Annotated in this window: 52 protein-coding genes (1 of these 52 running past the window's edge); 49 read left to right on the top strand and 3 right to left on the bottom strand. The window is 38.2% G+C overall.

Annotated elements, in window-relative coordinates:
* The 23 genes from HMPREF1865_RS01655 to HMPREF1865_RS01545 form a co-directional block, all read left to right on the top strand.
* On the top strand, positions 1–539 hold the 3' portion of the coding sequence (locus HMPREF1865_RS01655) for an ABC transporter ATP-binding protein (protein WP_008713656.1). Its footprint begins 223 nt before the window's first position; the window shows 539 of its 762 coding nt (coding positions 224–762); its start codon lies beyond the left edge, outside the window; it ends in the stop codon at positions 537–539.
* Position 540: 1 nt separating this feature from the next.
* Positions 541–1,251 (top strand): ABC transporter ATP-binding protein, encoded by a 711-nt coding sequence (locus HMPREF1865_RS01650; protein WP_004697319.1) that lies wholly within the window; start codon positions 541–543, stop codon positions 1,249–1,251.
* Between the two features lie 408 nt (positions 1,252–1,659).
* Complete coding sequence (locus HMPREF1865_RS01645) at positions 1,660–2,403, top strand: polysaccharide biosynthesis/export family protein (protein ID WP_004697402.1); 744 nt, start codon at positions 1,660–1,662, stop codon at positions 2,401–2,403.
* A gap of 37 nt (positions 2,404–2,440) precedes the next feature.
* Positions 2,441–4,267: a polysaccharide biosynthesis protein gene (locus HMPREF1865_RS01640; protein WP_004693378.1), complete on the top strand. Its 1,827-nt coding sequence runs from the start codon at positions 2,441–2,443 to the stop codon at positions 4,265–4,267.
* 150 nt (positions 4,268–4,417) lie between these two features.
* Positions 4,418–5,863 carry a GumC family protein gene (locus HMPREF1865_RS01635; RefSeq protein ID WP_060918979.1) on the top strand — a complete coding sequence of 482 codons (1,446 nt, stop codon included), beginning with the start codon at positions 4,418–4,420 and terminating at the stop codon, positions 5,861–5,863.
* A 1-nt stretch (position 5,864) separates the two neighbouring features.
* Positions 5,865–6,476: a CpsD/CapB family tyrosine-protein kinase gene (locus tag HMPREF1865_RS01630; protein ID WP_060918978.1), complete on the top strand. Its 612-nt coding sequence runs from the start codon at positions 5,865–5,867 to the stop codon at positions 6,474–6,476.
* 77 nt (positions 6,477–6,553) lie between these two features.
* Positions 6,554–7,753: a DegT/DnrJ/EryC1/StrS family aminotransferase gene (locus HMPREF1865_RS01625; protein WP_060918977.1), complete on the top strand. Its 1,200-nt coding sequence runs from the start codon at positions 6,554–6,556 to the stop codon at positions 7,751–7,753.
* Positions 7,747–8,448 carry a sugar transferase gene (locus HMPREF1865_RS01620; RefSeq protein WP_060918976.1) on the top strand — a complete coding sequence of 234 codons (702 nt, stop codon included), beginning with the start codon at positions 7,747–7,749 and terminating at the stop codon, positions 8,446–8,448. Before HMPREF1865_RS01625 ends, HMPREF1865_RS01620 begins: the two co-directional genes overlap by 7 nt.
* Complete coding sequence (locus HMPREF1865_RS01615; protein ID WP_060918975.1) at positions 8,445–9,311, top strand: LicD family protein; 867 nt, start codon at positions 8,445–8,447, stop codon at positions 9,309–9,311. Before HMPREF1865_RS01620 ends, HMPREF1865_RS01615 begins: the two co-directional genes overlap by 4 nt.
* Positions 9,312–9,320: 9 nt before the next feature.
* Positions 9,321–10,043 carry an IspD/TarI family cytidylyltransferase gene (locus tag HMPREF1865_RS01610; RefSeq protein ID WP_060918974.1) on the top strand — a complete coding sequence of 241 codons (723 nt, stop codon included), beginning with the start codon at positions 9,321–9,323 and terminating at the stop codon, positions 10,041–10,043.
* Entirely contained in the window at positions 10,036–11,085 is a 1,050-nt protein-coding gene (locus HMPREF1865_RS01605) for an NAD-dependent epimerase/dehydratase family protein (protein WP_060918973.1), read from the top strand. Before HMPREF1865_RS01610 ends, HMPREF1865_RS01605 begins: the two co-directional genes overlap by 8 nt.
* Entirely contained in the window at positions 11,082–12,149 is a 1,068-nt protein-coding gene (locus tag HMPREF1865_RS01600) for a glycosyltransferase (RefSeq protein ID WP_058948435.1), read from the top strand. Before HMPREF1865_RS01605 ends, HMPREF1865_RS01600 begins: the two co-directional genes overlap by 4 nt.
* A gap of 19 nt (positions 12,150–12,168) precedes the next feature.
* The gene (locus HMPREF1865_RS01595; RefSeq protein WP_060918972.1) at positions 12,169–13,410 is read left to right on the top strand and encodes an O-antigen ligase family protein; all 1,242 of its coding nucleotides are present in this window, start codon (positions 12,169–12,171) and stop codon (positions 13,408–13,410) included.
* Positions 13,388–14,320 carry an ATP-grasp fold amidoligase family protein gene (locus HMPREF1865_RS01590; RefSeq protein ID WP_060918971.1) on the top strand — a complete coding sequence of 311 codons (933 nt, stop codon included), beginning with the start codon at positions 13,388–13,390 and terminating at the stop codon, positions 14,318–14,320. The genes HMPREF1865_RS01595 and HMPREF1865_RS01590 overlap by 23 nt, the downstream gene beginning before the upstream one ends.
* Positions 14,304–15,437, top strand: coding sequence for a CapA family protein (locus HMPREF1865_RS01585; protein ID WP_230949591.1), 1,134 nt, complete (start codon positions 14,304–14,306; stop codon positions 15,435–15,437). The genes HMPREF1865_RS01590 and HMPREF1865_RS01585 overlap by 17 nt, the downstream gene beginning before the upstream one ends.
* A complete protein-coding gene (locus HMPREF1865_RS01580) occupies positions 15,437–16,891 on the top strand; it encodes a lipopolysaccharide biosynthesis protein (RefSeq protein WP_024061193.1) in 1,455 nt (484 codons plus the stop codon). Before HMPREF1865_RS01585 ends, HMPREF1865_RS01580 begins: the two co-directional genes overlap by 1 nt.
* 22 nt (positions 16,892–16,913) lie before the next feature.
* Complete coding sequence (locus tag HMPREF1865_RS01575; protein ID WP_024061192.1) at positions 16,914–18,011, top strand: NAD-dependent epimerase/dehydratase family protein; 1,098 nt, start codon at positions 16,914–16,916, stop codon at positions 18,009–18,011.
* Positions 18,012–19,178 carry a nucleotide sugar dehydrogenase gene (locus HMPREF1865_RS01570; RefSeq protein ID WP_004696963.1) on the top strand — a complete coding sequence of 389 codons (1,167 nt, stop codon included), beginning with the start codon at positions 18,012–18,014 and terminating at the stop codon, positions 19,176–19,178. It abuts the gene before it with no gap.
* A gap of 36 nt (positions 19,179–19,214) precedes the next feature.
* On the top strand, positions 19,215–19,649 hold the full coding sequence (locus HMPREF1865_RS01565; protein WP_004693407.1) for a VanZ family protein: 435 nt from the start codon (positions 19,215–19,217) through the stop codon (positions 19,647–19,649).
* 288 nt (positions 19,650–19,937) lie between these two features.
* Positions 19,938–20,741, top strand: a complete 804-nt coding sequence (locus HMPREF1865_RS01560; protein WP_004697179.1) for a tyrosine-protein phosphatase — start codon at positions 19,938–19,940, stop codon at positions 20,739–20,741.
* Positions 20,742–20,985: 244 nt separating this feature from the next.
* The gene (gene nrdD / locus HMPREF1865_RS01555; RefSeq protein ID WP_004693410.1) at positions 20,986–23,136 is read left to right on the top strand and encodes an anaerobic ribonucleoside-triphosphate reductase; all 2,151 of its coding nucleotides are present in this window, start codon (positions 20,986–20,988) and stop codon (positions 23,134–23,136) included.
* A 244-nt stretch (positions 23,137–23,380) separates the two neighbouring features.
* Positions 23,381–23,878, top strand: a complete 498-nt coding sequence (gene nrdG / locus HMPREF1865_RS01550) for an anaerobic ribonucleoside-triphosphate reductase activating protein (RefSeq protein WP_012864186.1) — start codon at positions 23,381–23,383, stop codon at positions 23,876–23,878.
* A 2-nt stretch (positions 23,879–23,880) separates the two neighbouring features.
* Positions 23,881–25,119: a chloride channel protein gene (locus tag HMPREF1865_RS01545; protein WP_012864187.1), complete on the top strand. Its 1,239-nt coding sequence runs from the start codon at positions 23,881–23,883 to the stop codon at positions 25,117–25,119.
* 93 nt (positions 25,120–25,212) lie between these two features.
* Here the strand turns inward: HMPREF1865_RS01545 and HMPREF1865_RS01540 are convergent, their stop codons facing one another.
* Positions 25,213–25,761, bottom strand: coding sequence for a gamma carbonic anhydrase family protein (locus tag HMPREF1865_RS01540; protein ID WP_004693416.1), 549 nt, complete (start codon positions 25,759–25,761; stop codon positions 25,213–25,215).
* A gap of 21 nt (positions 25,762–25,782) precedes the next feature.
* Positions 25,783–26,736: a nitronate monooxygenase gene (locus HMPREF1865_RS01535; protein ID WP_012864188.1), complete on the bottom strand. Its 954-nt coding sequence runs from the start codon at positions 26,734–26,736 to the stop codon at positions 25,783–25,785.
* 547 nt (positions 26,737–27,283) lie between these two features.
* On the opposite strand from HMPREF1865_RS01535, the gene HMPREF1865_RS01530 reads away from it, so the two are divergent.
* The 20 genes from HMPREF1865_RS01530 (at position 27,284) to uvrC (ending at position 50,499) form a co-directional block, all read left to right on the top strand.
* Positions 27,284–27,418: a rubredoxin gene (locus HMPREF1865_RS01530; protein ID WP_004693422.1), complete on the top strand. Its 135-nt coding sequence runs from the start codon at positions 27,284–27,286 to the stop codon at positions 27,416–27,418.
* A gap of 100 nt (positions 27,419–27,518) precedes the next feature.
* Positions 27,519–28,031, top strand: coding sequence for a YceD family protein (locus HMPREF1865_RS01525; protein WP_004693424.1), 513 nt, complete (start codon positions 27,519–27,521; stop codon positions 28,029–28,031).
* 25 nt (positions 28,032–28,056) lie between these two features.
* On the top strand, positions 28,057–28,233 hold the full coding sequence (gene rpmF / locus HMPREF1865_RS01520; RefSeq protein ID WP_004693428.1) for a 50S ribosomal protein L32: 177 nt from the start codon (positions 28,057–28,059) through the stop codon (positions 28,231–28,233).
* A gap of 305 nt (positions 28,234–28,538) precedes the next feature.
* A complete protein-coding gene (fapR, locus tag HMPREF1865_RS01515) occupies positions 28,539–29,099 on the top strand; it encodes a transcription factor FapR (RefSeq protein WP_004693429.1) in 561 nt (186 codons plus the stop codon).
* A 3-nt stretch (positions 29,100–29,102) separates the two neighbouring features.
* Positions 29,103–30,131, top strand: a complete 1,029-nt coding sequence (gene plsX, locus HMPREF1865_RS01510; protein WP_004693432.1) for a phosphate acyltransferase PlsX — start codon at positions 29,103–29,105, stop codon at positions 30,129–30,131.
* A complete protein-coding gene (locus HMPREF1865_RS01505) occupies positions 30,115–31,110 on the top strand; it encodes a beta-ketoacyl-ACP synthase III (protein WP_012864189.1) in 996 nt (331 codons plus the stop codon). Before plsX ends, HMPREF1865_RS01505 begins: the two co-directional genes overlap by 17 nt.
* Before the next feature lie 15 nt (positions 31,111–31,125).
* The gene (fabK, locus tag HMPREF1865_RS01500; protein WP_008600662.1) at positions 31,126–32,070 is read left to right on the top strand and encodes an enoyl-[acyl-carrier-protein] reductase FabK; all 945 of its coding nucleotides are present in this window, start codon (positions 31,126–31,128) and stop codon (positions 32,068–32,070) included.
* Between the two features lie 11 nt (positions 32,071–32,081).
* Positions 32,082–33,023, top strand: a complete 942-nt coding sequence (gene fabD / locus HMPREF1865_RS01495) for an ACP S-malonyltransferase (protein WP_060918969.1) — start codon at positions 32,082–32,084, stop codon at positions 33,021–33,023.
* 1 nt (position 33,024) lies between these two features.
* The gene (gene fabG, locus HMPREF1865_RS01490) at positions 33,025–33,768 is read left to right on the top strand and encodes a 3-oxoacyl-[acyl-carrier-protein] reductase (protein ID WP_021148004.1); all 744 of its coding nucleotides are present in this window, start codon (positions 33,025–33,027) and stop codon (positions 33,766–33,768) included.
* Positions 33,769–33,819: 51 nt separating this feature from the next.
* A complete protein-coding gene (locus HMPREF1865_RS01485; RefSeq protein ID WP_004693441.1) occupies positions 33,820–34,050 on the top strand; it encodes an acyl carrier protein in 231 nt (76 codons plus the stop codon).
* A 77-nt stretch (positions 34,051–34,127) separates the two neighbouring features.
* Positions 34,128–35,084 carry an NAD(P)H-dependent flavin oxidoreductase gene (locus HMPREF1865_RS01480; protein WP_008600668.1) on the top strand — a complete coding sequence of 319 codons (957 nt, stop codon included), beginning with the start codon at positions 34,128–34,130 and terminating at the stop codon, positions 35,082–35,084.
* Positions 35,085–35,119: 35 nt separating this feature from the next.
* Positions 35,120–36,364, top strand: a complete 1,245-nt coding sequence (fabF, locus tag HMPREF1865_RS01475; RefSeq protein ID WP_004693446.1) for a beta-ketoacyl-ACP synthase II — start codon at positions 35,120–35,122, stop codon at positions 36,362–36,364.
* Positions 36,364–37,104, top strand: coding sequence for a ribonuclease III (rnc, locus tag HMPREF1865_RS01470; protein WP_004693448.1), 741 nt, complete (start codon positions 36,364–36,366; stop codon positions 37,102–37,104). The genes fabF and rnc overlap by 1 nt, the downstream gene beginning before the upstream one ends.
* A 171-nt stretch (positions 37,105–37,275) precedes the next feature.
* Positions 37,276–38,466, top strand: a complete 1,191-nt coding sequence (locus tag HMPREF1865_RS01465; RefSeq protein ID WP_060918968.1) for an elongator complex protein 3 — start codon at positions 37,276–37,278, stop codon at positions 38,464–38,466.
* Between the two features lie 45 nt (positions 38,467–38,511).
* Positions 38,512–42,066: a chromosome segregation protein SMC gene (gene smc, locus HMPREF1865_RS01460; RefSeq protein WP_060918967.1), complete on the top strand. Its 3,555-nt coding sequence runs from the start codon at positions 38,512–38,514 to the stop codon at positions 42,064–42,066.
* A complete protein-coding gene (ftsY, locus tag HMPREF1865_RS01455) occupies positions 42,066–43,001 on the top strand; it encodes a signal recognition particle-docking protein FtsY (protein WP_004693455.1) in 936 nt (311 codons plus the stop codon). The genes smc and ftsY overlap by 1 nt, the downstream gene beginning before the upstream one ends.
* Entirely contained in the window at positions 42,991–43,374 is a 384-nt protein-coding gene (locus HMPREF1865_RS01450) for a hypothetical protein (RefSeq protein ID WP_008600675.1), read from the top strand. The genes ftsY and HMPREF1865_RS01450 overlap by 11 nt, the downstream gene beginning before the upstream one ends.
* Positions 43,374–45,551 (top strand): excinuclease ABC subunit UvrB, encoded by a 2,178-nt coding sequence (gene uvrB / locus HMPREF1865_RS01445; RefSeq protein ID WP_060918966.1) that lies wholly within the window; start codon positions 43,374–43,376, stop codon positions 45,549–45,551. Before HMPREF1865_RS01450 ends, uvrB begins: the two co-directional genes overlap by 1 nt.
* Positions 45,552–45,685: 134 nt before the next feature.
* On the top strand, positions 45,686–48,538 hold the full coding sequence (uvrA, locus tag HMPREF1865_RS01440) for an excinuclease ABC subunit UvrA (RefSeq protein WP_060918965.1): 2,853 nt from the start codon (positions 45,686–45,688) through the stop codon (positions 48,536–48,538).
* Positions 48,539–48,672: 134 nt separating this feature from the next.
* Positions 48,673–50,499, top strand: a complete 1,827-nt coding sequence (gene uvrC, locus HMPREF1865_RS01435; protein ID WP_060918964.1) for an excinuclease ABC subunit UvrC — start codon at positions 48,673–48,675, stop codon at positions 50,497–50,499.
* Positions 50,500–50,553: 54 nt separating this feature from the next.
* Here uvrC and HMPREF1865_RS01430 read toward each other — a convergent pair whose 3' ends face one another.
* On the bottom strand, positions 50,554–51,912 hold the full coding sequence (locus HMPREF1865_RS01430) for an MATE family efflux transporter (RefSeq protein ID WP_060918963.1): 1,359 nt from the start codon (positions 51,910–51,912) through the stop codon (positions 50,554–50,556).
* A 270-nt stretch (positions 51,913–52,182) separates the two neighbouring features.
* Here HMPREF1865_RS01430 and HMPREF1865_RS01425 point away from each other — a divergent pair, with 270 nt between their 5' ends.
* From HMPREF1865_RS01425 to tnpA, 6 genes are all read left to right on the top strand, one after another.
* Positions 52,183–52,842 (top strand): TerC family protein, encoded by a 660-nt coding sequence (locus HMPREF1865_RS01425; protein WP_060918962.1) that lies wholly within the window; start codon positions 52,183–52,185, stop codon positions 52,840–52,842.
* Positions 52,843–53,042: 200 nt separating this feature from the next.
* A complete protein-coding gene (locus HMPREF1865_RS01420) occupies positions 53,043–53,711 on the top strand; it encodes a TerC family protein (protein ID WP_060918961.1) in 669 nt (222 codons plus the stop codon).
* Entirely contained in the window at positions 53,711–55,198 is a 1,488-nt protein-coding gene (rlmD, locus tag HMPREF1865_RS01415; RefSeq protein ID WP_060918960.1) for a 23S rRNA (uracil(1939)-C(5))-methyltransferase RlmD, read from the top strand. The genes HMPREF1865_RS01420 and rlmD overlap by 1 nt, the downstream gene beginning before the upstream one ends.
* A 32-nt stretch (positions 55,199–55,230) precedes the next feature.
* Entirely contained in the window at positions 55,231–55,644 is a 414-nt protein-coding gene (locus HMPREF1865_RS01410) for a hypothetical protein (RefSeq protein ID WP_060918959.1), read from the top strand.
* Positions 55,645–55,826: 182 nt separating this feature from the next.
* Positions 55,827–57,173 (top strand): anaerobic C4-dicarboxylate transporter, encoded by a 1,347-nt coding sequence (locus HMPREF1865_RS01405; RefSeq protein ID WP_081094592.1) that lies wholly within the window; start codon positions 55,827–55,829, stop codon positions 57,171–57,173.
* A 227-nt stretch (positions 57,174–57,400) separates the two neighbouring features.
* A partial coding sequence (gene tnpA / locus HMPREF1865_RS01400; protein WP_155640498.1) for an IS200/IS605 family transposase occupies positions 57,401–57,671 on the top strand: 271 nt, incomplete at its 3' end.

The raw sequence follows: 57,671 nt of genomic DNA, 5'->3' as shown, positions 1-57,671 counted from the left end.
TTGAAATGGGGATTGCTCGTACATTCCAAAATATTCGTCTCTTTGGCAATATGACAGCTCTTGAAACTGTTTTAACCGGTATGCATTGTCGTACTGGCTCTGGCTTCTTATCTAGTTTTTTGAAAACAAAACGTCAACGCATTGAAGAAGAGCGTTGTCGTGGTATTGCTTATGAGTTCTTAAAGCTTGTAGGTCTTGAAGCAGATGCAGAAGAGGTTGCCACATCATTACCGTATGGTAAGCAACGTCGTCTTGAAATCGCTCGTGCCTTAGCGACACACCCTCAGTTAATCTTGCTTGATGAACCGGCAGCAGGTATGAATGATAGTGAAACTGAAGTTCTGCGTCAATTGATTGGCAAGATTCGTGACCTAGGTATTACCGTTGTGGTTATCGAACATGCCATGGAATTGATGATGAATATCTGTGATCGTTTGGTAGTACTTAACTTTGGCAAGAAAATTGCCGAAGGTACACCTCAAGAAATTCAAAATAATGAAGCTGTAATTGAAGCATACTTAGGTAAAGAAGAGGTGTAATATGTTAAAACTAGAAAATATTGTGGCTGGTTATGGACATATTACAGCCCTAAAAGATATAAGCCTAGAGGTTCCACAAGGTTCGATTGTATCTCTTATTGGTGCTAATGGTGCTGGTAAGACTACTACGATGAAGACTATTATGGGACTTGTAAAACCCACATCTGGTCGAGTGATTTTTGAAGGTCAAGATATTACGAGTCGCCAAACTCATCAAGTTGTACAGAATGGTATCTCTTTAGTTCCTGAAGGGCGTCAAATACTACAAGATATGAGTGTTTATGAGAACCTTGAAATGGGTGCTTATACACGTAAAGATAAAGAAATCGAAGCAGATATCAAAAAGGTATTTAAACGATTCCCTATTCTTGATGAACGAAGCTATCAATTGGGTGGTACTTTATCTGGTGGTCAACAGCAAATGCTAGCTATTGGCCGTGCACTTATGGCTCGTCCAAAGTTGTTATTACTAGACGAACCATCTATGGGGCTTGCGCCTTTAGTAGTAAATGAGATCTTTGAAACCATTAAAGAAATCAGTGCCGATGGAACAACAGTTCTTTTAGTAGAACAAAATGTACGCCAAGCATTAAAGATTGCTGATTATGCGTATGTTTTGGAGACTGGTAAAATGGTATTATCTGGATCTGCTGATGAAGTTCGCCATAATCCTCGTGTTATGGAAGCTTATTTAGGTGGTCGTGTTGAATAAGTAATTATATAAAGCGATCATTAGTGTCAAAAACTTTGAATAAGGTGTATATACTAGATTTCTAGTATATACACCTTATTTTTTATCACTAATTCTGATAGAAATAGGAGCACTATGTGAGCTGATAATGAAGTGAGTTTATAAATTTTTTATTATTTTTAAGAAAATCAATAATAAATCTAGTGAATTAGGAATGAAAAAAGCAAATAATTATTAATGAACATATATTGAAAATACTATATTTTTAGGGAATTGTTGTTGAAGATTTTATGAAGTTCGCCTGGAAGATACTAGATTTGTAGAAGTATATTTAAAAAAATGATAAAATAGCATGACTGATTTTTTAGATATAAGATACATCAATAATTAAGTGATGAATTAAATAAGTTGAATAAAAAAGAGGTAAGTATGAAGAAGAAACAGTATATGATGATGGCTACATTCTTATATACTACAACAATGGCTATGGCTGCACCAGTTAATATAAATACTAATCAGCCTTATAATGCTAAGAATGTACAAATGGAAGGCCATGCACCATTGGAAAATAGTGCATCTGTAATTAGCTCTGATAAAGAATATCGTCTGCGTCAAGGCGATGAACTGAATATTCAAGTGGTTCAGCAGGCAGAGCTTGGTACGCGTAATGGTAATGACATTGTGTATACCGTCAGACCAGATGGATATGTATCGTTTCCTATGGTTGGTGCTGTAAAAGCAGATGGCTTAACTGTAGATGAATTTACAGCTGAATTACAGCAAGGTTTGTCTCGTTATATCATTAATCCTGATATCACAGTAAATGTATCGAAATTGGGCGGTGTTCGCGTATATGTATTTGGTGAAATTAATAAGCCTGGCGCCTATACGTTGACTAAATCTAGTACAGTTATTGATGCGATTGGGGCTGCAGGTAGTTTTAACTGGGATACAGCAAAGAAGAAAATTTACTTGATTCATCAAGATAATCCAGAGAAACCGATTCCTATCAATTTGAATCGTATTTTACAAACTGGAGATATGTCTGAAAACTACATCATGCGTGAAGGTGATATTCTTTACTTAACTAAGAATAGTCGTATCAACTTTGCTCGTGATATTGCTCCAATCTTAACAGGGGCTTATATGGTATCACGAATAGGTAAGGATTAAAGATAAGGCGATATCTATCATATAAGGGGGCGTTTTTTTGCGTTCATATTTATTACCATCCATATTGTTTATTACCGATATTGTGACGATTGTAATCGTTGCTTTTATCAGTCTTTTTATTCGATTTGATGGACACATAGAACCTCAATATATTAATCAAATGGTGGATGCACTTCCGTTATTACTTATTTCGTATATGTTGATGTTCTTGATAATGCATTTATATACACGTATTTGGCGCTATGCAGGGATGCGAGAGGTATTAGCAGTATTTGTAGCGACTACAATTGGTACGGCTTTATTCTATTCCTCTATGTTTGTATTTGGTAAGTCATTACCACGTTCTGTCTATTTTATTACATGGTTCCTCACTACAGGTGCTGTAGGTATGGGACGTATGTTGCTTCATTATGTGGCACTTCACTATAGCAGTGGGGATGATGGTGAAAGTGGCCAAGTGAATACATTGATCATAGGCGCCGGTGATGCAGGTGCAACTATAGCTCGTGAAATTGAACGATATCATAAGCGTTCTCGTCGAGTGATTGGTTATGTTGATGATGACATGTTTAAACATAATCGTCTTATGAATGGTTTTAGAATTCTCGGTAATCGTGAAGATATTCCAGCATTAGTTGCTAAATATAAGGTAGAAGAAATTATTATTGCCATGCCTTCCGTGAAGCGAGATATTATTCAAGAAATCATGGAAATCTGTTCTCCCTTAAAATGTAAAATCAATATTTTACCGGGGATGTATCAATTACTTGATGATGAAGTTCTTGTATCTCATTTACATCCTGTTTCAATCGAGGACTTGTTGGAGCGTGATGAGATTCAGCTCGACACGTCCAAGGTTGAAACATATCTTAAGGATAAAGTGGTTTTAGTTACTGGTGCAGGGGGCTCTATTGGTTCTGAAATTTGTCGTCAAGTTTTACGTGTAAAGCCTAAAAAGCTATTGCTTCTAGGTCATGGTGAAAATAGTATTTATCTTATTCATCAAGAATTGCGCAATATTGCGCCCCAAGATACCTTGGTTCCAATCATTGCAGATATTCGCGATAAGAATCAATTAGAACAAATTTTCAAAAACTATAATCCTGATGTAGTATTTCATGCGGCAGCTCACAAACATGTGCCTCTTATGGAAATCCAGCCAATTGCTGCGGTATTAAATAATATTTATGGTACTCGTAATGTTGCGGATGTAGCCGGAGCTCATGGGGTAGATCGATTTGTTATGATTTCCACGGATAAAGCGGTGAATCCAACTAGCGTTATGGGCGCTACAAAACGGGTTGCTGAAAAAGTTGTACTTGGTATGAATCACACATATGATACTAAGTTTATAACAGTTCGTTTTGGTAATGTACTTGGTAGCCGTGGTTCGGTTATTCCTTTATTCCGTAAACAAATTGAAGCAGGTGGTCCTGTAACCGTTACAGATCCAGAAATGACACGTTATTTCATGACTATTCCTGAAGCCAGTCAATTAGTACTTCAAGCTGGTGCCATGGGGAATGGAGGAGAAGTGTTCCTTTTGGATATGGGTGAACCGGTTAAAATTGTCGATTTGGCTAAGAATATGATTCGCCTTTCTGGCTTTGAGCCTAATAAGGATATTCGTATTGAATTTACTGGCTTACGTCCAGGTGAAAAGTTATATGAAGAACTATTAACTGCCGGAGAAGGTACGAATACTACTACGCATAAGAAAATTTTTGAAGCAGCTCTAGAAGATGTTGATCAAGAATGGCTGAGTCGTGAAATAGAGCGCTTTGATACATGTAAAACCGATATAGATGTGATTAATGTATTGCAGGATATCATTCCTACATACGATCCAAATCATAATGTATAGGTCGTGGATGATACATTTATTACCCGATATATGTATAAGACTATTTTAATTTTGATACATTGTGCCTTTATTGAGAGGGTTAGGTACAGTTAATATTCTAAGTGGGAGAGACCCTGTTGTTTGTATACTTTTACAGAAAGGGGTATATGGGTGGAACAAATTATTGATTTAAAAGAGGTAGGCAGAGTCCTCATTAAAAAGCGCAGTAAAATTATTAATATTACGGTAGCATGTATGGTTTTAGGTGGTGCGTATGCCTTTCTTGCACCATCTACATATCAATCTACATCGATGTTGCGCATTAAACAAGCTCAAGGTTTGAGCAATTCTGTATTATCTAGTGCTAATGCCTATTCTGATTCTATGTCTCGTCAATTGATGAACACAGATGCAGAAATTTTAAAAAGTCGTAATGTAGTAGAGCCAGTAATTACTGCTATAGAAGATCCTGAAGGTACCGGTAATGCGCCAACATATGAAGATTTTGTTAAAACTCGCATTGAAACTAAACCGTATAAAGAAACCGAGTTATTACAAGTAAGCGTAACTGGTAAGAGCCCTGAGCAAGCACAAGAAGCTAATCAATTACTTATTGATACCTTCTTGAAACGTCTTGCCGAAATTTCTCATGTTGAACAACGAACTACTCGTGAATTCTTACAAAAACGCGTTGTTACTGCAAAATTTGAATTAGAGCAAGCAGAAAATAAATTGCAACAATTCCAAGTAGATAATAAGGTGTACTCTACAGCTGATCAGATGAAAGGCTTAACTGATAAGATTACTCTAATTGATCGTGAGAAGGCTCAAAATCAACTCGATTTAGAAACGGCACAAGCTGCACTTGGCAGTATCAATGAGCAATTAGGTTCTGCAGGTAAAAGCATCGCTGATAGTGCTACGGTTCAAGCCTACAAGGGTCAGTTAGCAGATTTAGAATCTCGTAAAGCTTCTTATATTGGTAAATATACTGATGAACATCCTGCGATGAAAGAAATTAATCAACAAATTGAAGAAGCTAAAAGTGGTCTAAATGCTGAAATCAACGCTATTGCCTCTCAACAAGCACCTTCAAGCAACTCTGCACAACAAGGATTGCTAGCGGATAAGTTCAAAAATGAAGCTGCGTTAGCTGTAGCTCAAGGTAAACAATCTACATTAGCTGAGTTAGATAAAGCAAACGAAGAAGCTATAAAGGGATTACCTGAAAAAGAACGCGGTTATATCCAAGCAAAACGTGATGTAGATGTGGCACAAGATATCTATCAAATGCTATCCACTCGCTTAGAAGAAGCGAAGGTAGCAGAGGTTATGGTACCAAATGAAGTTCAAATCGTAGATGCTCCAACATTACCAGAAAAAGCAATTGCGCCGCGTAAAGTACTTATTTTATTAGGCGCTGCCATTTTAGGGGTCCTCTTTGGTTGTCTCTATACATTGGTCCAATTCTTCGGTAATCGCAAAGTCCAATCTGTACAAGAGATTAATGACATCCTTGGCATTCAAAACTTGGGCGTGATTCCAAATCATAAAGAAGTAGAATACGAAGAGCCTAGTAATCGTTTCGTAGCATTGTTGCGCAAAGTGAGAGGTTAATATGATTAGACTAATTTCTAATGAACGTGGTGATACACCACTTGTGGAAGCATACCGTACATTGCGTAGCAATCTTCAATATGTATGTAACCAATATAAGTGTAAGCTTATTTGTATTACTGCAGCCACTAGTTGTGAAGGCACTTCTGAGGTGGCTGCTAATACTGCATTAGCTTTATCTAAAAATAATAATAAAGTTCTTCTAGTAGATGGTAATCTACGTAATCCAACACAACATATAGCCTTTAATGTACAAAATAAGGGCCTTACAAATGCGGTGGTGATGGATGAAGATTTGACGATTCATCGTAATGTAGTGCCTCATTTGGATGTTCTTACGGCGGGTGAAGTTGTTGAATATCCATCTGATATTGTAGATTCTAGCAAATTACCTGCGATTTTTGAGTATGTACGTGATGAATATGATGTGATTATCATAGATACACCACCCGTATTGTCTGTTACAGATGCGGTTGTATTGGCAGAAAAATCAGATGGTGTTGTGTTAGTTGTTAAAAATGAAGTAGCTAGTCCAAAAGATTTGATTGAAGCTAAGAAACGGCTTTCACAAGTAGGTATTTCTCTTTTAGGATCTATCGTAATTGATGCTTAATATAACTGTTTTAATCAGTATTCTATGTGATAAATCAAACGTATCAATATGGTACAGAAAGTATTGAGGTGATTTATATGAGAATTAATTTTTCTCCTCCAGATATTACAGAGTTAGAAATCAATGAAGTCGTTGAAGCCTTAAAAAGTGGGTGGATTACGACGGGTCCTCGTACTAAAGAATTAGAAAAAAAGATAGCTCATCAGTTAGGTACACCTAAATCCGTTTGTTTAAACTCTGCTACGGCAGCGCTTGAAATGTCTCTTCGTGTATTGGGTATTGGACCTGGAGACGAAGTCATAACTAGTGCTTATTCTTATACAGCTAGTGCGAGTCCTGTAGTTCATGTAGGTGCTACCTTAGTACTCGTTGATACACAGAAAGATGCTTATGAAATGGATTACGATGCAGTCGCTCGCGCTATTACACCAAAAACAAAAGCAATCATCCCTGTAGATATTGCGGGGGTGCCTTGTGATTATGATCGCTTGCGTTCCATTGTAGAGGAAAAGAAATCTCTCTTCACACCATCTAATGATATTCAAAAAGCATTAGGCCATATCCCTATTGTGGCTGATTGTGCTCATTCCTTTGGTGCATCTTATAAAGGAGTATCAACAGGTAATGTTGCAGATTTTAGTAGTTTTTCCTTTCATGCAGTAAAAAATTTTACTACTGCTGAAGGCGGCTGTGCTACATGGCGTCATATAGATGGTATTGATGATGAAACTATTTACAAGCAATTCCAATTGCTATCTTTGCATGGTCAAGATAAGGATGCTCTTGCAAAAACAAAAGCAGGTGCTTGGGAATATGATATTAAAGGTACCTATTATAAATGTAATATGACGGATATCATGGCGGCTATTGGGCTAGCTCAATTTGAAAGATACCCAAAACTTTTGGCACGTCGTAAAGAAATTATCGAAGCTTATGATACAGCATTTAAGGATTTACCTGTTACATTGTTGAACCATTATACAGATGAGCATGAGAGTAGTGGTCACTTGTATTTAGTCCGTTTAGATGGCCGTGATGCGGAATATCGAAATAAGGTTATAGAAGCTATGGCTGAGGCTGGCATTGCAACGAATGTTCACTATAAGCCAATTCCAATGCATACGGCTTACAAAAACTTAGGCTTTACAATCGATGACTATCCAAATGCTTATGACCAATTTAAGAATGAAATTACATTGCCACTTCATACGCTCCTTACAGATGAAGAAGTGCAATATATCATTGAACAGTTTAAAAGGATTATTACCGAATGCTAGTAAAGAACTTTCATGATCTACCACAAGAGCTACAGTGTGAAGCGGTTCGTCCCTATTTTGAAATATTAAATCAAAGACGTACAAGCCTTCTTTGTAAAAGCATTTTTGACCGCGTAATGGCAGCGGGACTGCTTATTACATTAAGTCCTGTATTTTTGGTACTAGCCATCATGATTAAACGAGATAGTGAGGGAGAGGTTTTTTTCCGTCAAACTCGAGTGACACAGTACGGTCGCACCTTTGGCATCTATAAATTTCGTACTATGGTAAAAAATGCAGAATCTTTAGGATCACAAGTGACGTCGCAAAATGATATGCGTGTCACTAAGGTCGGAAATATGCTTCGCAGCTGTCGCCTCGATGAATTGCCTCAGCTTATCAATATCCTTTTAGGCGATATGAGTTTTGTTGGTACAAGACCTGAGGTTCCACGTTACGTGTCTGCTTATACAGATGAAATGAAAGCTACCTTATTATTACCAGCTGGGGTTACCAGTAATGCCAGTATTACTTATAAGGATGAAGATCAACTTTTACAAAATGCTCAAAATATTGATGAAGTCTATATAAATGAGGTTTTACCGGGCAAGATGGCTTGGAATTTAAAGAGTATTAAGGAGTTTTCTTTTTTACAAGATATAAAAACGATGATTGATACAGTATTAGCTGTATTACGTTGGAAGAGGTCCCTATGAGTACATCTATGACAAAGGAAATACAAGAAAAAGAGCTGAATATGTTGCTGTACTTTAAAGAGTTCTGTGATAAACATAATTTGCGCTTTTATCTTTGCGGCGGTGGTCTCATTGGGGCTATTCGGCATAATGGATTTATCCCTTGGGATGATGATTTAGATCTATTTATGCCTCGTCCAGATTATGAAAAGTTAGCTAAATTATGGCCAAAATATGCTGACACTGAACGATTTACGTATTGTCGTACTGATCGAGATCACATCTATCATGATGCAGGTGCATCTATAAGAGATAATAATACGACCTTTATTAATCGTCATAGTATGCATGAAGATGTTTGTCATGGTTTAGCACTTGAAATTATGCCTATTGATGGCTGTGCACCCGGCAAAATTAGTCGTTTATTGCAATTGATGTGGGCCATGACGTTTGCACTCTTTAATGCGCAGCGTTTACCAGATAATAAAGGGCCTACATATCGCGCTTTAGCTGGTTATATTTATAAAATCTTTTCCAGTCAGTCTATACGCTATTATATTTGGCGATTTGCAGAAAAGAGAATGGCTCAATACGACTTTGATACCAGTGATGAATGTACGGAGTTAATTGGCAGTTTAAAAGGTATGAAGCTACGTCATCCTAGAGAGGACTTTGCTTCTGTTGTATATAAAGACTTTGAAGGTTATCAAATACCTGTTATGAAAGGGTATGAGAGATATTTGCGTCTTATTTGGGGCGACTATATGCAATTACCACCTATAGAACAACGTGTGGCAAAACATGATGCAGTATTTGCTGATTTATATACACCTTACAAGGAGTATAAAGGCATATATTATGCCAAAAAAGAAGCTCAACCATAAGGAGGGCCTATGAAACGAATAGCAGTAATCTTTGCGGGTGGCGTAGGTGCTCGTATGAAAAATAGCAAGACGCCAAAACAATTTTTAGAATGGAACGGTAGACCAATTTTGATTCAAACCTTAGATGTGTTTGAACAAACGGAGACTATTGATGGGATTGTTCTTGCCTGCAAAGCAGAATGGATTGATCATACAAAACAGCTCATCAAAAAGGCGGGGCTACAAAAGGTATTATCCATTGTGCCTGGTGGTGAAAGCGCTCTGGAATCCCAATATAATGGACTCGTAGAGGCTAAGCGTTTATTTCCTGATGATGCGGTGACTGTATTGATTCATGATGGGGTTCGTCCACTTGTAGATAATTCTACTATAGAGAGAAACATAGAATCTGTTGAATCAAAGGGGTCTGCCATTACTGTTACTCCAGCTATAGAAACGGTTATGGTTACCCAAAATGGTTCTATTAAGCATATTTTAAATCGTAATGAATGTCTCATGGCTAAAGCTCCTCAGAGTTTTAGATTAGATGATATTATATCAGTTCATAATCGTGCAAAAGATGAGGGCATTCATGACTTTATTGATTCCGCATCGATGATGATGCACTATGGATATACTCTATATCCTGTATTAGGGGAAACTGAAAATATAAAGATTACAACTCCATCTGATTATTATATGTTCACAGGGATTATTAAAAATCGTGAGCTAGGAGGATTAAAAGATGAGTAGTTCCGTTATTCAACGTGAGTTAACGGCTTTAGTACAGGAAAAAAATTACTTTCATTTTCTCCGTCATCAACGCATTCTTATAACAGGTGCAACGGGGCTTATTGGATCGATGTTTATAAAATTACTTATACTTGCCAATGAGACTCATGACCTGGATTTAAAAGTGATTGGTCATGTGCGAAGCCATGAAAAGGCAAAAACCATTCTCGGTGAGTATTTAGACAATAAGTCGTTAACCCTAGTAGATGGCTCATTAGAATCTATTGATGTGCCATGTGATTATATTTTGCATGGAGCCGCACCAACACAATCTAAGTTTTTTGTAGAACATCCAGTAGAAACTATCCGTACCTCTATTTATGGCACGGAGGCCATGCTCGAGTTAGGTCGTCGAAAAAAGGTAAAGAAAGTAGTTTATTTATCTAGTATGGAACAATATGGTGTACCTTATGAGTCTGGTCAAGTTATGACTGAAGACCGATTAGGGTATCTTGATCACCTAAATGTTCGTAGTTCTTATTCTGAAAGTAAGAGACTATGTGAATGTTATTGCAAGTCCTATGCTGTGGAATATGGCGTGCCTGCTGTAATAGCTAGACTAGCTCAAACCTTTGGACCTGGTGTTCCGGTATCAGATAACCGTGTATTCATGCAGTTTACCAAGAGTGCTCTTAAACATGAAAATATTGTTCTTCACACAAAAGGCGATTCTATGTCGAACTATTGCTACATTACCGATGCATTAACTGGTATTTTAGCCCTAATGAAGGTGGGCGAAGCTGGCGAGGCCTATAATATATGTCATGATGAAGAGACTCGTTCTATTGCAAGCATTGCTCAATTAGTGGCAACTCATGTGAGCAATAATAAGAGTAAAGTTGTTTTTGATATTCCAGAAGATGTACAAGGGTTCGGCTATGCACCGACAGTACACATGTTCTTAAGTTCTAAGAAGTTAAAGTCTTTAGGTTGGAAACCTAAGGTATCAATGGCACAAGCCTATGTAAGACTGGCAGAATATATCCAAGAGGAAGGCTTATGAAAAAGGAAATAATAATTGTCACCATCTCCCTTGGTAACGATGGGGCTGAACGAATCTTAACAGAGTTGGCTCGTCAGTGGGTACATGATGGTCATCATATTACAGTTATCCAAACAAGCCCTAATCGATATGGTAATGAATATGCGTTAGAGGAAGGTATTGAACAAATCGAAATTCATACTACAAGCTCTAATAAAGTCATTCGCTTTATGCAAGAAATAAAAGAACTAATCAAAATCTTAAAGACTAGGCCAAATGCGACATGCTTATCTTTTTTGTCTGCATCGAGTTTTATCTTAGCCATTAGCTCTTGGTTTATAAAAAATCGCATTGTTTTTTCTGAACGCAATAATCCACGCAAAGTTCCTATTGGTTGGCATCAACAAGCGTTACGCGACTTTGCCTTTAGATTTGCAGATGCACTAGTATTCCAAACGGAAGATGCTCGTTCTTATTTCCCAAAATCTGTGCAAAATCGCGGTGTTATTATCCCCAATCCTATTAATGGTAAATTGCCACCACCAATAGAGGGGGAACGAGAAAAGACAATTGTTACAGCTTGTCGTTTGCATCCGCAAAAGAATTTGCCTATGATGATTAATGCTTTCAGTATGTTGGCAGACGAGTTTCCAGCGTATAAACTCGTCATTTATGGACAAGGTGTATTAGAGGATGAACTACGAGCTCAAATTAAGTCTCTTAATTTAGAGAATCGCATTTTATTGCCTGGCTTTGCTAGTAATATTTTAGAAAAGGTAGCCCCTTGTTCTATGTTTGTATCATCCTCTGATTTTGAAGGTATTTCAAATTCCATGCTAGAAGCATTGGGTATGGGCTTACCTGTAGTAGTCACAGATTGTCCTGTAGGCGGTGCTCGCATGGTAATTAAAAGTGGAGAGAATGGCATTCTCGTACCTGTAGGTGATACGCAGGCTATGTATGAAGCTATGCGCAGTGTATTAAAGGACCCTGCACTAGCGGCTAAACTTTCACAGAATGCCATCAAAGTACGCGATGAATTTCCATTATGGAAAATCGCAAAACGTTGGTTAGAAGTTTTATGAGTTGTAAGGAGGAGAACCATTGAAGTTAAATATTACGGCTCTTGCTGATCGCATGATATGGTTCATAACTCTAATCTTTTTAGTGTTGTCGTTGACCATTTCCTTTGCCCTTGGCGAAGCGAACTATGGTGCGTATGTATTATTTGTATGCTTATTTGGCCTCATCATTTTTTATCTTATACGAGAACAGGGTGTTATAAAACTGCGGTTTAATTGGATGCATGCTTATATGTTAATTTTTATTGGTGCTTGTTATCTAAGTGCGATTAATGCCACAGATGTTTCCGTAGCTATGAGCCGAAGTTTTGATATGGTCAAGATATTCTTTATGCTCATCATTTTATACATGTGTTATCAAGATAAGAAGTCGGTGGATACATTATTAAAGATTGGCATGTGGACAGGCTATATAGTTTGTTTCTATACTGTTTATTTCTATGGTTTAGATTATTTTATTACTGTTTTATCATCCTCAGCACGTATTGCTAATGATGCATTGAATGCGAATACGGTAGGGCTATTGGGGGCCAATGCTATTGTTATGACCTTGTATTATATGCTATACGACCGTCCTCGTTGGTGGCATATTATTGCATTACCAACACTTGGTATTTTAGCGGCTACAGGTAGTCGTAAGGCCTTAGTTTTTGTCGGTGTTGGTACAGTATTACTCTTTATTTTTAAAAGTTTTCGTAGTGCTAATGCGGTCAATTCTATTGTAAAAATTATTGGTTCCTTATTAGGTCTTACCATTATAGGTATTGCGGTATTGCAATTGCCGATGTTCTCTGAAGTATTAGACCGAATGTCTAACATGGTAGAAGCCTTTACAGGCACAGGGGGGGACTCATCCACTATTATTCGGTTAGCTTTGGTAGATATTGGATGGGACTTATTTTATCAATCTCCCATAACTGGTGTAGGTATCAATAATCCATCTGTATATACTTTTTTCGTGTATGGCAAAGATAATTACTACTTGCATAACAATTATATTGAGTTATTAGCTGGCACGGGTGTCATTGGTTTACTAGCCTATTATTCAATGTATCTCTATGTGGCTTATAATTTAATTCGCTATCGTGATATCCATAATAATGAATATATAATGGTACTCATTCTATTCCTTTCACAGATTGTTATGGATATGGGTATGGTTTCTTATGAAAGTAAGAGCACTTATTTTTATATGATGTTGTTTTATTTAGAAGTGCAACTGCTTCGGAAAGGACGAAAACATGAAGTTCAGCAAATTGTGTAATGTTGGCATGTCCTTTTTAACAAAACCTTACTATCGTATGAGGGTATTAATTAAATCGGGTTATTATGACTCTTTGTCTGATGAAGACTTTTTGAAGAAGGTATTTCCTAAGTATATGGGATACCCTTTAGATCTAGAAAATCCAAAAACTTTCAGCGAAAAGTTACAATGGCTTAAGGTTAATTTTAGAGACCCAATACAAACAGTGATGGTTGATAAACATGAAGCTAAACATTTTATTGCTCAACGTGTAGGAAATCAGTATATAATACCTACGATTTCCGTATGGAACTCTGTAGATGATATTGATCTTGATAGATTGCCTAATCAATTCGTTTTGAAATGTACACATGATAGTGGAGGCATCGTTATTTGTAAAGATAAATCAACACTTGATTGGGAAGCAGCAAAAGCTAAATTAAGAACATTCTTAAAACGGGATTATTCACGTATTGCTAGAGAGTGGCCTTATAAGAATGTTCCTCGACGTATTATCGGAGAGGAATATTTGTCGAAGTTAGGTAGCAATGACATATTAGATTATAAGATGTATTGCTTTCATGGTGAACCAAAGTTAACAGTAGTATGTTCTAATCGTTTTTCTAAAACAGGAACGCGTATGAACTTCTATGATATCGATTGGAATCCTATGGGAATTCATTTTGGACATTATCCACCGTTACCTACAGAGTTTCCAAAGCCAGATACATATGGTGAAATGCAACAGGTTGCGATGGAGCTTAGCAAAGGGTGTCCATTTTTGCGTGTTGATTTTTATGAAATTAAAGGGCATATATTTATTGGAGAATTAACATTTTTTCCTGGTGCTGGATTTGAAAGATTTCGTCCTATGTCAAAGGATTATGAATTAGGAGAGTGGTTACATCTTGAGAATGTACATCGGGGCTGATTTAGTTCCTACGGATATTAATAAAACATTATTTGAAAACGGTAATGGAGAAGCTTTTGTAGGAAAAGAGCTTTATGAAATTTTGAAGCAATCGGATTTAAATGTTTTCAATTTAGAGGTTCCTCTTACTGATATAGAGACACCCATCGTAAAATTTGGTAATAATTTAATTGCGCCTACAAAAACAATTAATGGATATAAGGCATTAGAGCCGTTATTTTTAACACTGGCTAATAACCACTCCTTAGATCAAGGGGTGGAAGGGTTGACGACAACATTAAATTTGTTGAAGCAGCATAAGATTGCTCATGCTGGAGCTGGAGCTAATTTGAAAGAGGCTAAGAAGCCATTTATCTTTGAAAAAGATGATATACGTATTGGATTCTATCTTTGTACAGAGAACGAGTTTACTATGGCTACTTGTCATACAATGGGGGCTAATCCTTTTGATGTGCTAGAAAGCTTTGACGAAGTAAAAGTTTTAAAGGCACAATGCGACTACGTCATCGTTCTATATCACGGCGGCAAGGAATTCTATCGCTATCCATCTCCTATGCTACAGAGATATTGCCGTAAATTTGTCGATAGTGGAGCGAATCTCGTTATCTGTCAACATAATCATTGTGTAGGGTCTCGCGAAGATTACCAGGGGGGCACTATCATTTATGGACAGGGAAACTTTATTTTTAATTCCGACTTTTATGTAAATCATCAGGAATTTGTGAAAGATGCAATACTAGTTACTGTAGATGTAACTAAGGATGATTTTGTGGTGTCTGAATTGCCTATTCGTAGAACTGATAATGGTACACGATTAGCTACAGAAGTTGAAGCTACAGAAACATTAGAGGCTTATAGAAAACGTAGTGAAGAAATTAAAGACCCTCACTTTGTGACTCAAGCATATAAGGCCTTTTCTGATACACATGTAAAACGTTATTTGCGTGAGTTTTTAGGTAGATCATTTATTGTACGCGCTATTAATGCTTTATTGGGCCGAAAATTGGTAGAACTTATTTTGGGCAAAACGAGTTATTTAGCAATACAAAATTATTTGGAATGTGAAGCTCATCATGAACTATTCTTGAGAGGCATTAAGAATATCAATAAGAAATAATGGATACTAAAATCGTAGCTGCTGCTAAATGGTCTGTTATTACAGAGGTTTTGGCAAAGCTTATCACACCACTGACAAATATAATATTGGCTCATATGTTAGCACCGACTGCATTCGGCATATTGGCGACGATTATGATGGTTATATCTTTTGCGGAAATGCTTGCTGATGCGGGTTTTCAAAAATTTCTTGTTCAGCATGAGTTTGAAAGTACCCAAGATAAGCAAGAGGCCACAGATGTGGCCTTTATTGCCAACCTAGTGTTTTCTCTAGTTTTATGGGGCGCTATCATAATCGGTCGTGATGAATTGGCCGTATTAGTAGGTAATGATGGCTTAGGTATACCTTTAGCCGTGATGGGCGCTATGATTCCTTTATCTGCTTTTAGTAGTGTCCAAATGGCATTGTATCGAAGAGATTTTAATTTCAAGTTTCTTTTAAATATTAGGCTCATAACAATTCTTACACCTATATTGATATCTATACCAATGGCGCTTATGGGGTACGATTATTGGTCTTTAATTGCTGGTATGCTAGGGTCTCAGTTATTTACGGCGTTGGCATTATTAAAGAGTCGGAAGAATCAAATTCATCTGTTTTTTAGTAGTCGCGTCTTTATGAACATGTTTAACTATAGTGCATGGTCTTTAGCTGAAGCATTTTCTATATGGCTCACTGCTTGGGTGGATACATTCATTATTAGCCGTTTTTTAGATGCCTATTATTTGGGTATATATAAGATGCCAATGGCTATTGTTACGACTGTAATGGCTATGGCTACAGCATCTTTGGCTCCTGTATTATTCGCGGCTTTAAGTCGTGTGCAAAATAATCAACAGGCCTTTTCGAATACATTCTTTACATTCCAACGCTATATGGCTCTATTTTTGGTACCTCTAGGTGTAGGCTTATTTGTATTTCAAGACTTTGTTGTTCAGCTTTTACTAGGGCCACAATGGACGTTAGCGGGCATTGTATTAGGTTCCTGGGCATTGAGTTCGGCTATTATGACTGTAACAGCTAATTTGATTTCCGAAATATTTCGTGCAAAAGGGATGCCTAATCTATCATTTTGGGCTCAAATATTACATCTAGTAGTTTTAATACCAGTTATCTATATTTGTATTCAATATGATTTCAGTACCTTTGTATATGCTCGATCGTTAGTAAGAATGGAAATGCTAGTGGCTTCTATGTTGCTACTGGCTTTATTTGTCAATATGAGTGCATTTCGCATAATATCTAATATCAGTGTATATCTCATTACAGCATCTATAGTTGGGTTAATTGCCTATAGTATTTTACATCTCTATGATGCAGTATGGTGGACCGTCGTCTGTATGCTTTTATGTGTTGTATTATATGTGGCTATTTTATACGTCATTCCATCTGAGCGCATAATTATTGCTTCTGGCTATAAAAAAGTCTTAAGTAAAGTAAAACGACATAATTAACAGAACTATGAAAGGAGTACATATGCTTTCAAAAAATGTAGATTTAAACAACACGGTAATCCTTGTAACGGGTGCCGCTGGATTTGTAGGGGCTAACTTAGTTATGTCTCTTTTATCTGAAGCAGAAGGGACTCAAATTATTGGCATAGATTCTGTTAATGATTACTATGATGTAGCATTGAAAGAGTATCGATTGCAACAGATTGATGAACTTAGCAAAGATAATAAGAATATATGGATTTTTAAAAAAGGGAATATTGCAGATAAGTCCTTTGTTGATGAAATTTTTGCTATCTATAAACCACGAGTTGTAGTGAATCTAGCAGCTCAAGCAGGGGTTCGTTACTCTATCACTAACCCCGACGCCTATATCGAGTCTAATATTATTGGATTTTATAATATTCTAGAAGCTTGTCGTCATTCTTATGACGATGGTGAAAGAGGTGTAGAGCATTTAGTGTATGCATCATCTTCTTCTGTATATGGTGCAAATAAACAAATCCCATACTCTATAGATGATAAAGTAGATAATCCTGTATCTCTTTATGCAGCTACAAAAAAGTCAAATGAGTTATTGGCTTATTCGTATGCTAAATTATATAACATCCCTAGCACAGGGCTTCGTTTCTTCACTGTATACGGCCCTGCAGGTCGTCCAGATATGGCATACTTTGGTTTTACAAATACATTACGTAATGGTGGGACAATTAAAATTTTTAACTACGGCAATTGTAAGCGTGATTTCACCTATATCGATGATATCGTAGAAGGCGTTTCTAAGGTTATGTCTACTGCACCAGAGCGTCGCAATGGTGCGGATGGCTTGCCGGTTCCACCGTACGCTATTTATAATATCGGCAATAGCAACCCAGAAAATTTACTTGATTTTGTGCGCATTCTTTCAGAGGAATTGGTTTCTGCTGGCGTATTGTCAGAAGATTATAATTTTGAGGAGCATAAAGAATTAGTACCCATGCAACCAGGGGATGTGCCTGTTACATATGCTGATACAAGTGCGTTAGAAGCAGATTTTGGCTTTAAACCTAATACAACCTTACGAGAAGGGTTAAAGCGTTTTGCCATATGGTATAAAGATTTCTATATGATGGAGGGCAAATAAATGAAAATTGCAATTGCTGGTACAGGTTATGTAGGCCTTTCCAATGGTGTGTTGTTAGCTCAACACAATGAAGTGGTGGCCCTCGATATCATCCCAGAAAAAGTAGATATGTTAAATCGCAAAGAGACACCTATTGTAGATGCTGAATTGCAAGAGTATTTAGCTACTAAGGAGTTAAACTTCAAAGCTACACTTGACCCAGTAGAAGCTTTTAACAGTGCAGATTATGTTATCATTTCGACACCTACAAATTATGATCCTCAAAAAAACTTTTTCGATACATCTTCTGTTGAACAAGTTATTAAAACTGTGCTAGAGATTAATCCTGATGCAGTAATGATTATTAAATCAACTGTACCGGTAGGCTATACGGTACAAATGCGTAAAGAATTTAATACGGAGAATTTAATTTTTTCGCCAGAATTCTTGCGTGAAGGTAAAGCCTTATACGATAATTTACATCCATCCCGTATTGTTGTGGGCGAGGATTCTGACAGAGCACGTCGTTTTGGCCAATTACTAGCGGAAGGTGCTATTAAAGAAAATATTCCACAATTATATACTGATTCTACGGAAGCGGAAGCAATTAAATTGTTTGCTAATACGTATTTAGCATTACGTGTAGCGTATTTCAATGAGTTAGACTCCTATGCTGAAGTACGTGGCCTTAGCACAAGTCAAATCATCAAGGGGGTTTGTTTAGATCCTCGTATTGGAGATTTTTATAATAATCCTTCCTTTGGTTATGGTGGTTATTGCTTGCCAAAAGATACAAAGCAATTATTAGCTAACTATAATGATGTACCACAAAACTTAATTTCTGCCATTGTCGATGCGAATAGAACACGTAAAGATCATGTGGCAGATACTATTATTGCTAAAAATCCGAAAATTGTTGGTATCTATCGCTTGACCATGAAGATGAACTCTGATAATTTTAGAGCATCAGCCATTCAAGGTGTTATGAAGCGTATTAAGGCGAAAGGGATTGCTGTGGTAGTATATGAACCTACACTAGATGCAGAAGATTTCTTTAATTCGCCAGTTATACGTAATTTTGAAGATTTTAAGCGTGTTAGTGATGTCATTGTAGCTAATCGCTGGGATAGTAGCTTAGAAGGTGTAAAAGATAAAGTTTATACAAGAGATATTTTTGATAGAGATTAATACAGCTATATGTATTGTGGCGTTTAGGAGAGTAGTATGAAACGTTGGATACTATATATTGTGTTATGTCTAATTGTGTTTTTTATATGGGATAATTCCTTGCAAAATGGAGGAACCTCTGATGGGTTTAGTCTTATTTTTGCAAAGTGGATTGCCCCTATAGCTAATAAATTAGGCTTTTACGGAAATATATGGGCCTTAAATAGGATTATTCGAAAATTAGCCCACCTTACAGAGTTCACAATCCTTGGTGGTGTTTTATATGTAGTTCTACGCCGCTATATTGAATATGGCACAGTAGTAAAAACAATAGGAGTGGGTATAGTAATAGCTAGTCTAGATGAATTTATACAATTATTTTCTCTAGGACGCAGCTCTCAACTGTCTGATGTACTGATTGATACAGTTGGTATAATCATCGGTATATCGGTAGTGAAATTAACTTATTATATTAGTCATGATAAAAGATAAAAGTACATTTAAAAATTAAATAATTATTAATATAATAATGTGTAAAATATGACTCATAATTGTAGAGATTATGGGTCATATTTTATGAAGAATAAATGAATATATAAAAAATGTATTAAATGAACATATAATAATTTATTTATTTTTATAGAAAAACCACTATACAAGCGACTGGTCCCTTGTTATAATCGTGAATATAAAATGAATTATAAACTTAAATGAGAAGAACATGAACTTTATAAAAGAGGTCGGTTTTGAAAAGAAAATCGAAAGTAGAAGGGAAAGATTATGAGTCGCGTGGTTGATTTACATGGTTGCATTTTGCCAGCTGTGTTAGGTCCACAAGGGCCTCAAACAATGGCAGAATCAGTAAAAATGATTAAGTCCTTGTCTGAACAAGGTATTACAGATATTTTTAGTACGCCTGATGTAACAGTATCTATGGATCTGAACACATGGAATGCTATGAACTCTTTAGTTAATGAAGTAAAAGTTATGGTTAAGGAGCAACAAGTAGATATAACTATTCACAGTGGAGCTCGCGTAATGCTTTGTGATGAAATGGTTGCATATATAGCTTCTCATCGCAATCAATATACGTTGGGAGATAGCCATTTTATATTAGTTGCTCTTCCACAAAATAGCAAAGTGCATCATATTAATGCGTGGTTATTAAGTCTACTAGATATGGGGCTTGTACCTATTATTAGTGAAGTAGAAACTTATGGACAATTATTTACTAAACCTGAACAATTACTAGCATGGGTTGATAGAGGTATTTTGATTCAATGTAATATGGCATCTTTTGATCATGGTAACGCTAACTATGATAGGGCCATTGAATTATATCGAAATGGTTTAATTCATTTCTTTGGTACTGGTTACAGCGATGGCTGTGATGTTGAGGCGTACCAAGGTTATGTGGAAGCAATTTCTGAATTAGACAATACGTATAAAAAAGATTTGTTGCCAAATATCCATCTTAATGAACGCGACCTCTTAGCTAATCGCACATTTTATCCTTCTGTCCCATCTAGTTGGGTGGGGAAAAAGGGTAATTTCTTAACTCGTCTATTTGGCTTTGCATTATAATTTATATAGGTTCTTTTATCCATGTCATATTGGCATAGATAGAGGAACCTATTTTTACTTTATATTGTATTTAGGGTTGAAAACAACCACCATATATAGTATACTGAGAGGGCAGTAAAAATAGAGGGGTTTTCTAATAATTCTTTACATTTTTACATATAAATTTATAAAAAGTGTGATTAGACATACTTTTTATACTTCTTAACATATATTTTGGCAGTAACAAGATGGGGAGGTTGCCAATATGTTGCAGGTCATTAAGCGTGATGGCACGAAGGTACCATTCGACAAAAACAAGATTGCTTTGGCTATTGAAAAAGCTGAACATAGTAGTACTGGGTTGTACGAAGAGGGCTTGGCACAGCGTATTGCAAATGAAATTGAGGAATATGCTACTAAGCTTCAAAAAGACATGACAATTTATGCTATTGAAGATCAAGTGTATTATAAGTTGATTGAGTATCATAATCCTGCAACGGCACGTGCCTATGAAGGTTACAAAGCTGTTCAAGCTTTTAAACGCCGTCAAAATACAACTGATGATGATGTAATTGGTTTATTAGATCGTAGTAATATCAGTGTTCTTGATGAAAATTCTAATAAGGATGCTGCTATTGTATCTACCCAACGGGATTTAATTGCTGGTGAAGTATCTAAGGATATTGCTCGTCGTAAATTGATTCCTACCGATATTTTGGAAGCCCATGATAGTGGAGCTATCCACTTCCATGATATGGATTATATTATTCAACCTATGTTTAACTGTTGCTTGATTAATTTGGAAGATATGCTTACAAATGGCACAGTAATCAATGGTAAGAAAATCGATACACCTAAGTCTTTCCAAGTTGCTTGTACTGTAACAACACAAATCATTGCACAAGTAGCATCTGGTCAATATGGTGGTCAAAGTATTAATGGTATTGACCGTATTTTGGCACCATTTGTACGTAAATCTTATGAAAAAATCCTCAATAATGTTATTGAAGAGCAAGTTGAGATTTATGGCATGGAGCCTAATATGGAAAAGGCTCGTGAAATAGCGTGGAAACGTACGCGTAAAGAGGTTAAAGATGGTATCCAAACTATTCAATACCAAATCAATACATTGATGACCACAAATGGTCAATCTCCATTTGTTACATTATTTATGTATTTCCAACCAGACTATGAATACGCGAAGGAAGCGGCTCTTATTACAGAAGAAATTTTGCGCCAACGTATTAAAGGTGTAAAAAACGAAGCCGATGTATATATTACACCAGCCTTTCCTAAGTTGATTTATGTTCTTGATGAGCATAATGTAACACCAGATAGTCCATACTATTACTTAACTGAATTGGCAGCACAATGTACGGCTAAGCGCATGTACCCTGACTATATTTCTGCAAAGAAAATGAAGGAAAACTACTCAGGTAATGTCTTTAGTCCTATGGGCTGTCGATCCTTCTTATCTCCTTGGAAGGATGAAAATGGTGAATACAAGTTTGATGGACGTTTTAACATTGGTGTAGTAAGTTTAAACTTACCTCAAATTGGCATTCTAGCCCGCGGTAGTGAAGAACGATATTTTGAAATTTTAGATAAACGACTTGAGTTGGCAGAAAAAGCGCTAATGCTTCGTTATGAATTACTTAAGGACGTAGTGAGTGATGTGTCACCAATCCATTGGCAACACGGTGCTATTGCAAGACTTAAAAAAGGCGAGAAAATTGCCAAATTCTTGACTGGCGGTTATGCGACTATTTCCTTGGGATATATTGGTATTTATGAAGCAACTCGCTTAATTACCGGTGAATCGAATACAGGCGAGAAAGGTCGCGTTTTTGCGATGAAGATTATGGATCGCTTAAATGCAGCTGTTGATGAATGGCGAGTTAAACATAACATGGGCTTTGCATTATATGGTACACCTGCTGAAAGTTTAACCCATCGATTCTCTTCTTTGGATCGCGCTCGTTTTGGTATTATTGAGGACATTACGGATAAGGGTTATTATACTAATAGTTATCATGTAAGCGTACGAGAAGAGATTAATGTATTTGATAAGTTCTCCTTTGAATCTGAGTTCCAAAAGAAATCTACAGGTGGCTGTATTTCCTATGCAGAAATTCCTAATATGACTAATAATATTCCAGCTGTTTTGACTATGATTCAATATATTTATGATCATATTTCTTATGCTGAATTTAATACCAAGTCTGACTATTGTCACGAATGTGGCTTTGATGGAGAAATTAAGGTAAATGAACATAACGAGTGGGAATGCCCTCGTTGCCACAATACAAATCGCGATAAATTAACTGTTATCCGTCGTACTTGTGGATACCTTGGCGAAAACTTCTGGAATGAAGGGCGCACAAAGGAAATTAAAGATCGTGTAATGCACATTTAAGATTATTAGAGGTATAGTTTTAATAATTATCCTGTATATTAAGCATATTAAGATAAACTGTTATATAGATTAATATAATTATCATAGACATCTAATGATGTGGGATACGATTTTAGTTCTAAATACGATAGTTTTAAATGGTAAAAGCTGTGCCTAAGGCACAGCTTTTACTGTATATATGAGAAATTGAAATATATCTATATAGTGTTGATTAAAGTTGATAGGCACTACTATGGAGGTTATGATGAGATATGGGCAAATAAGACAATATGATATTGCCAATGGAGAAGGGATTCGTACATCTATATTTGTAACAGGTTGTACACATTGTTGTTATAATTGTTTTAATGAAGAATACCAAGATTTTAATGCTGGTAAGGTATGGACGCAAGCTGAGACAGATTTAGTGGTTTCCTATGTGAAGAATCCTACATGTTCAGGTTTAACATTATTAGGTGGGGAGCCATTTCAAAATGTACAAGGCTTATTACCGGTGGTGAGAGCTGTTCGAGCAGCGGCGCCAAAAAAGAAGATTTGGGCCTATTCCGGCTATGAAATAGATGATATCTTAGAAGATGAGTTGCGAAGTGCTTTATTACAAGAAATCGACATTCTCGTAGATGGCCGCTTTGTAGATGAACTTAAGGATCCTGCTTTGCGCTTCAGAGGTTCTTCAAATCAGCGTATCATTGATGTTAAAAAGACATTAGCGGCTGGGGAAATTGTATTAGCGATGGAGTAAATATGATATATGATAAACGATTTATAGGACTCATTATTATAGTTGGCTTTATAGCAGGGCTAGTAGGGGCTTCCTATACGTATTTATTACATGGAATCCAACATTTCGTATATAATTACTCCTCTGCTGATCATCTGAGCTTTGGTGCAGCTGTGGCCCGAGTATCACCGATAGAACGATTAATACCCTTAATCGTCTGTGGCGTGATAGGTGGCGTAGGTTGGGTTTTGATTCACAGATATGGTAAAGGCGTTGTAGATATAAAAACGGCAGTTTCTGGTAAAATGGATATGAATCCAATTACTACTGTTTTACATGCAACACTGCAAATAATTACGGTAGGTATTGGTTCTCCATTAGGTCGAGAAGTTGCACCACGTGAGGCTAGCGCTGGTATTACTACCTTTTTAGTTAAACATTTTGATATAAAACAAGAAGACCGTCAATTATTAATTGCATGTGCTGCAGGCGCTGGTTTAGCTGCAGTTTATAATTCACCATTATCTGCGGCAATTTTCACATTAGAAACTTTGCTTCTTACTTGGAATATACGGGCTATGAGTGCAGCCCTCTTATGTTGTGGTTTGGCTACATTTGTGACGCGACAAGCTGGTGTAGGAGATGTTATACAATATACAATGGCACAACCCAGTTTGGGAAGTCATTATGTAGAGTTTTCTATCGTTTTAGGCGCTATTATTGCAATTGGTGTTGTTTTATTTAATATTACACAAAGTAAGCTACCCGCCATTCATCGTAGTAGTCCTGTAATGATTCCCATTTCTATCGTAGCATTTACACTAATTGGTGTTTTAGCTATGTATTTTCCTGAAATTCTTGGAAATGGTAAAGCAGGCAATGAGTTGACTTTTACGAACGATATCACATGGACATATGCATTGGGTTTATTTGGATCCAAATGGGTAGCTGTTTTACTTGCTTTGGCCGCTGGTGCATATGGTGGTCGTATTACACCATCTATGATGTTAGGTAGTACTTTGGGGATCGTATTTGGTACCGTATGGGCTATTGCTATAGCGCCAGTATCTTTGGGAATGTCTGCTTTTGTGGGGGCCGTAGTATTCTTAGGCCTTGCACAAAAAATGCCTATGACATCTTGTGTATTTATGCTTGAATTATCTCGTTTCTCTGTAGAGATGTTGTTTCCTATAGCTTTAACAATGGGGACAGCCCTTATGGTAGAGCAAATTATTCAATCAAAATTAAATAGCGCTAAGTAGCAATAAATAACAGTTAATAAAAGTTAAATATAATATATAGAAAAGAAGCGGATAGTTGAGTTAATCAGCTATCCGCTTTTAATGTATATGTAATTATACGATTTTGGCGTTCTTATCGTATTCCTCGCCACCCGCATCAGGAAGCATGCCATATTCTACAGTCCACAAGTGTTTATATTTTAGTGCTTGATTGTGAATACGTTCGATTTGCGTTTCATCTGTACGAGCTATGCGAGCTGGGATTCCAACAACTAAAGAATTAGGTGGGATTACAGTGTTCTCCTTTATGACTGCACCAGCAGCAATAATAGAGCCAGAGCCAATATGACAACCGCTCAATACAATAGCGCCCATTCCAACTAATACATTATCTTCAATGGTACTAGCGTGTACTATTGCACCATGGCCAATTGTTACGTAATCTCCAAGAATGCAAGCCCTGTCGTCATCAACGTGTAATACAGAGTTATCCTGTACATTGGAATAGCGACCTACTACAATTTTATTTACATCACCGCGAAGTGCGCAGTTTTGCCAAATTGAAGCATATTCTTTTAGTTCAACATCACCTGCAAGTTCTGCACCAGGCATAACACAACTTTTGGGATCTAATTTGGGGTATTTTCCGTGAAATGGTAACATAAGGAACTCCTAATTTATTAACTATACGATTTCAATAAGACGTTGTGCTTTACGAATAGACATGATAGCTTCGTTCATTACTGTTTGTACTATAGTGTGAGCAGGTTCAATAGTAGTAAGTCGGTTTAAACCTTGTCCAACTTGTACAGCACCATTTATAACATCACCATCGATAGCAGCACGTTTGTTAGTACCTTGGGACATTTTGGTGCGTTCTTCAGGAGTAGTGACACCATCTGTTTCGGCAGCTAAGTAACGTGTAGTGAATTCGTTTTTCAAGCTACGTACTCCACCGTGACCGGAGAGGAGACCCGTTACAACAGAGTCTGTATCTGTGGCTTTGATAATTGCTTCTTTCATATTTATGTGGGCTTGGCATTCTTCAGCTAACAAAAAACGGGAACCCATTTGTACACCCTCAGCACCCATCAACAATGCTGCTGCAATACCACGACCATCTACGATAGCGCCTGCTACAACAACAGGAATGGAAATCTCAGGTAAAATATTTTCCATCAAGGACATGGTTGTTTGGCTACCAATATGTCCACCAGCTTCCATACCCTCAATAATAATTGCATCAGCACCAGCTTCTTCAATGCGTTTAGCAAGTTTTAGAGATGGGACAACAGGGATAACTTTAATGCCTGCATCTTGCAATGGTTTAATATATGGTACAGGATTGCCTGCTCCAAGTGTTACAAATGCAGGCTTTTCTTCAATGATAATATCCACTAATTCGTCTTTATTGGGAGCCATTAACATGAGATTGACTCCGAAAGGCTTATCCGTTAAGTCTTTACAGGCACGAATCTCGTTGCGCGTCCATTCTGCATCACGACCACCAAGAGCAATTACACCTGTAGCACCTGCATTAGCTACGGCAGCAACTAGTTTGTGTTCAGATACCCAAGCCATAGCACCTTGGATGATAGGGTATTCGATTTGTAAAAGTTGTGTTAACGCTGTTCTCATAAAGCCTCCTATGATAACAATTAGATTTACTGAAACTTTATTATACCTTTATACGAGAATTTTATATAAGAATGATTTTATTTTCTTATATAAAATTAGAGTATTAATAAAGTCAAGAATATTCATCAGTATATACTTATATACTAAAGAGATTAAGCGTAATATTATTTGGAGATTATATGTAGTCACATAATCTCTTCTCTATATAATAGTATAATATAGTAATTATGTACACCTTAGATAAGGTTATTATAGTTATTTATTTAAACAATATGCTTTCAAAATTAATTTCCAATTATTAGATTAAAATAAAATATTCAGTAGTAGTCTAAAGATAAAAAACTAAATGATAATATATTTCAAATGAGTTAAGTAGTAGAAAACCGCATAGTATCTATGATTATTAAATATTATAAAAAATGAGAAAATAAGAAAATGAGTATTGAAAAGTTTCGATGTCTTTGATATACTACATTACAGATAGAGTATCTGAATTAATTAAAGATAAACATTAAACAATAATTTTCAAGTGAAGGAGGAAATACACATGGAAAAATATGTATGCGTAGTATGTGGTTGGGTTTATGACGAAGCTGTTGAAGGCGTAAAATTCGAAGATCAACCAGCTGATTATGTTTGCCCAATTTGCGGTGTTGGTAAAGACCAATTCGAAAAAATGTAATTGACTTACCAAAAGGCTATCTTGAGTCCACTTGAGATAGTCTTTTTTATTTGACAAAGCACCATGTCATGTTTATAATATTATGAGTCGAGGTAAGATTATGAAACTGCAAGTAGAGCAAGCAAAAGAACATATAGGAAAGAAATTTCCTTATAGCTATACGATATCAGCCTCTGAGCTTGGTGACGTAACTGCTTTTCCTTGGAGCCGTCATGATATAACCATTAGTGGTGAGTTTTGGTTTGATGGTCAAAATTACATCGTTCAAGGTTCGATTCAGTCTAAAGGCGATTATGATTGTTCCCGTTGTTTAAATACCACAGAACATTATCGAAAAGATTTCTTTGAGGAAATCTTTAGTGATTGTCGAGATGCTGCAGATGATGTGAATTCTTTTGATGGAGAAGAAATTGACTTAACTGAACTAATTAGGGATACATTAATCATCAATGAGCCCTCTCAAGTGTTATGTCAGGATGATTGCAAAGGATTGTGCGTTCATTGCGGAGCAAATTTAAATGTTTCACCTTGTTCTTGTGAATCCTTTGTGGTGGATCCTCGATTTGCAGAGTTACGTGCTTTGCTTGATGAGAAAGATGATAGATTATCCTAATGATTGTACTAAGGAGGTGCAGATAATGGCAGTACCTAAACGTAGATTGTCTAAATGCCGTCGCGATCGTCGTCGTGCTAATTGGAAATTAGAAGCTCCTGGTTATGTAGCATGTCCACAATGCCACGAACCTAAGATGCCTCATCGTGTTTGCCCTACATGTGGTCACTATAAAGGTGAACAAGTAGTAGCTAATGCTTAATATGTGAGCAGAGAGAGACGCCTACTTTGTAGGCGTCTTTTTTATATGCTTTCAAAATATACACTCATATTTTTATATGTTTCGTTATCAATAACAAGTGTCACTATTTTATAGTAAGATTATTCTATAAGATGGTGACACATTTTTATTTTTTATAAACAATAATACTAAAATATAAAAAAACAACTATATTTTGTATATGCTATGAAAATATCTTACTATATGTATGAAAAGTCTTGCCAATAAGGGAATTATTGTATATACTTAGGATGTAATATTAATACTAGGTCATAAAAGGTGGTCCCATGAGTCGGTTAAAGAAGCAAGAGCGCCAGAAGCAGTTACAAGAAAAACTGAATATTACGCCATTTCTTACTGATGAAGAATTGGCAACACACTTTGGTGTAAGTGTGCCAACAATTCGTCTCGATCGACTAGAATTGGGTATTCCTGAATTGCGTGAACGCATTCGTGTTATGGCTACAGGTCAATCACATGAAATGGCAGAACATGTATCATATGAAGTGGTTGGCGAATTGATTGATGTCACCGAGGGGCACCAAGCATTATCTATGTTGCGTACTACGGCTGATATGGAAGATCAATTCGGATATGTAGAACCGCAGTATTTATATGCGCAAGCAAATTCCCTTGCAAAAGTGGTTATGGGGACGACTGTTTGCTCTGCGGAAGTTGGAAATATAAAATATAAAAACCCGGTAGGATCTGGTACTAATTTGGTAGCGAAAGCAGAAATTGTTCGTCGCCGAGGTAATAAGTTCTTTATTTGGGTTATAATAAGAGATAAAATAAAAGAAGTGTTTCGCGCAAAATTTATTATGGAATCCGTAGAGAATAGGGTGTAAATTATGAAAATTGCAATAGACGCCATGGGTGGCGACTTTGCTCCAATGGAGACTGTACTTGGATCCATTGAAGCCGTACGAGCAAATCAACACATTGAAGTGGTGCTCGTCGGCGATGAGCAGCAAATTTTTGATATATTAGAAGCTAATAATGAAGCTAAGAATCCACGTATTTCTGTACATCATGCTAGCCAGGTAATCGGCATGGATGAACATCCAGGTCAAGCATTGCGCAAGAAAAAAGATGCATCTGTTGTGGTCGCTACTTCGTTGGTTCGCGATAATCGTTGTGATGCTGTAATTGCTCCGGGGAGTACGGGAGCTGCTGTTGCAGCGGCTTTGTTTGGTCTCGGTCGCATTAAGGGCATTGACCGCCCTGTCATTGCAACTCCAATGCCAACGGTAAGTGGTATAACAGTTATGTTAGACTCTGGTGCAAATTCTAATAGTAAACCTAAACATCTTGTACAAGGTGCTTTAATGGGGTCTGAATACGCTAAGCTTTTATTAGGAAAAGAAAATCCTACTGTAGGATTGTTAAATATTGGTGAAGAGGCCACAAAGGGGAACGATGTCGTATTGGCGACGTATCCGATTTTGGAGGGTATGAAGACTATCAATTTTAAAGGAAATATTGAAGGTCGTGATATTCCTAAAGGTGCCGTTGATGTTGTCGTATGTGATGGCTTCGTAGGCAATGTGGTACTTAAATTTGCGGAAGGTTTAGTAACAGGTCTTACGCAATTAGTAAAGGATAGTATCATGGCAGGAAGTATTTTCGCCAAGATAGGAGCTATGCTTGTAAAGCCAGCTTTGAAAAAGATGGCAAAACGTTTGGATCACACAGAAAATGGTGGTGCTCCGCTCTTGGGAGTTAATGGGGTATTCATGATTGCTCATGGTAGTTCTAAAGCAAAAGAAATAAAAACTGCTATTGAAATTGCTAGTGATTTAGTAGAGCGTAAAATTATTCAACACATAAGAGAAACGATGGATATTGAAGGAGCCTTAAAGTATGACTATGATGAATAAACCTGTAGGAATCATTGGTACTGGGAGCTTCCTTCCTGACAATGTAGTAACAAACTTTGATCTTGAAAAAATGGTTGATACCAATGATCAATGGATTAGAGAGCGTACGGGTATAGAAGAACGACGCATTGCACCGGAAGGTATGAATACATCCTATATGGCGACAGAGGCAGCAAAAAAAGCTATGCAAATGGCTAATGTCACTGCAGAGGAAATCGACATGATTATCTTTGCTACCTTAACACCAGATATGATTATTCCTTCGGCAGCTTGTGTATTGCAAGCGAACTTAGGCGCCAAAAACGCTGCAGCCTATGATTTACAAGCGGCATGCTCTGGGTTTGTATATGGATTGATTACTGCCGCTAGTTATATTAGTTCTGGTATTTATAAAAAAGTACTCGTCGTGGGGGCGGAAATCCTTTCCCGTCGAGTAAACTGGAATGATCGTGGTACATGTATCCTCTTTGGTGATGGTGCTGGGGCTGCAGTAGTATCTGAAGTACCTGAAGGCTATGGCATTAAAGGTATTGACATGGGCGCCGATGGCACTGGCGGACCAGCGCTTTGCATTCCTGCAGGTGGCACTGCTGTGGTGGCAAATGATCAACGCGTAGAAGAGGGCTTAACATTTATTCATATGGATGGCCCTGAAGTATATAAATTTGCCGTTAAAACGATGGGGCGTACGGTTTTAAAATCCTTAGAACGCGCTGGTATGGAGTTAAACGAATTAGATTACTTCATTCCTCATCAAGCGAATATTCGTATTATTGATTCGGCAGCCAAACGTTTACATCTGCCAATGGAAAAAGTTTTTGTTAATTTACATAAGTATGGTAATACATCTGCCGCGTCTGTAGCGATTGCACTTGATGAAGCTAATCGCGAGGGACGTTTCAAACGCGGTGATAATGTTGCGTTTGCAGGATTTGGTGCAGGCCTAACATGGGCAAGCCTGGTCTTGAAATGGTATTAAGGAGGACACATCAAGATGATTAAGACTGACATTTGTGATTTATTGCAGATTGAGTATCCAATCTTTCAAGGTGGTATGGCTTGGCTCGGTACTGCAGAATTAGCGGCAGCCGTTTCTGAAGCTGGTGGACTTGGGATTATTGGTGCTGGTCATATGCCTCCTGATATTTTCCGTAATGAAATCCATAAATTAAAAGAGCGCACTAGTAAGCCTTTTGGCTGTAATATCATGCTCATGTCTCCATTTGTAAAAGAGGTTATGGAAGTAGTCGTGGAAGAACGTGTTCCTGTTATCACTACAGGTGCAGGTAATCCTGGTGTTTATGTTCCCGCTTTGAAAGAAATTGGTACAAAAGTTATTCCTGTAGTTGCATCAGTATTACTAGCAAAGCGCTTATTACGTGGTGGTATTGATGCAATTATTGCTGAAGGTACAGAGTCTGGTGGTCACGTAGGTGATATTACAACTATGGCATTAATTCCTCAAGTAGTTGATGCTGTAGATGTACCAGTTATTGCTGCCGGAGGTATTGCAGATGGTCGTGGTATGGCTGCGGCATTTGCATTAGGTGCTAAAGCGGTACAAATGGGGACACGATTCGTATTATCCGAAGAATGTATTGCCCATGAAAATTATAAAAACGCTGTATTGAAAGCAAAAGATCGTGCTACAGTTATGACTGGTTTAACAACAGGTCATCCTGTACGTATTATAGATAATGCGTTAGCTCATAAATATAAATCCCTTGAATTCAGTGGTGGATCTAAAGAGGAATTGGAAGCATTAGGTGCTGGTACACTTCGTTTAGCTGCTATTGAGGGTAATGTAAAAGAAGGTTCTGTAATGATCGGTCAAATTTCTGGTATGTTAACAGATGTTAAACCATGTGAAACTATCATTAAAGATATTATGACTGAAGCTGAAACTGTGATTAAGAATCTTCAAGGTCTTAGTAAATAAGGAGGCCCCTAATGAAAACGGCATTTGTTTTTCCTGGTCAAGGTTCTCAAAAAGTAGGCATGTTACAAGATTTGTATAATGCGTACCCTATTGTGAAACAACGTTTTGAAGAAGCTGACGAGGCACTTGGTTATTCTATCAGTAAATTATGCTTCGAAGGTCCTGATACAGAGCTCGTTAAAACAGCAAATACACAACCAGCTATTTTGACTGCATCCGTAGCTTGTTATGAAATTCTAAAAGAACAAGGCTTTACGCCTGACATCGTAGGCGGGCATAGTCTTGGTGAGTATAGTGCTCTAGTAGCAGCCGGTGTATTGAACTTTAAAGACGCAGTATATGTAGTTCATAAACGCGGTGAATATATGCAAGAAGCTGTGCCATTGGGTAAAGGCGCTATGGCAGCAATTTTGGCATTACCTCGTGAGCAAGTTGTAGAAATTTGTGAAGATGTAAATGCTTCTGTAGGTTCTGTACAAGCAGTTAATTTCAATTGCCCTGGACAAATCGTTATTGCCGGTGAAACTGCAGCGGTGGAAACAGCAGCTGAAAAAATGAAAGAAGCAGGAGCAAAACGCGCAGTAATGCTTCCGGTAAGTGCTCCATTCCACAGCCGTTTGATGGAACCCGCAGCTCTTCGGTTAAAGGAAGAGTTGGATAAGATCCAAGTGTGTGATGCACAAATTCCTGTAGTTGCAAATGTTACTGGCAAGATTTTGACTAATGCAAATGACATTAAAGAGTCCTTAGTTACTCAAGCCGCTAACCCTGTCTTGTGGGAAGATTGTGTAGCTGAAATGGTAAACTTTGGTGTTACTCGCTTTGTTGAAGTGGGGCCTGGGAAAGTACTCACAGGTTTTACTAAAAAGATCAACAAAGATATGGAATTAGCTAATGTTGAAGACATTGCATCCTTAGAGAAAACGCTTGAATTTTTGAAGGGGGTTCGATAAAATGCATTTAGAGGGTAAAGTAGCCATTGTAACTGGCGCATCCCGTGGCATTGGTCGCGCTGTAGCTATCAATCTAGCACAATCTGGTGCTGATATTGTAGTAAACTATAGCGGTAGCGAAGGTGCAGCACAAGAAACTGTTGAAGCTGTACAAGCGTTAGGCCGAAAAGCCATTAAATTTAAAGCTAATGTAGCAAATGCTGATGAAGTTGCTTCCATGGTGGAAGAAGCTCATAAAGAATTTGGTCACATTGACATTCTCGTAAATAATGCGGGTATTACGCGTGACGGTTTGTTGATGAGAATGAAAGACGAAGATTTTGATGCTGTAATTGATATCAACCTTAAAGGTGTATACTTAGTAACTAAAGCAGTATCTAAAATCATGATGAAACAACGTTCTGGTCATATTATCAACATGACATCTGTTGTAGGTGTTATGGGTAATGCTGGTCAAACTAACTACGCTGCTTCTAAAGCGGGCGTAATTGGTTTTACTAAGTCCTGTGCTAAAGAATTGGCTAGCCGTGGTATTACAGTTAATGCTATTGCTCCAGGCTTTATCAACACAGATATGACCGATGTATTACCAGAAAAAGTTAAAGAAGCTATGGTTACTGAAATTCCATTGGGCCGTATGGCTGATGCTGAAGAAGTAGCAACAGTAGTAACATTCCTTGCTAGCGATTTTGCTAATTATATTACGGGTCAAGTCATCAATGTTGATGGTGGCATGGTAATGTAGTTGTAAAATTAGACTATATATAAATACACTTTGAAAGGAGGTGAACCACTAATGAACACTTTCGATAAAGTTAAAGCAATCGTTGTGGAACAATTAGGCGTTGATGAAGCTGAAGTTACCATTGATTCTACATTCATCGACGACTTAGGCGCTGACTCCTTAGATATCGTTGAATTGATCATGGCATTTGAAGAAGAATTCAATGTTGAAATCCCTGACGACGTTGCAGAAAAAATTAAAACCGTTAAGGATACAGTAGAATATATTGATTCTGCTAAATAAGCTGTAAAGCTAACAATTCAACCGAACGGGAGGCCGAGTGGCCTCCCAACCGGTTTTATTTACAGGAGGATTTGATAGTGAAGCTCCCTGAACTTCGCATTGGGAATCTAGTGGCCAAAGTACCTATTATTCAAGGTGGTATGGCGATTAGATTGTCTACAGCTCGCTTGGCAGCAGCCGTTGCAAATGAAGGTGGTATCGGCCTTATTGCGGCATCGGGCTTGCCTTTCGATGAATTACGATACGAAATACAATTAGCTAGAAAATTATCACCTACGGGTATTATTGGTATAAATGCGATGGTAGCAGCAACTCAATTTGCTGGCTTAGTAAAGACTGCCATCGAAGAAGGCATTGATCTTGTAGTAGCAGGTGCTGGTTTTTCAAGAGATATGTTCGCAATGGGCAAAGAGTCTGGTACTCCTATTGTACCAATTGTTTCGTCCGCAAAATTAGCTCGCATTTCTGAAGGTTTAGGTGCTGCAGCTGTAATCGTAGAAGGCTGTGAAGCTGGTGGACACTTGGGGACGGATCGTTCCGCTCGAGAAATCGTTCCCGAAGTTGTAGCAGCGGTAAAAAACATTCCAGTAATTGCTGCTGGTGGTGTTCTAGATGGCCGTGATATCGTTGAAATGTTAAAAATTGGTGCTAGTGGTGTTCAAATGGGTAGCCGTTTTGCTGCTTCTGATGAATGTAATGCATCTGATGAATTGAAAAAAATGTATGTACGAGCTACAAACCCTGAGGATATAGTATTGATTCAAAGTCCTGTTGGTTTGCCTGGTCAAGCAATAAAAAACAAATTTGCTGAATCTGTTTTAGATGGTACTGTAGCGCCTCCAACGGTGTGTGATAACTGTTTAAAACATTGTTCCCATAAATTCTGCATTATCCGTGCTCTTTCTCGCGCACAACAAGGTGATGTGGAAACGGGGTTGGTGTTCTCTGGCAATAATATGAGAAAAGTCGATAGGATTATGCCAGTTAAAGATATCTTTGCTCAATTAAAACAGCAAGTAGCAGAGATCGATTAATTTAAAGGGCTGTATAGCTATAAGAGGTGGAATAATTGGAAAAACGTGTAGTAATTACTGGCTTAGGGGCAGTGACTCCTGTAGGTATCGGTAAAGAGAACTTCTACAATGCGTTATTGGCAGGTCAATCTGGTATTGGGCCGATTACACGCTTTGACGCATCTGACTATGCAACACGCATTGCGGGTGAAGTAAAAGATTTTGATATTACAAACTATGGGGTAGACAAGAAAGAAGCTCGTCGTATGGACCGTTCTGTAGAATTTGCTATCGGTGCAGCTGTTCTTGCTTGTGAAGATGCTGATCTTGATTTAGATAAAGCAGATTTAGATCGCTGTGGTACTGTAGTTGGTACAGGTATAGGCGGCATTGACTCTATCCATGAGGTGTATGAAACATTATTCGAAAAAGGTCCTGGCCGTGTAAGTCCATTTGCAGTACCTATGATGATTGCAAATATGACATCTGCACGCGTATCTATTCGCCTTGGTCTTAAAGGTCCAGTTATTACAGACGTAACTGCTTGTACTTCTGGTACAAATGCGATTGGCGATGCATTCCGTATCATCCAACGTGGAGATGCTGATGTGATGTTTGCTGGTGGTACTGAGGCTGCGGTATCTCCGGCTGCTGTAGCTGGTTTTGCGGCTATGAAAGCTATGTCTACACGCAATGATGAGCCAACAAAGGCGTCCCGTCCATTTGACCGTGACCGTGATGGTTTCGTAATGGGTGAAGGTGCTGGTATCGTAGTTCTTGAAGAATTAGAACACGCAAAAGCACGCGGTGCGCATATCTATGCTGAAGTTGTGGGCTATGGTAGCAATGGTGATGCTTACCATATCACTGCACCAGCTCCAGGTGGTGTTCAAGCTCGTAAATGTATGGAATTAGCAATTAAAGATGCAGGTATTGATCCTAAAGACGTTAACTACATCAATGCTCATGGTACATCTACTGGCCTTAATGACCAAAATGAAACATTGGCTATTAAAGAATTGTTCGGCGATCACGCTAAAAATATCGCTGTTAACTCTACTAAATCCATGACAGGTCACTTATTGGGGGCTGCTGGTGCTATTGAAACTATCGTAATGGCGATGGCGATTGAAACTGGTAAAGTTCACCCTACAATTAACTGTGACAATCCTGATGAAGGTTTGGATCTGGACTATGTTCGTGAAGGCGCACGTGAACTTCAAGTAAAATGTGCACTTTCTAACTCTTTCGGTTTTGGTGGTCATAACGGTACACTTTGCATTCGCCGTTATGAAGCTTAATGGTTACTATCGAAACGCATAAGAGTAAGATAACACAAGCTCGTGAAGAATCTCTTCATGAGCTTGTTGCTCGTTTAGACATACCTGTGTCAGATATATCCATTATAGATTGTGCTTTTACACATACTTCTTATGCGAATGAACATAAATCAAAGCATATTCATCACAATCAGCGATTAGAGTTTTTAGGCGATGCTGTTTTGGATCTTATTATTGGGGAATACCTATTTAAGACATATCCAGATATGGCTGAAGGTAATTTAACGAAAATTAAGGCCGCTACAGTGTGTGAGGATTCTTTAGCATCTGTGAGCCGTTCTTTGCAACTAGGACAATATTTATTGCTTGGTCATGGAGAACGCGCTTCCGGTGGTAACGATCGAAACTCTATATTAGCGGATACCTTTGAGTCTCTCATCGGTGCCATTTATATTTCTACAGATTATCAAACGGCTATGGCCTTTGTTTTAAAGCATTTAACTACCTATATCATGCAAGCCTTAGAAGGTAAGCGGGGCAAAGATTATAAGACATTATTACAAGAATATGTGCAACGTGATGGGGATAAACATATTGTCTATCATTTGCTCAGTGAAAGTGGTCCCGATCATGCTAAAACCTTCCATATGGAGGTTGAAATTAATGGTGTTACTTATGAGGCCGGCTCTGGTAAAAGTAAAAAAATTGCAGAACAACATGCGGCTCAATTGACTTTAGAAAAGTTGATGGCTGATAAATAGAAAAGCGCCGAATGGCGCTTTTTTTTGTATAATAGTATGTGAGTAATATATAGTATGTGAGTAATAATCTATATAATGGTAGATGAATAATGATCTATATAATGATAGATGAACAATAATCTATATAATAATAGATGAATAATAATTTTTACATAAGAAGAGGAGGTGTCTATGAAACCATTTGGTATGATTCCCTTTTTTATACCTCACGTAGGTTGTCCTTATGTGTGTACATTTTGTAATCAATCTCGTATTACGGGCCAATCTGGTATTAGTCACCTAACTCCAGAATATATACAACAAACAATTAAAGACTATGTAGGCACAAAACGGTGCGAGAAGTTTTGGGAGGTTGCCTTTTATGGGGGATCATTTACGGCTATTCCTAAAGATTTACAACATAAATTATTAATGCCTGCCTATGAAATGCTTCAACGGGGAATCATTGATGGCATACGTTGCTCTACAAGACCTGATGCTGTAGGTGATGAAGCGATTACATTATTACAGTCTTATGGAGTAAAAACTGTAGAACTTGGCGTGCAGTCTATGAATGATGGTATTTTAGTCGATGCTAAGAGGGGTCACACGGCACAAGAGGTAGTAGAGGCTGTTGCACGATTAAAACAGCATGATATGACCGTTGGAGTTCAACTTTTACCAGGACTAAAAGGTGAGACCTGGCAAACAATAATAGAAACGGCCATTGCGGTAGTCGCATTACAACCTGATTTTATACGTATCTATCCCGTACTAGTTATAGAAAATACAGAGCTAGCCGACCAGTATAGAGCTGGAGAATATGAACCACTAAGTACTGAGCTAGCTATACAGTATTGTGCATTTTTAAAAAATTGGTTTGAACAGCATGGTATTGAAGTCATTCGCACGGGATTACAAAGTACAGAAGAATTAGATTCCGGTAATAGCTTAGTGGCAGGTCCATATGAGCCAGCTATGGGGGAGCTAGTTGTGAATGAACAATATAAGCAGCGAATTGAACGTTGTATTGATGAGCATGTATCTCAGTATAAGTACTCACTAAGTAACGATTGTTTTAATCTAACTGAATACGCTACTTATGAAAATCTAGGATTTAGTAGAGTTAATGCTGATAATACTGGATGTAAAGATAAGACTAATAATGATAAAACAAACTATATTGGGAATAATAGTATTGCAATAAAACATAATATTATTATTTCTTATCCTAGAAGCTTAACATCTAAGGTGAGAGGGCTTAAAAATAGAAATGTATTATATTTCGCTGAACTATATCCACAATATAGTATAAGTTGGTGTGAAGAAAGTACGAGAAATACCGTTCGTTGCTGTATTGATGGCCTACAATATGTGTTATAATAGAAGATATGATTATTTAGGGTTGTTAGTAGAAAGGAGGCAGTCATGCAATTACTTCGGTTGGAATTAAAGGGCTTTAAATCGTTTGCAGATAAGACGGTTGTAAAATTCTCACCAGGAATGACTGCCGTTATTGGTCCTAACGGAAGTGGTAAAAGTAATATTACGGATGCCATGAAATGGGTTTTAGGGGAATCCAATTTTCGTAATTTACGTGGTCAAAAAGCAGAGGATATCATTTTCTCTGGTACGGAAAAGCGCAAACCTATGAGCGCTGCTGAGGTTACTCTTGTATTTGACAATAGTGACCAACAATTAGATTTAGATATGGCAGAGGTGGCTATAACACGCCGTATCTATCGTACTGGTGAAAGTGAGTTTCTCATCAATAAGCGCTCTTGTCGTTTAAAGGACATACATCTTTTACTGGCAGATACCGGTCTTGGTAGAGATTCCATGGCTATTATTGGTCAGAACCGAATTGATGCTATTTTAAATTCTAAACCTGAAGAACGTCGTCTTATCTTTGAAGATGTAGCTGGGATTTCTCGCTTTAAAATTAATAAAGAAGATGCTTTACGTCGTATTGCTAGTACAGACCGTAATATGGAGCGCGTACGGGACGTAATGGCTACCATTGAAGAGCAACTAGGACCTTTGTCTGAAAAAGCGGAAAAGACTAAAAAATATATGACTTTAAGCCGCGCAAAGCGCGATTATGATGGGGCATTAGGCTTTCACAATTATAAGACCTCTGATCGCCTTTTAACACGTTTTGAAAACGATAATATTGCCTTTAAAGATGAAGAAATTGAGCTTCAAACTGAACTGTCTAAATTAGAAGCTCGTCGTCACGAATTGCAATCGTCCTCGTCAAAAGAGCAGGAACAGCTTAAGTTGTGGGAGGCTCAATATACGGAAAAGCAACGTGATGAAGAACGCTTATCTGGTCACTTACGTCTTTTAGAAGAGCAACTAAAAACAGCGCGCCGTGAATTAGATGAAACGTTTATGCGCATTAGCGAGCTAGAGGCTACGCAAAAGGGCGAGGAGCAACAATTGCGAATCTTAAATCAATTGATTCAAGATGAAAGCGCTCAATTAGTAGAAAAAGAGTCTAATCTAGAAGAATTAGAAGCGAGTTACAAAAAGGCTGTTGAAGATGTAAAGACAGAACAAGCTAAGTTTCAATCCTTGCAATCCAATCGAGAGGCTTTTGAGCAACGTCAATTAGAAGTTGTGAGTGCTATTGAAACGGCTAAGGCTAGTATTCGGAGTTTAGAAGCTCGCAAGGTGGAAAGTAAAAATCAATGTTCTATTCTAGAATCTGAAATAGCACAGGTAGATAGTGAACTACAAGTCGCTCGTTCTGAATTTGAAGCGCTAGGTCAAAAGTTTAATGCTTTATCTGCTCAACGACAAGCCCTCGTTGATGATGCTAAGGATGCGGCTATGAAAGCGCGTGAAGAGCGTAAGGAATTACAAAAGCTGCGCACTCAAGAACAACGTGCAAAAGGTCGATTAGAACTTTTAGCACAGTGGGAGGAACAGCACGAAGGTTACTTAGAAGGCACAAAGAACATCCTCAATGGTAAAGGTTTTTGGCGCGAACAGATCACGGGCGCTGTTGGCGATCTCTTTACGGTAGAGGACAAATATACTACGGCTATCGAAACGGCCTTAGGAGGAAGTGTTAACCATGTTGTGACTACTACAGCTCGTGCTGCTGCAGAGGGTGTCAATTATTTGAAATCTATCCAAGGTGGTCGCGTAACCTTTTTGCCGATGGATTCTGTTAAAGGTAAACCATATGATACACCGGCTTTACATGAAAGCTGTGTATTAGGCACTGCTGTTGATTGTATTTCCTTTGATAATAAGTACGCCCATATCTTCCAATACTTATTGGGTCGCACCTTGGTAGTATCTTCCATGGATGATGCCATTGGATTACAGAAAAAATACAATCAGCAATTGCGCATCGTAACTCTTACGGGGGAACAATTTCAACCTGGTGGTTCTTTAACCGGTGGTGCCACAAAGCGCAAGCGTGCTTCTGTATTGAGCCGCAAGGAAGAGGCTGCTAGTCTTGAACAAGAACTGGTACAAATTGAAGGACAAATTCGCTCCTTAATAGCCAACTTAGAACGCCTTGAGAAACGGGTTGAAGAAGCTGAAAAGGAACAAGCGACTCTTGATGAAAGCTATCAGCATACGAACTTACTCTATGTGGCTAGCGAAACAAAGGTACAAAATATACAAAATCAGCTGGATCGTAAGAAACGTGTTCTCCATGAAGAAGAGCAACGTTTAGTACAAATTGATATTGATTTGGCTACTACAACAGCTAACTTGAAAGAACAAGAAACAGCATTAGCTTCCTTGCAAGAGGATCATGGTGTGGATGGTAATCAAGGGACGTTGATGGATCGATTAACTGTGTTGCAAAAGGTGCAACAAGAGGCGTATGAAGCTTTCACGGAAGCTCGCCTTACTTGTGATACCTTGCGACATACCATTCAGGAACGGGAATCACAACGTGAACAGCGTAATCAGTCTATTTCTAGTATTATTGAGCGCTTAACACCACTTCGTAATTTGTTAGTTAGTACTACACAACGCTATGAAAAGGAAATACCTAAGGCTCAGGAAGTGGCAGAACAAGAGTTGACCTCTGCTACGGCTGAGGTTGAACGATTACGTGCTCTTCGTGATGAAGCCTATAATAAAACATCTACAGGTCGCGAAGAAATGGAATCTATCCTCAGTGAGCAAGACCGATTGAATCAACGCTATAAAGTGGTGCAAGGTCGCCTTGTTGATATGGAAGGTAAAATTACACGTCATCGCATGGACTGTGAGCGCTTTGTAGAAGAATTACAAGAGCTAGGCTTTACTTTGGAAGATGCTCAAGTCCTTCGCATTGAAGGCTCTGTTAACGATTGGAAGGATGAGCAAGCTCGTTTGATGGCCGAAATTGCCGAATTGGGTCCAGTCAATCCAAATGCCGTTGAGGAATACGAAGAGACTAAAGAACGCTATGATTTCTTAACCACACAATTAGCTGATTTAGATACGGCAAAGGCGCAATTACAGGCGGTTATTGCCGAAATGGATAAGGCTATGAGTACACAGCTATACGATGTATTGGATGTGGTAGGCCGTAGATTCCAAGAAGTATTCAGCCAGTTGTTTGGTGGCGGTACTGCGCAAATTGTACTTACTGATCCAGATAATATTTTGACGGGTGGTATCGACTTCTACATTCAACCACCAGGGAAAAAGCGTCAACAATTGACACTCTTATCGGGTGGCGAGCGTGCTCTTACGGTTATCGCTTTATTGTTCTCATTCCTCAACTATCGTCCAGCTCCGTTCTGTGTGCTTGACGAAGTTGACGCGGCGCTTGATGAAGCCAATGTTGAGCGATTTAGCTCTTACTTAAATCGAATAAATAAAGAAACACAATTTATCGTTGTATCTCACCGTAAAAAGACGATGGAAGCTGCCGAAGTACTACAAGGGGTAACCATGGTGGAACGCGGTGTATCGCGATTATTAACAGTAGCATTTGAAGATGTGAAGGAGGATCTAGCATAATGGCATTTGGATTCTTTGATAGAATTAAAGACGGTTTAGAGAAAACTCGTAAGTCTTTTGTAAAAAATGTAGAAAGCATCGTTATTGGTTATGCGCAAATCGATGATGATTTCTTAGATGATTTAGAAGCAGTTATGCTTACTAGTGATCTAGGTCCTAAGACGACAGAATACTTGATGAAAGAAATTCGTCGTGGTGTAACAGAAGGTATCATCAATCATACTGGTGATGTAATGCCGTTTATGGAAGATCGCATCACGGAAATGCTCATCGATCAAGAAGATGAAATTACTTTGCACCATCCTGAGGTCATCCTTGTAGTTGGTGTAAATGGTGTTGGTAAAACAACGACAATCGCTAAATTGGCTAACTATTATACTAAAGAAGGTAAAAAGGTTATCATTGCTGCAGGCGATACATTCCGTGCCGCTGCAGCTGACCAATTATCCATTTGGGCTGATCGCGTTGGTGTGCCGATTGTTAAACATAAAGAAGGCGCAGACCCTGCTGCCGTTGTATATGATGCAATGGAAGCTGCGAAAGCTCGTAATGCAGACCTTGTTATTGTAGATACGGCTGGTCGTCTACATACTAAGGTTAACCTTATGGAAGAGCTTAAAAAGATGGGGCGCGTAGCGAATAACCACGTAGAAGGTGCGCCGCATCAAACATTGCTCGTTTTAGATGGTACTACGGGTCAAAATGCAGTAAGCCAAGCTAAATTATTTGGTCAAGCTGTACCAGTAAATGGTATTGTAGTAACTAAACTAGATGGTACGGCAAAAGGCGGCGTAGTTATCTCTATTAAAGAGGAACTGGGCGTACCCGTACGCTGGATTGGCGTTGGCGAAGGTATGGATGACTTGCGTCCATTTAATGCAAAAGAATTTGCTAATGCACTATTTAATAAAGGAATGATTCAAGGTGACAAATAAATATAACCGGGAATTCTTACTTGAATATGTAGAATCTGAAAATAAAAAAAATGAATGTAATGTTAGCCTAGAAAATATGAATAAGATAGTTAGCTTAATCGAGTACTTCGGTATTGAACTATATCGCCCCATTACGAGATTGCTACTTTCAAACTGGGAAGAAATTACAGAACGTATTAATAACTATACTGAATCAGATTGGATGATGGCTGATGAAATCCAGAAGACCACACCTACACTAGATCGCTTTTCTATTGCTATGCTCATCGAAGTCTTAGAAGGTGAGGATACGTTGAATCAAGCGGAAAATGTAGGTCGTCGTTTGACGGATGAAGAAATGAAAGCCATCCGTAAACATCAGGATGAACAGTAATGAAGCATAGTACATATAATTACGAGGGGGGCCAACCATTTAAAGTGGAGGCGCCCTTTACGCCTACAGGTGACCAACCTACCGCGATTCAATCTTTAACAGAAGGTATTGAACGTGGTGAATGGGCGCAAGTTTTGCTCGGTGCCACTGGTACTGGTAAGACTTTTACAATGGCTAAGGTTATTGAAGCAGTTCAAAAGCCGACCTTGATCATTGCTCATAATAAAACCTTGGCGGCTCAATTATGTAGTGAATTTAAAAGTTTCTTTCCAAATAATGCGGTAGAATACTTTGTATCTTACTACGATTTTTATCAACCGGAGGCCTATATTCCTTCTAGTGATACATATATCGAGAAGGATGCGTCTATTAATGATGAAATCGATAAACTGCGACATAGTGCTACGATGAGCCTTTTTGAGCGCCGCGATGTCATTATCGTTGCCTCTGTTAGCTGTATTTATGGCTTAGGTGACCCTGAGGACTATTCTGATCTTGTATTGTCCTTGCGCTTAGGTCAAACTAAATCGCGCGATGAAATCTTATCTAAACTCGTAGATATTCAATATACGAGAAATGATATGAACTTTATCCGCGGTACCTTCCGTGTACAAGGGGATACAATTGATATTTTCCCTGCCGCTTATAGTGAAAGAGCCATTCGTGTGGAGCTCTTTGGTGATGAAATCGACCGCCTCGTAGAGGTAGATTCCTTGACGGGTGAAGTTATTGCGGAAAGAAAACACGTTGCTGTCTATCCAGCATCTCACTATGTAACGACGAAAGAGAAGATGAATATTGCTGTAGAGCGTATTGAAGCCGAATTAGATGAGCAGTTGGCGAAGTTAAAAGCTGCTGACCGTCTATTGGAGGCTCAGCGCTTAGAACAGCGTACCCGTTACGATATAGAAATGATGCAAGAAATGGGCTATTGCTCGGGCATCGAAAACTATTCCCGTCATATGTCTGAACGTAAGGCTGGAGAAGCACCGTTTACATTGATTGATTATTTCCCAGATGATTTCCTCATCATGGTGGACGAATCGCATGTGACGATGCCTCAAATTCGTGCTATGTATAATGGTGACCGTGCCCGTAAAGAATCTCTTATCGAATACGGTTTCCGTCTTCCTTCTGCATTAGATAATAGACCTCTTCAATTCGATGAATTTGTAGAGCGTATCAATCAAATTGTATACGTATCGGCTACACCTGGCCCATACGAAATGGAAGTAGAAACGAATATTGCAGAGCAAATCATTCGTCCTACGGGCCTATTAGATCCATCTATAGAAATTCGTCCTATTAAGGGGCAAATGGATGACTTGCTTGGAGAAATTCACAAACGAGCTGCCAAGAATGAACGGGTTCTTGTTACGACATTGACGAAGAAGATGGCTGAGGACTTAACGGAATTCTTGAAGGAAATGGGCGTACGAGTTCGTTACCTTCATTCCGATATTGTTACTATTGAGCGGGCTGAAATCATTCGTGATTTGCGGGCTGGCGTATTCGATGTATTAGTTGGTATTAACTTGCTTCGTGAAGGTCTCGATATGCCAGAGGTTTCCTTGGTTGCTATCTTAGATGCGGATAAGGAAGGTTTCTTGCGTTCCGATACGGCCATGATTCAAACTATAGGTCGTGCGGCTCGTAATGTGAATGGTCATGTTATCATGTACGCAGATCGTGTAACAGGTTCTATGCAACGAGCTATCGATGAAACCGATCGTCGTCGTGCCGTGCAAGAGGCTTATAATATTGAACATAATATCACGCCTAAATCTGTATCTAAAGATGTAAAAGAGCTTATCGAATTAACGAAAATCGAAGAAGATATGGTTACCGATGGAAAGGGACTTTCACCGAAAAAAGGAAAACAAAAAAAATCCTCAGAGGGCATGGACCATGGACACGAATCATATGTTCAAGATACATCAGCACCTAAGGTGGCAGATATAACACCGGAAGAATTGTACAATAAGATTGAAGAGCTAGATCGTCAAATGAAGGTCGCTGCCAAGCAGCTTGAATTTGAATCCGCTGCTAAATTACGTGATCAATTGGGCGTATTACGTCAACAATGGTCCGATATGCATAGTGCAGGAGATAGCAAGTTGAAGAAGCCTGCTTCTACCAAATCTAGAAAGCGGACGAGTCCAAAAAGTAAATCTTAAGAGCAATTTTAAAAGATTGTAAGAAAACACATAGATTATATAGACTATATGTGCGATAATATACATATATTATTTCATGTTAGTAATCGGAGAGATGATGCCGTTTGGTATCATCTCTTTAAATAGGAAAGATAATGAAAGATCAATTGATTGTAAAAGGTGCGCGTCAGCATAACCTAAAAAATATTGATATATCCTTGCCACGTGATCAGTTTATCGTCTTAACTGGCCTCAGTGGTTCTGGTAAATCATCCCTAGCATTTGATACGATTTACGCAGAAGGACAACGACGTTATGTTGAGTCCCTGTCTGCGTATGCACGTCAATTTTTGGGACAAATGGATAAACCCGATGTCGATTATATTGAAGGTTTATCTCCAGCTATTTCTATCGACCAAAAGACGACGAGTCGCAACCCTCGTTCTACGGTTGGTACCGTAACGGAGATTTACGACTATTTACGTCTCTTATTTGCACGCGTAGGTCATGCACACTGTCCAGAATGTGGTAAGCCTATTACCCAGCAAACAATACAACAAATGACCGACGATGTAATGAGCTTTCCCGAAGGTACAAAGGTTTTAGTGCTAGCCCCTATGATTCAAGGTAAAAAAGGGGAACATAAATCGGTGTTTGAACAACTTCGCAAAGAAGGCTTTGTTCGTGCTCGAGTAGACGGTGTAGTGCGTACCTTGGACGAAGAAATTGTATTAGAGAAAAATAAGAAGCATTCCATCGATATCGTTGTGGACCGTCTCGTTGTAAAAGAAGGCATTGAATCTCGGTTGGCTGACTCTATGGAGACCGCTTCAAAATGGGCAGAAGGCATCGTTGTGATTCAAGAGGTAGACGGAACTGAACACATGTATAGCCAACATTTTGCGTGCCCAGATTGTCATATTTCATTACCTAAAATTGAACCGCGTATGTTCTCTTTTAATAGTCCGTTTGGTGCGTGTCCATCTTGTTTAGGGATTGGTTCTACTATGGAGGTTGATGAGGAGCGCGTTATTCCAGATGGATCTATTAGCTTTGCCGATGGTTGCGTGCAAGCCTTGAGCTCCAATCCTAATGCTTGGTTTATGCGTCAAGTAGAAGGTCTATTAAAAGCTAATGGATATTCCTTAGACTCCACCTATGATGAATTGCCGAAAGCATTACAGAAAAAGGTGATGTACGGTACGACGGATAAGGTAAGTTTCACCTATGAAAATATGAGAGGTGAGATAAAGGAATTCTTTACTGAGTACGAAGGTATTTTACCGATGGTTAAGCGCCGTCATAGTGAAGCCTCTACAGACTCTATGCGTGAAGAATTTGAAAAGTTTATGTCTATTAAGCCGTGTACTACATGTCATGGGGCTCGTCTTAAACCTGAAGTATTAGCTATTACTGTAGGGGATAAGAATATCAACGAAGTAACGCAGTTAACTATTAAAGAAGCACTCGATTTCTTTGGTAATCTACAGTTAACTGAACGTGAACAAGTGATTGGTGCTCAAATTTTAAAGGAAATCAATGCTCGTCTAGGTTTCCTTAATAATGTAGGTCTCGATTACCTAACAATGAACCGTAGTGCAGGCACATTATCTGGTGGTGAAGCACAGCGTATTCGTCTAGCTACGCAAATCGGCTCTGGTTTGGTAGGTGTATTGTACATCCTAGACGAACCGTCCATAGGTCTACATCAACGAGATAATGATCGACTTATCGATACCTTAAAAGGCTTGCGGGACTTAGGTAATACCTTGCTCGTTGTAGAACACGACGAAGATACGATGCGTGCGGCTGACTATCTCGTGGACATTGGTCCAGGTGCAGGTGAGCATGGCGGTCAAATTATTGCCGCTGGTTCTGTTGACGAAGTTATGAAGGTAAAAGACTCTATTACTGGTCAGTATTTGAGTGGTCGTAAATTTATCGCTCTTCCGGAAGAACGCCGTAAACCAGGTAAGAACTGCATTGAAATTCGCGGTGCTAAGGAAAACAATTTACAAAATGTAAATGTAAAATTTCCTATTGGCTTGTTTAATGTTGTTACTGGTGTCAGCGGTTCTGGTAAGTCTACCTTAATCAATGAAATCCTTTATAAAGGATTAGCCAATCAGTTGTATCGTTCTTATCATAAGGTAGGAGCTCATAAAGAGATTCGAGGCATTGAACATATTGATAAAATCATCAATATTGATCAAAGCCCTATTGGACGTACACCTCGTTCCAATCCAGCTACATATACAGGTGTATTTGATGCAATTCGTGAACTATATAGTCAAACGCCAGAAGCTAAGATGCGCGGTTATAAACAAGGTCGTTTTAGCTTTAACGTAAAAGGCGGTCGATGTGAGGCTTGTCGTGGTGATGGTATTATCAAGATTGAAATGCATTTCCTTCCAGATGTATACGTGCCTTGTGAAGTCTGCAAAGGAGCGCGATATAATCGTGAAACCTTGGAGGTTAAATATAAAGGAAAATCTATTGCTGATGTATTAGATATGACAGTTGATGATGCTGTAGAATTTTTTAGTGCGATTCCTAAGATCAATCGTAAGATGGTTACTCTTCAAGAGGTTGGCCTTGGGTATATCCGTTTAGGTCAGGCGGCTACTACATTATCTGGTGGTGAGGCTCAACGGGTTAAATTAGCTACAGAACTAGCGCGTCGTAGCACCGGTAAAACGCTATACATCCTCGATGAGCCTACTACAGGTCTTCATGCTGAAGATATTCGTAAGTTGTTACATGTATTGCAACAACTTGTAGAGGGCGGAGATACAGTTATCGTTATCGAACATAATTTAGATGTTATTAAGATGGCTGATTACATTATTGATCTTGGTCCTGAAGGTGGTAATCGCGGTGGCACTATTGTGGCAACTGGTACGCCTGAGGAAATTGTTAAGGTGAAAGAAAGCTATACTGGCAAATTCTTAGGTCCTGTATTGGAACAGACTAAGAAATTTATGAAAGCAGTGAAGCATAAGAAATAAAATAGTACATATATTTAAGTTTCCATAAAAGAAAAATCATAAAGAGAATAGACTACATCCTTCAACTCATAAAGGGCATTATTTAAAGAAGTGTGTAAGCTATTCTCTTGTAATCTGCAAGGAAAGGAGGAAATATGCCGTCTGAAGAATTACTGGAAAAGGTCAGTCATCTGCCAACGACGCCAGGTGTCTATCTATGGCGCGATCAATATAACCGCATCATCTATGTAGGTAAGGCTATTAATTTGCGCAACCGTGTGCGTTCCTATGTACGTAATGATGCGAATCGGGCACCAAAGGTAACGGCCATGATGAAACGTGCCGTCGATGTGGAAGTCATTCAAACAAAGACGGAAATGGAAGCACTTATCTTAGAAAATACGCTTATCAAGGAGCATGAACCTAAATATAATATTAGGCTCCGCGATGATAAGACGTACCCCTATGTCAAAATCTCAGTGCAAGAAGACTATCCTCGTGTATATATGACGCGCCGTCTTGAACGAGATGGGGCTAAGTATTTTGGCCCTTTTACAGACGTTACATCCGTCCATGTGGTACTGAAATTAATACGCCAGTACTATCCATTGCGTACCTGTAAGTCTATGAAGGTAGAACGCCCGTGCTTGCAGTATCATATGCATTACTGCGAGGCACCGTGTTTTAACAAAATATCTGTACCGGATTATCGGAAGTATATTGACGAAATTATAGAACTTTTTGAAGGCAAACCTATACCATTGCTAAAGGAAATTAAATCAAAGATGGAAACTGCTGCAGAAGATTTGCGCTTTGAAGATGCGGCACGGTATCGTGATCAATTATCTAGTATTGAAAAGATACAAGAAAAGCAACGCATGGTTACTCAACGTGGCGATTTAGACGTATTAGGGTTAGTTGTAGATACATCGATGGCCTGTGTGCAGTTGCTATTCATCCGCGGTGGTCGTCTGTTAGGCCGTGAAAATTACTTTGTGCAACATGATGGAGATAGTCCAGAAACGATTATGACGGACTTTATCAAGCAATACTATGGAGATACAAACTTTATCCCTAAAGAGTTACTACTACCTATGGAGAGTACAGATAGGGACTTATTAACGGAATGGTTTACACAGCTCAAAGGCCAACATGTAGATGTATCTGTGCCACAACGTGGCTATAAGATGGATATGATTAAGATGGCTCATGAAAATGCGGAAACTTTCCTTGAAGAACGTCGTCGTCAGTGGCAGCACCAAATCGATAAGACTGGCGGAGCGGTTAAGAAGTTAGCCGAAATTCTCGACTTACCACGTTTACCTGAACGTATGGAGTGTTTTGATATATCTCATACACAAGGGGCTGAAACGGTAGCTTCCATGGTTGTTTTTGAAGGTGGCAAGCCTGCGAAGAAGGAATATCGCCGCTTTAAATTGAAAACCACACAGGGTAAGCCAGATGATTTTAAATCGATGGCAGAAATCATGGAACGACGCTACGGTAATGAAACAGACTGGCCTATGCCGGACCTTATTATCATCGATGGAGGTAAAGGTCAGCTCAATGCGGCTTTGCCGTTAATCCGTGCCGTTGGTGTTACAGATGTGCCTGTCATTTCCTTGGCTAAACGTATTGAAGAGGTCTTTGTAGAGGGGCAATCTGAAAGTATCATCTTGAGTCATCACACGCCGGAACTTCAATTACTTCAACAAATTCGTGATGAAGCGCATCGTTTTGCTATTACTTATCACCGTAAGTTGCGGGGCAAGCGAAATCTTGAATCTATTCTAGATCATATTGAAGGCATCGGTCCTAAACGCCGTAAGGCATTATGGGCTCACTTTAATAGTTTAGAGGCCATGAAAGCGGCATCTATTGATGAACTTGCAAAAGTAGAATCTATGAATTATAAGACGGCAGAAACACTATATAATTTCTTTCGTATGTCCAAAGTAGAGAAACAAGAGGCTTTAAAATAAAAAAGCACCTATTGATGTTTTACACTGATGTGTAATATTCAATAGGTGCTTTTATTATTTTGTAATAGCTCTAGGTTTGTAATGTTGTATATAGTATGTGCGAAGTGTAAATAATATACCCGCAACTACTACGCTAACCAACAAACCAATCCATACGCCAAATGGTCCATAATTAGGATTTTTAGCAAGGGTATAAGCCGTTGGGAAACATACACCCCAATAAGAAATGAGTGAGATGTAAAGAACTACTTTTACATCTTTGTAGGCTCTTAGAATACCTTGTAATGGAGTACCTATGGCATCGATGGCAGCAAAAAATACGCCATACCCAAGGAAGTGATAAATAAGCTCATATACTTCATCATCATTGGTGAATAGATCAGCAATATTATCCATATGGGTGAACGTAAAGGCGCATATGAGAATGGCTATGATGATGGCCAATACACGAGAAATATAAGAGTATTGGATCGCTTCCTTTTTTCGCCCTGCACCGAGTTCATAAGCAACGGCAATGGTAGAGGCCATGGCAATACTTAATGGCAAGCAATAGAATACATTAGTAAAGGAAATTACTGATTGGTGGGCTGCTACTACAGCAGAACCAAAATGAACCATTAAGAGACCAGCAATGCTAAAGATACTAGCTTCAAAGAAGATGGAGAAGCCAATGGGAATACCAACTTGTAATTGTTCACGGATATAGTGGAAATTCGGGCTATGGAAATCTTTATAGATGTGATAGCCTTTTAACTTAGGATGCAATAGAATGACTAAGCTAAATAGAATGAAGTTCGTCCAACAAGCTCCGGCAATACCGTAGCCAGCACCAACACCACCAATTTCAGGAAAACCATAATGACCAAAGATGAGTGCGTAATTTAAGAATACGTTAATCACAAAGCTTGTAAAGACGATGGCCATGGAATAATGTGTTAGTCCGTGAGAATCGACTGTGTTACGCAAAGTATTTACCCAGAGTAATGGGAATAAACCAAGTGCAAAGGCTTTCAGATAACTAATACATACCTCGGCGGCAGCCGGTTCAAGATTTAAATATGTCAATAAAGGACGTAAGCCGAATATACCGATTAGTAAAATTAAAAATGCTAGTCCTGTACCGATAAAAAGGCCTTGATGAAAGATTATTGGAATATCATCAGTTTTCTTAGCTCCTAATAGTTGAGAAATAATTGGCGTGATACCCATTAATGTACCTTGTGCAAAGATATAGAAGAGGAGCCACAAATTATATCCCGTAGCGACACCAGCTAAATCAGTCGTACTATATTGCCCCGTTAAAAAGATGGCGATGAATGTCGCCCCAATCAGGGAAAATTGAGTGATGCACATTGGAGTAAATAGTTTTATGAACAACCATAATTTTTGCAGTATAGAATATGTTTGATACATACTAACCTCCCTAGTAACGATATACTATACCATACCATAAAGTAGTTTAATTTAATAGCCAAAACCTAAGAAAAAAAGGAATTAAATATATAAAAATAAAGAGCCCATATTATGATTATGTAAGGGTAGAAATACAGTTATATAAACTACCTTATTTAATAAGAAAGAATTATGATAAAAACGTATATATATGTTGATAATTGAATTTTACACTACCTTACTATATCGATTATAATATATACACTGTTATTTTATTCTAAGGAGGATACATTGGACATCTTAACTGTACAAGGATTATTGGCGATGCTTCAAATCATCGTTATTGATATTTTATTAGCTGGTGATAATGCTATCGTTATTGGTATGGCGGCTCGCAACTTACCCTCACATTTACAGAAAAAAGCGATTTTCTGGGGCACAGCTGGCGCCATTATTTTACGCCTTGTTATGGCATTCCTTTTTGTAGAGGCATTGAACAATATTCCTGCTCTTCGTTTAGTAGGTGGTATCCTTCTTTTATGGATCGGTTACAAGCTTGTTGTTGATGATGATAGCGAGCATAATATTGAGGCTAAAGACAACTTGCGCGCTGCTATCATGACCATTGTTATTGCAGATGGAATTATGGGTATTGATAATGTTATTGGTGTAGTTGGTGCCGCTGGTGGTGATATGACATTAGTTGCTATCGGTATGCTTATTACAGTACCTATTATCATTTATGGTAGTACTTTATTTGTAAAAGTTATCGAACGTTTTCCAATCATCCTTTATGTTGGTGGAGGTATTCTCGCCTGGGTAGGTGCAGCGATGAGTGTGGAAGATAAATTAATTTCACATACCGTAGAACCGTATGCATTACTCATCAAAGTTGGAGCCTTTATCCTCGTAGTAGGGGCATCTTTGTTAGTAAAGAAACTTAAAAAATAATGTAATATATCTCTTCTTCTAGTCATAGGAGGAGAGATATTTTTTTGTAAAAGTATAGTTATTATAAAGAATCTCATAGGCTAATCTTAAGAATAACTGTGGTAGTCTAAGTGCTTTCTTTTAGATGAGAAAATAGAGAATTTGTGGTATAGTTAATGGATAGTTATAGAATTAGTAGAGTGAATTGAGGTAAGTATAGAATGGAATTTTTAGAAGCTGCAACGTGGATAACGATTAGTAAAATTATTTTGATCGATATTTTATTGGCAGGAGATAATGCCGTTGTTATTGGTATGGCAGCGGGTAAATTGGCACCAGAATTACAAAAGAAAGCTGTTATCTGGGGTACAGTAGGGGCTATTGGGATGCGCCTTGTATTTGCCACTCTTTTAGTGGAAGCACTTACTTTAATTCCTCTTATTCACTTAGGTGGTGGCCTTGTACTTGTATGGATTGCCATTCAACTCTTAAAAGGTGGAGATGAAGAGGCACATATCGAAGCTAAGAATTCCTTAATGGGAGCCATTTGGACAATCATTGTGGCTGATGCGATGATGAGTATCGATAATGTAATTGGTGTAGTTGGTGCCGCTAAAGGACATTTAGAGCTCGTTATTGTTGGTATGTTGATTACTGTTCCAATCATTGTGTTCTGCTCTACACTATTTGCTCGTATCATCAATAAGTTTCCTGTCATTCTTTGGGCTGGTGGTGCGTTATTAGGTTGGGTTGCTGGTGAAATGATTGTGGAAGATTCACTTCTTATGCCATATATTCAAGGTGAAGAATTACTCGTGAAATTTGGCACTGTATTTTTTGTACTTATCGTAACTGGCATGATTAAAATTTGGAAGAAAAGAGATTCGTAATGAACGGTACAAGTCGTACATCTCGTAAGAAAAAATCTAAACAACAACGTAGAAACGGTAATTGTGCGAATACAGGTCAATCAGTTATTAGTACATTATCTAAGAAGCAACAGGCCATACTCAATGCTCCAGTTAAGTTAGGTGATGAAGTATTAGTTGCTATTCATGGTATCGGTAGTAGTGGTGAAGGGGTAGGTCGTGTAGAGGATTTTACAGTCTTTGTTCCCTTTGCCTTGCCTGGGGAAACCGTGAAAGTATCCATCAATATGGTGAAAAAGACTTATGCTACAGGACGACTATTAGAAATTGTTTCCATTGCTCCTAATCGTATCGATCCGCGCTGTGATCTCTATGGCTTTTGTGGTGGATGTCAGTTGCAACACATTACCTATGAAGGACAGCTTTCACTAAAAACACAAAAGGTGAAGGACGTTATCGAACGCATTGGTCATCAAAATTCAGAACTTGTAAAACCAGCATTGGGACCTAAAGAACCATGGGCGTATCGTAATAAGATGCAAATGCCTGTGGGTGGGACTAAAGGGAATATTCAAATGGGATTCTATGCGATGGGATCACATGATATCGTACAAGGTACGAATTGTCCCATTCAAGATGAAGGTAATAATATCATTGCTCAAGCTTGCTACCAAATTGCTAAAGAATTTGATATTGAGCCTTATGATGAACATACTGGTAAAGGTGTGCTACGTCATGTAATCGGTCGCATTGGACAATCTGGATGGATGATTATCCTTGTAACCGCGACAGAACACTTGCCACATCAAGAGAAGTGGGTTGAAAAATTAACTGAACGAGTTCCCCAAGTGGAAACCATTGTTCATAACGTAAATGGGAAGCGTACTAATGTTATATTAGGGCGTAAAAATAGTGTTCTCTATGGGGATGGAACGATTACAGACCATATAAAGGACTTACAATTTACCTTATCTCCACACTCCTTTTTCCAAGTTAATCCTGAACAAACTACGGTGCTTTATGATCAAGCATTAAAGTATGCAGACCTAAAAGGAAACGAAACCGTTATCGATGCGTACTGTGGTACTGGTACTATTTCACTGTTCTTAGCTCATAAAGCAAAACATGTTATCGGTATAGAAATCGTAGAACCAGCGATTATCAATGCTCGTGAAAATGCACGACACAATGGCTATGATAATACAGAGTTTATCGTCGCCGATGCGGCCGTGGAAATGCCAAAACTCTATAAAGCAGGTGTACGACCAGATGTTATCGTATTCGATCCAATCCGGGCGGGCTGTAAAGAAGAAGTATTAACTTCTGCGGCTGGTATGGAACCTAAACGCATTGTTTATGTATCCTGTAATCCTGCAACCATGGCACGAGACATTGAAATCCTCACACACTATGGGTATGAACTACAAGAAGTACAACCAGTAGATATGTTCCCAATGACAGCGCATGTCGAAGCAGTGGCTTTGCTCACTAGGAACGAAGAGACGTAGTACGCATAAGTATTATATATGAGGTAATCACTATGGCAACTTCTAATATGAAGGTCACTATTTTATGCCCTATAGAAATTGTGTGGGATACAGTGACTAATCTAAACGATTTTTCCTGGAGAAGCGATTTAAAGGCAGTAAAAATTATAGATGAGCATAACTTTATAGAGATTGCCAAGAATGGAATCGAAACTTATTTTAGAATTACAGAATGTACTAAATACCAGTCATGGATATTTGAGATAGACAATAAAAATATTAAGGGGACTTGGATTGGAACATTCTACTCAAAGGGTGATAAAACGATTCTGGATTTTACTGAAAATGTTGTCTCTAAAAAAATAATATTTAAACCATTTATAAGCTTTTATTTAAAACGACAACAAAAAATATATTTTAGAGATTTAAAAGTGAAACTAAATTGTAAAGAAGGTAGTTTTATTTAGCGCGCGCTAAATAAATATAATCATATATACTAGAAATAATAATAATTTTAGTAATAATAAAAAAAAATCATTATTATAACTTATTAATTTGGATTATTTTATCTATTATTTTTCTTAATAGTGACATATAATATAATTGATTTGTATTATTATGTATGGTTTTGAAAGGATTGATAAGTTTCATGATTATTTTATTAGGTTTTATTGTTTTATTAGCCTGCTTAATTGTAGGTGTTAGATATGGCGGCCTAGGACTTGCTGCTATATCAGGTTTAGGGCTTGCCTTTTTTGTATTCATAATTGGTTTAGTTCCAGGAAAACCGCCTATTGATGTAATGTTGACTATTATGGCGGTAGTTACATGCTCTGGTTTTTTACAAGCCTCTAAAGGTTTAGATGTAATGTTAGTTTATGCAGAAAAACTTCTACGTAAAAATCCGAAGCAGATTACAATTTTAGCACCTATAACAACTTGGTTTTTGACTGTTCTTTGCGGTACAGGTCACGTTGTATATACAATGTTCCCAATTATTTATGATATTGCAATTAAAGAAGGTATTCGTCCAGAGCGACCTATGGCTGTATCATCAATTGCTTCTCAAATGGGGGTATGTGCTTCACCGGCATCCGTTGCAGTCGTATCCGTTGTTGCTATGTTAGTAGCGGCTAACTTCCCAGCTAGTGTAGTAACAATCTTGGCAATTACAATTCCAGCTACTTTCTGTGGTGTTATTGTTGCTGGTATTTGGAGCATGCGTCGTGGCAAAGATCTTGCAAATGATCCAGACTTTCAAGAACGTATTAAAAATCCTGAGCAACGTGCGTACATTTATGAAGAAAATAAAGAAGCAAGTGTTAAAACTGAACTTCCACGTACTGCATATTGGGCAACAACAATTTTTCTACTAGGTATTCTTATTATTGCTCTCTTTGGTAGTTTCCCTGAACAATTGTTACCACTTGTTCCAAATGCTAAAGGCGTATGGAAACCATTATCCATGACACCAACTATTCAAATTTCTATGCTTGTAATTGCTGCGATTATTCTTCTTGTGTGCAAGGTAAAAGTTAGTGATGTAACGAATGGTTCTGTATTTAAATCTGGTATGATTGCAGTTATCTCTGTTTATGGTGTAGCTTGGATGGCAGAAACATATTTCGGTGCTTACATTCCACAATTTAAAACTACATTGTCTGGCATTGTTGTAGCGTATCCATGGACATATGCTTTTGTGCTATTCTTGATTTCTAAACTGGTAAACTCGCAAGCGGCAGCACTTGCTATTGTAGTGCCAATGGGCCTTAGTGTTGGAGTAGATCCTCTCATTATTTTATCCTTTGTGCCAGCTTGTTATGCTTACTTTATTTTACCAACGTATCCATCAGACCTTGCATGTATCGGATTTGACCGTTCTGGTACAACGCGCATTGGTAAGTTCGTAATCAACCACAGCTTTATACTACCTGGTTGTATTGGTGTATTCACAAGCTGTGTAGTAGGTTACTTTATTGCTCATGCAATGTTCTAAGAGATAGTTAGAACATAAAATATACTATAACAAAATTTATATAGTAAAACTAAACGGTGCAGCTCTTGCCTGCACCGTTTTATTATTGTACGCCGAATAGGCATGACTAAACCCCCAGTTAAACTGGGGGTCAGTAAAAATTCTTAGAGAAAAGGAAAGAACCTCCTAGTGCTAGAATGGAGTTGGTCTGGCAACCACAACATTTCAACATAGGAGGTTCAATGTCAATGAATGACGTAAAAAGCTTATCACATAGTAAATGGAGATGTAAATATCATATTGTTTTTGCACCAAAGTATAGAAGACAAATAATTTATGGTCGGATAAAAGCTGATGTAGGTAAAATATTAAGAGATTTATGTAATAGAAAAAATGTAGAGATTATAGAGGCAGAATGCTGTCTGGATCATATTCATATGCTAGTAACGATTCCAGCACATTTAAGCGTATCAAGTTTTATGGGATATTTAAAAAGCAAAAGTAGCCTCATGATATTCG

Origin of the sequence: Veillonella parvula (assembly GCF_001553335.1) — a bacterium.
Lineage (GTDB): Bacteria > Bacillota > Negativicutes > Veillonellales > Veillonellaceae > Veillonella > Veillonella parvula_S.
The sequence above is the reverse complement of the archived record's forward strand: the minus strand, read 5'-3'. Positions and strand labels throughout refer to the sequence as shown.

What these genes read in the sequence shown, in the direction of transcription:
- HMPREF1865_RS01650 (WP_004697319.1), top strand. Translation starts at nt 541, where the DNA reads ATGTTAAAACTAGAAAATATTGTGGCTGGTTATGGACATATTACAGCC.
- HMPREF1865_RS01645 (WP_004697402.1), top strand. Translation starts at nt 1,660, where the DNA reads ATGAAGAAGAAACAGTATATGATGATGGCTACATTCTTATATACTACA.
- HMPREF1865_RS01630 (WP_060918978.1), top strand. Translation starts at nt 5,865, where the DNA reads ATGATTAGACTAATTTCTAATGAACGTGGTGATACACCACTTGTGGAA.
- HMPREF1865_RS01625 (WP_060918977.1), top strand. Translation starts at nt 6,554, where the DNA reads ATGAGAATTAATTTTTCTCCTCCAGATATTACAGAGTTAGAAATCAAT.
- HMPREF1865_RS01620 (WP_060918976.1), top strand. Translation starts at nt 7,747, where the DNA reads ATGCTAGTAAAGAACTTTCATGATCTACCACAAGAGCTACAGTGTGAA.
- HMPREF1865_RS01615 (WP_060918975.1), top strand. Translation starts at nt 8,445, where the DNA reads ATGAGTACATCTATGACAAAGGAAATACAAGAAAAAGAGCTGAATATG.
- HMPREF1865_RS01610 (WP_060918974.1), top strand. Translation starts at nt 9,321, where the DNA reads ATGAAACGAATAGCAGTAATCTTTGCGGGTGGCGTAGGTGCTCGTATG.
- HMPREF1865_RS01605 (WP_060918973.1), top strand. Translation starts at nt 10,036, where the DNA reads ATGAGTAGTTCCGTTATTCAACGTGAGTTAACGGCTTTAGTACAGGAA.
- HMPREF1865_RS01600 (WP_058948435.1), top strand. Translation starts at nt 11,082, where the DNA reads ATGAAAAAGGAAATAATAATTGTCACCATCTCCCTTGGTAACGATGGG.
- HMPREF1865_RS01590 (WP_060918971.1), top strand. Translation starts at nt 13,388, where the DNA reads ATGAAGTTCAGCAAATTGTGTAATGTTGGCATGTCCTTTTTAACAAAA.
- HMPREF1865_RS01585 (WP_230949591.1), top strand. Translation starts at nt 14,304, where the DNA reads ATGTACATCGGGGCTGATTTAGTTCCTACGGATATTAATAAAACATTA.
- HMPREF1865_RS01580 (WP_024061193.1), top strand. Translation starts at nt 15,437, where the DNA reads ATGGATACTAAAATCGTAGCTGCTGCTAAATGGTCTGTTATTACAGAG.
- HMPREF1865_RS01575 (WP_024061192.1), top strand. Translation starts at nt 16,914, where the DNA reads ATGCTTTCAAAAAATGTAGATTTAAACAACACGGTAATCCTTGTAACG.
- HMPREF1865_RS01570 (WP_004696963.1), top strand. Translation starts at nt 18,012, where the DNA reads ATGAAAATTGCAATTGCTGGTACAGGTTATGTAGGCCTTTCCAATGGT.
- HMPREF1865_RS01565 (WP_004693407.1), top strand. Translation starts at nt 19,215, where the DNA reads ATGAAACGTTGGATACTATATATTGTGTTATGTCTAATTGTGTTTTTT.
- HMPREF1865_RS01560 (WP_004697179.1), top strand. Translation starts at nt 19,938, where the DNA reads ATGAGTCGCGTGGTTGATTTACATGGTTGCATTTTGCCAGCTGTGTTA.
- nrdD (WP_004693410.1), top strand. Translation starts at nt 20,986, where the DNA reads ATGTTGCAGGTCATTAAGCGTGATGGCACGAAGGTACCATTCGACAAA.
- nrdG (WP_012864186.1), top strand. Translation starts at nt 23,381, where the DNA reads ATGAGATATGGGCAAATAAGACAATATGATATTGCCAATGGAGAAGGG.
- HMPREF1865_RS01545 (WP_012864187.1), top strand. Translation starts at nt 23,881, where the DNA reads ATGATATATGATAAACGATTTATAGGACTCATTATTATAGTTGGCTTT.
- HMPREF1865_RS01540 (WP_004693416.1), bottom strand. Translation starts at nt 25,761, where the DNA reads ATGTTACCATTTCACGGAAAATACCCCAAATTAGATCCCAAAAGTTGT.
- HMPREF1865_RS01535 (WP_012864188.1), bottom strand. Translation starts at nt 26,736, where the DNA reads ATGAGAACAGCGTTAACACAACTTTTACAAATCGAATACCCTATCATC.
- HMPREF1865_RS01530 (WP_004693422.1), top strand. Translation starts at nt 27,284, where the DNA reads ATGGAAAAATATGTATGCGTAGTATGTGGTTGGGTTTATGACGAAGCT.
- HMPREF1865_RS01525 (WP_004693424.1), top strand. Translation starts at nt 27,519, where the DNA reads ATGAAACTGCAAGTAGAGCAAGCAAAAGAACATATAGGAAAGAAATTT.
- rpmF (WP_004693428.1), top strand. Translation starts at nt 28,057, where the DNA reads ATGGCAGTACCTAAACGTAGATTGTCTAAATGCCGTCGCGATCGTCGT.
- fapR (WP_004693429.1), top strand. Translation starts at nt 28,539, where the DNA reads ATGAGTCGGTTAAAGAAGCAAGAGCGCCAGAAGCAGTTACAAGAAAAA.
- plsX (WP_004693432.1), top strand. Translation starts at nt 29,103, where the DNA reads ATGAAAATTGCAATAGACGCCATGGGTGGCGACTTTGCTCCAATGGAG.
- HMPREF1865_RS01505 (WP_012864189.1), top strand. Translation starts at nt 30,115, where the DNA reads ATGACTATGATGAATAAACCTGTAGGAATCATTGGTACTGGGAGCTTC.
- fabK (WP_008600662.1), top strand. Translation starts at nt 31,126, where the DNA reads ATGATTAAGACTGACATTTGTGATTTATTGCAGATTGAGTATCCAATC.
- fabD (WP_060918969.1), top strand. Translation starts at nt 32,082, where the DNA reads ATGAAAACGGCATTTGTTTTTCCTGGTCAAGGTTCTCAAAAAGTAGGC.
- fabG (WP_021148004.1), top strand. Translation starts at nt 33,025, where the DNA reads ATGCATTTAGAGGGTAAAGTAGCCATTGTAACTGGCGCATCCCGTGGC.
- HMPREF1865_RS01485 (WP_004693441.1), top strand. Translation starts at nt 33,820, where the DNA reads ATGAACACTTTCGATAAAGTTAAAGCAATCGTTGTGGAACAATTAGGC.
- rnc (WP_004693448.1), top strand. Translation starts at nt 36,364, where the DNA reads ATGGTTACTATCGAAACGCATAAGAGTAAGATAACACAAGCTCGTGAA.
- HMPREF1865_RS01465 (WP_060918968.1), top strand. Translation starts at nt 37,276, where the DNA reads ATGAAACCATTTGGTATGATTCCCTTTTTTATACCTCACGTAGGTTGT.
- smc (WP_060918967.1), top strand. Translation starts at nt 38,512, where the DNA reads ATGCAATTACTTCGGTTGGAATTAAAGGGCTTTAAATCGTTTGCAGAT.
- ftsY (WP_004693455.1), top strand. Translation starts at nt 42,066, where the DNA reads ATGGCATTTGGATTCTTTGATAGAATTAAAGACGGTTTAGAGAAAACT.
- uvrB (WP_060918966.1), top strand. Translation starts at nt 43,374, where the DNA reads ATGAAGCATAGTACATATAATTACGAGGGGGGCCAACCATTTAAAGTG.
- uvrA (WP_060918965.1), top strand. Translation starts at nt 45,686, where the DNA reads ATGAAAGATCAATTGATTGTAAAAGGTGCGCGTCAGCATAACCTAAAA.
- uvrC (WP_060918964.1), top strand. Translation starts at nt 48,673, where the DNA reads ATGCCGTCTGAAGAATTACTGGAAAAGGTCAGTCATCTGCCAACGACG.
- HMPREF1865_RS01430 (WP_060918963.1), bottom strand. Translation starts at nt 51,912, where the DNA reads ATGTATCAAACATATTCTATACTGCAAAAATTATGGTTGTTCATAAAA.
- HMPREF1865_RS01420 (WP_060918961.1), top strand. Translation starts at nt 53,043, where the DNA reads ATGGAATTTTTAGAAGCTGCAACGTGGATAACGATTAGTAAAATTATT.
- rlmD (WP_060918960.1), top strand. Translation starts at nt 53,711, where the DNA reads ATGAACGGTACAAGTCGTACATCTCGTAAGAAAAAATCTAAACAACAA.
- HMPREF1865_RS01410 (WP_060918959.1), top strand. Translation starts at nt 55,231, where the DNA reads ATGGCAACTTCTAATATGAAGGTCACTATTTTATGCCCTATAGAAATT.
- HMPREF1865_RS01405 (WP_081094592.1), top strand. Translation starts at nt 55,827, where the DNA reads ATGATTATTTTATTAGGTTTTATTGTTTTATTAGCCTGCTTAATTGTA.